This window comes from Mesorhizobium sp. M0898, assembly GCF_040319695.1.
Classification (GTDB): domain Bacteria; phylum Pseudomonadota; class Alphaproteobacteria; order Rhizobiales; family Rhizobiaceae; genus Mesorhizobium.
Genome location: NZ_JAMYOE010000042.1, coordinates 1 through 42167, shown reverse-complemented (window position 1 = coordinate 42167; position 42167 = coordinate 1). Strand labels below are relative to the sequence as shown.

The 42167-nt window shown below is 62.5% G+C and carries 40 protein-coding genes and 1 tRNA gene; 23 read left to right on the top strand and 18 right to left on the bottom strand.

All coding sequences use genetic code 11. The features are described 5' to 3' along the window. Positions 1-216: 216 nt before the first annotated feature. Together NKH90_RS28610 and NKH90_RS28605 are read right to left on the bottom strand one after the other, a co-directional pair. Complete coding sequence (locus NKH90_RS28610) at positions 217-465, bottom strand: antitoxin (RefSeq protein ID WP_352638275.1); 249 nt, start codon at positions 463-465, stop codon at positions 217-219. A 56-nt stretch (positions 466-521) separates the two neighbouring features. After that, entirely contained in the window at positions 522-1610 is a 1089-nt protein-coding gene (locus NKH90_RS28605) for a hypothetical protein (protein ID WP_352822398.1), read from the bottom strand. Positions 1611-1711: 101 nt separating this feature from the next. Between NKH90_RS28605 and NKH90_RS28600 the strand changes: the two genes are divergently transcribed. From NKH90_RS28600 to NKH90_RS28575, 6 genes are all read left to right on the top strand, one after another. Then, a complete protein-coding gene (locus NKH90_RS28600) occupies positions 1712-2164 on the top strand; it encodes a DsrE family protein (RefSeq protein WP_352450551.1) in 453 nt (150 codons plus the stop codon). Positions 2165-2335: 171 nt separating this feature from the next. Further along, positions 2336-3133, top strand: a complete 798-nt coding sequence (locus tag NKH90_RS28595) for an SDR family NAD(P)-dependent oxidoreductase (protein ID WP_352450552.1) — start codon at positions 2336-2338, stop codon at positions 3131-3133. Positions 3134-3182: 49 nt separating this feature from the next. Next, positions 3183-3491 (top strand): putative quinol monooxygenase, encoded by a 309-nt coding sequence (locus tag NKH90_RS28590; protein WP_352822395.1) that lies wholly within the window; start codon positions 3183-3185, stop codon positions 3489-3491. 128 nt (positions 3492-3619) lie between these two features. Continuing rightward, positions 3620-4708: an AbrB family transcriptional regulator gene (locus tag NKH90_RS28585; protein ID WP_352450554.1), complete on the top strand. Its 1089-nt coding sequence runs from the start codon at positions 3620-3622 to the stop codon at positions 4706-4708. Positions 4709-4890: 182 nt separating this feature from the next. Next, positions 4891-6978 carry a TonB-dependent siderophore receptor gene (locus NKH90_RS28580; protein WP_352822394.1) on the top strand — a complete coding sequence of 696 codons (2088 nt, stop codon included), beginning with the start codon at positions 4891-4893 and terminating at the stop codon, positions 6976-6978. Next, entirely contained in the window at positions 6978-8192 is a 1215-nt protein-coding gene (locus NKH90_RS28575; RefSeq protein WP_352822391.1) for an MFS transporter, read from the top strand. The genes NKH90_RS28580 and NKH90_RS28575 overlap by 1 nt, the downstream gene beginning before the upstream one ends. Before the next feature lie 20 nt (positions 8193-8212). Here the strand turns inward: NKH90_RS28575 and NKH90_RS28570 are convergent, their stop codons facing one another. The 5 genes from NKH90_RS28570 to NKH90_RS28550 all read right to left on the bottom strand — a co-directional run bounded on the left by NKH90_RS28570 (position 8213) and on the right by NKH90_RS28550 (position 11761). Further along, a complete protein-coding gene (locus NKH90_RS28570) occupies positions 8213-9121 on the bottom strand; it encodes a siderophore-interacting protein (protein WP_352822388.1) in 909 nt (302 codons plus the stop codon). Then, a complete protein-coding gene (locus NKH90_RS28565) occupies positions 9115-9276 on the bottom strand; it encodes a hypothetical protein (RefSeq protein ID WP_352822385.1) in 162 nt (53 codons plus the stop codon). Before NKH90_RS28565 ends, NKH90_RS28570 begins: the two co-directional genes overlap by 7 nt. Before the next feature lie 204 nt (positions 9277-9480). Continuing rightward, on the bottom strand, positions 9481-9795 hold the full coding sequence (locus tag NKH90_RS28560; protein ID WP_352697516.1) for a nuclear transport factor 2 family protein: 315 nt from the start codon (positions 9793-9795) through the stop codon (positions 9481-9483). Positions 9796-9813: 18 nt separating this feature from the next. Further along, entirely contained in the window at positions 9814-10590 is a 777-nt protein-coding gene (locus tag NKH90_RS28555; RefSeq protein ID WP_352770870.1) for an esterase family protein, read from the bottom strand. A 4-nt stretch (positions 10591-10594) separates the two neighbouring features. Further along, positions 10595-11761, bottom strand: a complete 1167-nt coding sequence (locus NKH90_RS28550; protein WP_352822381.1) for an ATP-grasp domain-containing protein — start codon at positions 11759-11761, stop codon at positions 10595-10597. 809 nt (positions 11762-12570) lie between these two features. Here NKH90_RS28550 and leuA point away from each other — a divergent pair. The 4 genes from leuA to NKH90_RS28530 all read left to right on the top strand — a co-directional run bounded on the left by leuA (position 12571) and on the right by NKH90_RS28530 (position 18032). Beyond that, complete coding sequence (leuA, locus tag NKH90_RS28545) at positions 12571-14307, top strand: 2-isopropylmalate synthase (RefSeq protein WP_352822379.1); 1737 nt, start codon at positions 12571-12573, stop codon at positions 14305-14307. A 144-nt stretch (positions 14308-14451) separates the two neighbouring features. After that, on the top strand, positions 14452-16248 hold the full coding sequence (locus tag NKH90_RS28540; RefSeq protein ID WP_352822376.1) for a tetratricopeptide repeat protein: 1797 nt from the start codon (positions 14452-14454) through the stop codon (positions 16246-16248). A 228-nt stretch (positions 16249-16476) separates the two neighbouring features. Next, the gene (locus NKH90_RS28535; RefSeq protein WP_352822373.1) at positions 16477-17280 is read left to right on the top strand and encodes an alpha/beta fold hydrolase; all 804 of its coding nucleotides are present in this window, start codon (positions 16477-16479) and stop codon (positions 17278-17280) included. Between the two features lie 134 nt (positions 17281-17414). Continuing rightward, positions 17415-18032: a hypothetical protein gene (locus tag NKH90_RS28530; RefSeq protein WP_352469693.1), complete on the top strand. Its 618-nt coding sequence runs from the start codon at positions 17415-17417 to the stop codon at positions 18030-18032. Positions 18033-18108: 76 nt separating this feature from the next. On the opposite strand, the gene NKH90_RS28525 is transcribed toward NKH90_RS28530, so the two are convergent. After that, positions 18109-19053, bottom strand: a complete 945-nt coding sequence (locus NKH90_RS28525; protein ID WP_352822370.1) for a metallophosphoesterase family protein — start codon at positions 19051-19053, stop codon at positions 18109-18111. Between the two features lie 53 nt (positions 19054-19106). Here NKH90_RS28525 and NKH90_RS28520 point away from each other — a divergent pair, with 53 nt between their 5' ends. Beyond that, positions 19107-19607 (top strand): NUDIX domain-containing protein, encoded by a 501-nt coding sequence (locus NKH90_RS28520; RefSeq protein ID WP_352822368.1) that lies wholly within the window; start codon positions 19107-19109, stop codon positions 19605-19607. 306 nt (positions 19608-19913) lie between these two features. Here the strand turns inward: NKH90_RS28520 and NKH90_RS28515 are convergent, their stop codons facing one another. Both NKH90_RS28515 and NKH90_RS28510 read right to left on the bottom strand, forming a co-directional pair. Beyond that, positions 19914-20063 carry a hypothetical protein gene (locus tag NKH90_RS28515; protein ID WP_352469691.1) on the bottom strand — a complete coding sequence of 50 codons (150 nt, stop codon included), beginning with the start codon at positions 20061-20063 and terminating at the stop codon, positions 19914-19916. A gap of 119 nt (positions 20064-20182) precedes the next feature. Further along, positions 20183-21172, bottom strand: a complete 990-nt coding sequence (locus NKH90_RS28510) for a glutathione S-transferase family protein (RefSeq protein ID WP_352822365.1) — start codon at positions 21170-21172, stop codon at positions 20183-20185. Positions 21173-21453: 281 nt separating this feature from the next. Between NKH90_RS28510 and NKH90_RS28505 the strand changes: the two genes are divergently transcribed. The 4 genes from NKH90_RS28505 (at position 21454) to NKH90_RS28490 (ending at position 24123) form a co-directional block, all read left to right on the top strand. Next, on the top strand, positions 21454-22008 hold the full coding sequence (locus NKH90_RS28505) for a GNAT family N-acetyltransferase (RefSeq protein WP_352815212.1): 555 nt from the start codon (positions 21454-21456) through the stop codon (positions 22006-22008). A 63-nt stretch (positions 22009-22071) separates the two neighbouring features. Further along, positions 22072-22833, top strand: a complete 762-nt coding sequence (locus NKH90_RS28500) for a 3-hydroxyacyl-CoA dehydrogenase (RefSeq protein WP_352822361.1) — start codon at positions 22072-22074, stop codon at positions 22831-22833. A 16-nt stretch (positions 22834-22849) separates the two neighbouring features. Then, complete coding sequence (locus tag NKH90_RS28495) at positions 22850-23611, top strand: HugZ family pyridoxamine 5'-phosphate oxidase (protein ID WP_352822358.1); 762 nt, start codon at positions 22850-22852, stop codon at positions 23609-23611. Between the two features lie 173 nt (positions 23612-23784). Then, complete coding sequence (locus tag NKH90_RS28490) at positions 23785-24123, top strand: ArsR/SmtB family transcription factor (protein WP_023679553.1); 339 nt, start codon at positions 23785-23787, stop codon at positions 24121-24123. A 72-nt stretch (positions 24124-24195) separates the two neighbouring features. On the opposite strand, the gene NKH90_RS28485 is transcribed toward NKH90_RS28490, so the two are convergent. Further along, positions 24196-25200 carry a L,D-transpeptidase gene (locus NKH90_RS28485; RefSeq protein WP_352822356.1) on the bottom strand — a complete coding sequence of 335 codons (1005 nt, stop codon included), beginning with the start codon at positions 25198-25200 and terminating at the stop codon, positions 24196-24198. 312 nt (positions 25201-25512) lie between these two features. On the opposite strand from NKH90_RS28485, the gene NKH90_RS28480 reads away from it, so the two are divergent. Continuing rightward, positions 25513-26310, top strand: coding sequence for a TrmH family RNA methyltransferase (locus NKH90_RS28480; protein ID WP_352502237.1), 798 nt, complete (start codon positions 25513-25515; stop codon positions 26308-26310). A gap of 37 nt (positions 26311-26347) precedes the next feature. On the opposite strand, the gene NKH90_RS28475 is transcribed toward NKH90_RS28480, so the two are convergent. Together NKH90_RS28475 and NKH90_RS28470 are read right to left on the bottom strand one after the other, a co-directional pair. Next, positions 26348-27511: a coiled-coil domain-containing protein gene (locus NKH90_RS28475; RefSeq protein ID WP_352767289.1), complete on the bottom strand. Its 1164-nt coding sequence runs from the start codon at positions 27509-27511 to the stop codon at positions 26348-26350. Positions 27512-27660: 149 nt separating this feature from the next. Then, positions 27661-28242, bottom strand: coding sequence for a DUF1134 domain-containing protein (locus tag NKH90_RS28470; RefSeq protein WP_023679557.1), 582 nt, complete (start codon positions 28240-28242; stop codon positions 27661-27663). Positions 28243-28582: 340 nt separating this feature from the next. Here NKH90_RS28470 and chpT point away from each other — a divergent pair, with 340 nt between their 5' ends. Next, entirely contained in the window at positions 28583-29212 is a 630-nt protein-coding gene (gene chpT, locus NKH90_RS28465) for a histidine phosphotransferase ChpT (RefSeq protein WP_352452917.1), read from the top strand. Positions 29213-29450: 238 nt separating this feature from the next. After that, on the top strand, positions 29451-29819 hold the full coding sequence (locus tag NKH90_RS28460; protein WP_352452918.1) for a response regulator: 369 nt from the start codon (positions 29451-29453) through the stop codon (positions 29817-29819). A 105-nt stretch (positions 29820-29924) separates the two neighbouring features. Here NKH90_RS28460 and ctrA read toward each other — a convergent pair whose 3' ends face one another. Further along, positions 29925-30620, bottom strand: coding sequence for a response regulator transcription factor CtrA (ctrA, locus tag NKH90_RS28455; protein WP_006203583.1), 696 nt, complete (start codon positions 30618-30620; stop codon positions 29925-29927). 450 nt (positions 30621-31070) lie between these two features. Between ctrA and NKH90_RS28450 the strand changes: the two genes are divergently transcribed. After that, the gene (locus tag NKH90_RS28450) at positions 31071-31448 is read left to right on the top strand and encodes a flagellar export protein FliJ (RefSeq protein WP_023719275.1); all 378 of its coding nucleotides are present in this window, start codon (positions 31071-31073) and stop codon (positions 31446-31448) included. A gap of 61 nt (positions 31449-31509) precedes the next feature. Here the strand turns inward: NKH90_RS28450 and NKH90_RS28445 are convergent, their stop codons facing one another. Beyond that, positions 31510-31905 (bottom strand): winged helix-turn-helix transcriptional regulator, encoded by a 396-nt coding sequence (locus NKH90_RS28445; protein WP_352683855.1) that lies wholly within the window; start codon positions 31903-31905, stop codon positions 31510-31512. Positions 31906-31998: 93 nt separating this feature from the next. On the opposite strand from NKH90_RS28445, the gene NKH90_RS28440 reads away from it, so the two are divergent. After that, on the top strand, positions 31999-32925 hold the full coding sequence (locus NKH90_RS28440) for an NADP-dependent oxidoreductase (protein WP_352822353.1): 927 nt from the start codon (positions 31999-32001) through the stop codon (positions 32923-32925). Positions 32926-32982: 57 nt separating this feature from the next. Here NKH90_RS28440 and sciP read toward each other — a convergent pair whose 3' ends face one another. Further along, the gene (sciP, locus tag NKH90_RS28435; RefSeq protein ID WP_023679563.1) at positions 32983-33258 is read right to left on the bottom strand and encodes a CtrA inhibitor SciP; all 276 of its coding nucleotides are present in this window, start codon (positions 33256-33258) and stop codon (positions 32983-32985) included. A 261-nt stretch (positions 33259-33519) separates the two neighbouring features. Between sciP and mnmA the strand changes: the two genes are divergently transcribed. Further along, the gene (mnmA, locus tag NKH90_RS28430) at positions 33520-34710 is read left to right on the top strand and encodes a tRNA 2-thiouridine(34) synthase MnmA (protein WP_352822352.1); all 1191 of its coding nucleotides are present in this window, start codon (positions 33520-33522) and stop codon (positions 34708-34710) included. 13 nt (positions 34711-34723) lie between these two features. Here mnmA and NKH90_RS28425 read toward each other — a convergent pair whose 3' ends face one another. Continuing rightward, the gene (locus tag NKH90_RS28425; protein ID WP_352466761.1) at positions 34724-35683 is read right to left on the bottom strand and encodes a Gfo/Idh/MocA family protein; all 960 of its coding nucleotides are present in this window, start codon (positions 35681-35683) and stop codon (positions 34724-34726) included. A gap of 236 nt (positions 35684-35919) precedes the next feature. Between NKH90_RS28425 and NKH90_RS28420 the strand changes: the two genes are divergently transcribed. Then, a tRNA-Met gene (locus tag NKH90_RS28420) sits at positions 35920-35996 on the top strand. Here NKH90_RS28420 and NKH90_RS28415 read toward each other — a convergent pair. Then, positions 35953-37581 (bottom strand): recombinase family protein, encoded by a 1629-nt coding sequence (locus NKH90_RS28415; RefSeq protein ID WP_352822400.1) that lies wholly within the window; start codon positions 37579-37581, stop codon positions 35953-35955. The genes NKH90_RS28420 and NKH90_RS28415 overlap by 44 nt on opposite strands. A gap of 922 nt (positions 37582-38503) precedes the next feature. Here NKH90_RS28415 and NKH90_RS28410 point away from each other — a divergent pair. Further along, a complete protein-coding gene (locus NKH90_RS28410; RefSeq protein ID WP_352822350.1) occupies positions 38504-41839 on the top strand; it encodes an AAA family ATPase in 3336 nt (1111 codons plus the stop codon). Positions 41840-42167: the final 328 nt, after the last annotated feature.

Below are 42167 nucleotides of genomic sequence, written 5' to 3'. Positions count from 1 at the left end.
ACCTCAACCTCGTCGAGAGATAGCATGGAGCACTGTTCGCGATGTCCTCGCACACCTGTTCGCGATGTCTCCGGTCCAAACAGGGTGGAGATTGGATGTCGCTTCGGCGTTCGCCAATCTCCAAGAGGAGCGCTGTCGGCGAAGCTGCAAATCTCCCCACTTGAGGGGGAGATGTCCGGCAGGACAGAGGGGGGGCGCGAAGGATCGCTGCAGCTCTCATTCCGAGCCGCTGCACGCCATGGATTCCAGGGCCTGATCCGACGAACTTTCCAACGCTGCCTCCGCGAAATCGTCGTCAACCGGACCTATCACTCTGTCCAGCCAGGCCCAATCCTGGGCAAGAGGCTCGATTATGACGCTCTGGCCGTGGCGGCGGATCAAAACCTCTTCGGTGTCGAAACGGTACTCCTTCGGCAAGCGCACCGCCTGCGAGCGGCCGGACCAAAACACCTTTGTCTTGCGCATTGCATCCACCTCCTCGTCACATTCGGCTAATTTCGAACCGGGGATCCGAACTACGATCAAGGCCCGCAGGCAGCCTGCGGCATCGGCTCCAGCCGGTAGACCTTGTCGTCGGAGCTGGTGTCACCTTCCGCCGCTTTCGAGCACAGATCGATGATCGGCAGGCCGCTGTTCGGGTTGGCCAGCATCATCGTGCCGTTGGCGCCGCGGCGAAGGAAGACCTCCCTTTGCGCGATGTCACAGGACGCAGCACCCGTCTTCGCGCTCGCCGCGCAGCGCCACTGGTCGCCCTCGCCCTGACAATTATAGACCTGCGTGACCTTGGCCGATTTCTGCCGCGTGGTAACCGAAACGGCGATATCGGCGCCGCTTGGCCAATTGGCCGGATCGCCCTCCTTGGCGAAAGACGCCAGCTCGACCGGTCCGCGGAACACCCTGATCGACTGGGTCAGTTGGTCGGGATGCGAGCCGAGATGCTCGGCGTCGTAGTCGCGTCCGTAGCAGAAGGCCTGGTCCGGCTTCAGCCGCTCGCGCAATGGCGGGCCAAGTGCCGGATCGATCGGGTCGATGCGCGCGAACTCCGCCTTGCAGGTGGCGGCCGGCATCGGATCGAGCCTGAAGCCGTTGTCGTCCTTGCCCAGCGCCTGCCTTTCGTACTCCGCCTTGCCGAGCTCGTCTTCCGATCCGGCGTCGAGATAGAGGTCGGGCTGCACGTCCGAGACGATCAGCCGGCCTTTGTCGTCGACCTTCAGCGAAGCCATGGTGCGGTCGCAGTCCATACCGCACCGGATCGGGCCGGTCTTGCCGTCCTCCGACTCATGACTGCACCAGCCGCCAAGCCATTCAGGCGCCTCGGCGCCGCGCACCGTCGTCGCCATGAAGCCATTGTAGGAGGAATCGATGCCGGCGCTTGGCTCCTCGTTTGGCCGGCTGACCGGATCGCGGCCGTAATAGAAGAAGATGCGCGTCACCTTCTGCTGCGGATGCGACTTGAGATGCGCGGCGTCATAGACGCGGCCGAAGCAGGCGTCCTTGCCGTCGGGGCTGAGCTCGGTGAGTTTGAGCGTGTCGTCGGCGAAAGCAGAGCCGGCGACGGCGGCGAGCAAGGCAACCCCAACTCCGGCGCCCATCACGGTCCTTGATATCATGCTGGCTCCCCCTGCCCGGACAAGACGTGGCTTCAATTTATGTTAGGATCGAGGCCGAGGCCACGCAAATTGCGCGCGCCGGCCAAATGGGAGATGAAGCCATGCGACGCCGCGATATTTTCCGCGTCGGTCTTGCCGGAGCCGCCGGGCTTTTCGGGCTGCGCCCCACCAAGGCGGCAGCCATTGAAGTCAAGGCCGTCGAAGAGGAAAGGCAAAAGGTCGCCTATCACCTCAGCGATCTCGACAAGGTCAATTTCGTGCTCGGCAACATCAAGAACCACTTCGAAGGCACCGACGGCAAAGTCGACATCGCGCTTGTCGTGCACGGCCCGGCACTTGCCGCCTTCAAGTCGAAGGGTATATCGGCCGCCATTTCCGGGCGGTTCGCCGGCCTTGTCCAGGATGGGCTCAGCCCGCACGCTTGCGCCAACACCATGCACGGCATGGATATCGGCCTGGCCGACCTGCTCGACGGCTTCCATGCAGCCGACAGGGGCGGCGTCGTCAAGCTCGCCGAATTGCAACGCCAGGGCTACGCCTATCTCAGGCCATAGGGCAATTCCAGGAAAAGTGTGAAACGGTTTGCCGTCCGGAATTGCGTCAAGACAAAGAGGGAGCGGTTCGCCGTTTCCGTGAAACGGTGAACCGCCCTAAACTTTTACGGACTTGAACGCGAGGACTGCGAGGGCCTACGAAGAGCAGGCAGAGTCCCCGGAGGAATAGACGTGCCAGCCACCACCACCCTTGTCAGCCCCTCTCTCGTCATCCCCGACCTTGCCGGAAAGGCGGTCCTGGTCACCGGCGCCTCGACCGGCATCGGCGCGGCGCTCGCACTCGCCTACGCCGCGCAGAAATGCCGCGTCGCACTGCATTACAATTCGAGCCGCGCGGCTGCCGAAAACCTGGCCGCGACCATTCGCAACGGCGGCGGCGACGTGTTCCTCGCCCAGGGCGATTTCTCGATTCCCGCCGATGTCGAGCGCGTCGTCGAGGACAGTGCGCAACATTTCGGCCGGCTCGACGGCCTCGTCAACAATGCCGGCGGCATGCTCGGCCGCGTGGCCTATGCCGAGCAGACCGAGGCGCATTACGACGCGGTGATGGACCTCAACGCGCGTTCCGTGCTGACAGCTTCGCGCAAGGCAATCCCATGGCTGAAGCGGCAGGGTGGCTTCATCGTCAACACCTCCTCGATCGCCGCGCGCAACGGCGCCGGCGGCGGCGCCGGCCTGTACGGCTCGGCCAAGGCCTTCGTCTCCAACGTCACGCGCGGCATGGCCAAGGAGCTGATCGGTTTCAACATCCGCGTCAACGCGGTGGCGCCCGGCACGATCGCGACACCTTTCCACGAGCGCTACTCGACCGACGACCAGATGAAGGGCATGATCGCCACCATCCCGCAGGGCCGCGCCGGCACTGCCGAGGACTGCGTTGGCGCCTATCTGTTCCTCTCCTCCGATCTGTTGAGCGGCTACATCACCGGCCAGGTGATCGAGGTGAATGGCGGGCAGTTGATGCCGTAGACGGCGAACTGCATACTCCTGGTTGCGTCATCTCAACGGAGCAAAGCGAATGTACGGACTGATCGGCAAGATGCGGGCGATGCGCGGCCAGCGTGACGCAATGATGGATATCCTGCTCGCCAGCACCGGCGCCATGCCCGGCTGCCTGAACTACATCATCGCCACCGACCCGGCCGATGCCGACGCGATCTGGGTGACCGAAGTGTGGACCGACGCCGAAAGCCACAAGGCTTCGCTGCAGCTGCCCGAAGTCCAGGCGGCAATCGCCAAGGCACGGCCGATCATCGCCGGCTTCGAGTTCCAGGTGGAGACGCATCCTGTTGGCGGGTTCGGCTTGCCGGCGGTGAAGGCGGAATAGAGGGAGAGGCCGGCAGGACAGAGGGGGGCGCGAAGGATCGCTGCGGATGGTTGGTGCCATTACCACCCAAGCCCTTTTCCGCGCAAAAAGGGTTCGCATTTTTTCGCCACCGGTCTAAGAGCCCATCTATGGATTCTTCCCCGAACCCGCCGGCCATCGAGCATCTGGCGCGGATCCACAGGGCCTGGCAGTGGCCGGTCCTGGTGGTGGTCTCGGTGCTGTTTGCCGGCGCGCTGGAACTCGCCGCCCTGCCCGCCGCGCTCTTGATCGGACCGATGCTGGCGGCCATCGCTGCCGGCACCAACGGCGCCACGGTGCGCGTGCCGCGGGTTCTGTTCGGCTCAGCCCAGGCGGTCGTCGGCTGCCTCGTCGCCAGTTCCATCTCGGCCGATATCTTTCCCGTCTTCTACAAGGAATGGCCGCTGTTCCTTGGCGTCGTGATGGCGACGGTCGCGGCATCCAGCCTGCTCGGCTGGCTGATCAGCCGCTGGCGCATCCTGCCCGGCACCACCGCGGTCTGGGGCTCGTCGCCGGGCGCCGCTACCGCCATGGTGCTGATGGCCGGTGCCTTCGGCGCCGACCAGCGCCTCGTCGCCTTCATGCTTTATCTGCGCGTCATCTGCGTCTCGATGACGGCAGCCCTGGTGGCCAAGCTTTGGGTCGACACCTCAGGCATCGAGGTGCCGGCCATCGTCTGGTTCCCGCCGGTCGACCCGCAAGGCTTGGCCGCAACATTCGGCGTGGCGCTGGTCGGCGGCCTCGCCGGAAAGCTTTTCCGGCTGCCGTCGCCGTTTTTCCTCGGCACCTTCATTTTCGGCACCGTGATCCATCTCGGGCTCGGCGTGACCATGCAGTTGCCACCCTGGCTGCTTGCCTTGAGCTATACGATGATCGGCTGGAGCATCGGCCTGAATTTCACCAGGGCCATTTTGCGCCACGCGGCCCGCGCGCTGCCGCAGATCGTCGGCTCGATCATTGCCCTGATCGTCTTTTGCGGCGGCCTCGCCTTCCTGATCAGCCGCCTGCTCGGCATCGATCCGCTGACCGCCTATCTGGCAACCAGCCCCGGCGGCATGGACAGCGTCGCCATCATCGCCGCCGCCGCGCAGCATGTCGACATCTCCTTCGTCATGGCGCTGCAATCGGCACGCTTCCTGATCGTGCTTCTGGTCGGCCCAAGCGTGGCGCGGCTGGTGGCGAGAAGCCTCAAACCATAGCAGCTTGCCTCTCCCTGATTGGCAGCTGGTTTTCCTGAAACCGGTCACACTTTGCTGTCGCCGACCGTATCGGGCCAGCACCCGCACGAGCTCAAAAAATAACTTGACTCAAATACTCAGATTTGAGAGCCCCTTCCGTCAATGTACGGAAGAGTGGAGACGAGTTGATGCGGAAACGGACGATGACATGGCTCCTGGGGATATCACTGCCGGGCAGCATGGCCCTGCTCGGCCTGTCCGGGCCGGCTCACGCCCAGGACCAGGGCGGCGTCACCGTTCTCAACAAGATCGAGGTCGATGCCGAGAGCGACGAGATCCTCGTGCAGGACGGCTACGTCGCCAAGAAGGACCGCATCGGCACCAAGACCGACACGCCGATGGTCAAGATTCCGCAAGCCGTTTCGGTTGTGACGCAAAAGCAGATCGAGGACCAGAAGCCACGCGCGCTGAACGAATCGCTCGGCTATGTCGCAAGCGCCAATCCGAACAGCTTCGGCTTCGACACCCGCTATGATGCCTTCTTCCTGCGCGGCTTCCAGGCCTTTTACAACGGTATGTTCCGCGACGGGCTGCGCCAGTACAACGGCCCCTCGGCCTGGTTCAAGACCGAGCCCTACGGCATCGAGGGCATCACCATCCTGAAGGGTCCGGCCTCCTCGCTTTACGGCATCAGCGGTCCGGGCGGCATCGTCAATCTGGTCACCAAGCGCCCCAAGGAAGAACAGTTCCGCGAAGTCGAAATGCTGCTCGGCGCACACAATCGCTTCCAGGCCGCACTCGACGCTTCCGGCCCGGTTAACGAAGATGGCAGCGTCCTCTATCGCTTCACCAGCCTCGGCCGCACCAGCGACACCGACCTGGTCGGTTATCCCGACGACAAGATCTATCTGGCGCCGGCAGTCACCTTCAAGCCGGATGAGGACACCAAGCTGACCATCCTCGGCGAATATTCGAAATCCGTCACCGGCGGCACCGCTGCATTTTACAATTCGGGCGGCGCTCTGACGCACCTCTATGAGGGCGATCCCGCCTGGAACGACTTCGACCAGACCCAGGGCCGCATCGGCTACGAATTCGAGCACCGTTTCAACGACGTGCTGACGGTCCGGCAGAACCTTCGCTACAGCGCCGTCGACGCCGACATCGAATATAGCGGTCATTACCCGGCCGGCGTGGATCTGAAACGCTATTGGGGCCACTACACCGAGACCATGAAGAACTTCGTCGTCGACAACATGGCGCAGTTCGAATTCGATACCGGCCAGGTCAGGCATACGGCGGTAGCCGGCATCGATTACGCCTGGTCGAACTATGACGCCGGCAACGGTATCTCCTACGTTTCCGTCGACGACATCAAGGCCGCTCCGGTTCCTTACTCTGGCGGGCAGGAGATGAACCAGCTCGGCGCCTACCTGCATGACCAGATGGAGTGGAACGATTTCACCCTGTTCGCCAGCGGTCGCTACGATTGGGCCGATACCACCTCGACCGCCGCCGACTTCACCAAGTCCAAGCAGGACGACAGTGCCCTTTCCGGCCGGCTCGGCCTGTCCTACCAGACCGAATGGGGCATCACGCCCTATGTCAACTATTCGACGTCGTTCTCGCCCAATATCGGCTTCGTCTATGACGATGTCAGCAGCCCCATCGGTCGCGTCGCCCGTCCGACCATCGCGACGCAAAAGGAAATCGGCGTCAAATACGAGTTTGCCGATTACAACGCCGCCGTCAGCGCCGCTCTGTTCGACATCGACCAGAAGGATGGCGTCGTCTTCGACGCCTCGACCGGCATCAACAAGCAGCGCCAGCTCGACCTGAACTCGCGCGGCGTCGAACTGGAAGCCAGCGCCTCGCTCGACAACGGCCTCAGCATACTCGCCTCTTACACCTATCTGCGCGTGAAAATCGAACGCGGCGCCACGGGAACCGCAGGCAAGGAACTGTCGGCGACGCCAAATCACATCCTGTCGCTCTGGGGGCAGTACCAGTTCGAGGACGGCACGCTGCAGGGGCTCGGGCTGGGCAGCGGCGTTCGCGTTGCCGGCTCGAGCTATGGCGACGACACCAACACCTTCAAGAACGACGCGCGCGCCTTCGTCGACGCCTCGCTCTCCTACGATTTCGGCTACCGCAACCCCAAGCTCGAGGGCGTGAAGCTGCAGGTCAACGCCAAGAACCTGTTCGACACTCAAAAACCCATCTGCTCGGCCGGCTATTGCTACCGCGACGAGGGCCGCTCGCTGTTCGCCAGCCTGCGCTACCGCTTCTGATGTCGATCGCCGTTTCCAGCCGGGCATCGACGCCTGTCGCGATCGTCCTGGCGATCGGCGGGCTCTACGTCGCGCAGAGCGTGATCGGCGGCATCACCTGGGCGGGCCTGCCGGCGGTGATGCGCGACCAGGGCCTGCCGCTCGACCGGATCGGCCTGGTTTCGCTGATCGCGCTGCCATGGGCGCTCAAGTTTCTATGGGCGCCGGCCGTCGAGCGCTATCGCCTGCCGCCGGTCGGCAAGAACCGCACCGGCGCGATCGTCGCCGCCGGTGGACTTGCGTCCATCGCCGGGCTGTGGGCCGTCGGCGCGCTCGGCCCGGAGGCCCGGTGGCCGGTTCTGGCCTGCCTGACCATCGTCGCCTTCGCCGCCTCGACGGTCGACATTGCCTGCGATGGTTTCGCCGTGCAGAGCCTGGCCAAGGAAAATCACGGTTGGGGCAATGCCGCGCAGGTCGGCGGCGCCTATCTCGGCTCGGCCATCGGCGCCGGCCTGTTTCTGCTTCTGGTCGACGCTTATGGCCGGCGCATCGCCGTTTGGGCGATGGCCTTGCTGCTCCTGCCGCTCGGTCTGCCCTTCCTGCTCGGCGCGGCCAGCCGCGCGCGCGAGGAGACGCGCGAGCATGTTCCCAGCCTCCTCGACGCGTTGAAGCGTCCCGAGATTCGGCGCGGCCTGGCAGCGTCGGCCATCTATGTCCTGGCCCAGAAGGCGGCACTCGCCATGCTCGGACCATTCCTGATCGACGCCGGGCTCGACCTCTCGATGGTCGGACTTGTCAACGGCGTCGGCAGCATGTTCGTCGGCCTGGCTGCCGCACTCGCCGGCGGCGCTCTCGTCAAATGGTTCGGCCCGCGCAACGTGCTCGTCCTGGCGCTTTTCCTGCAGGCCGGATCGCTGTTCTTCTTTTCGGTCTTCGATTTTCTTGGTGGCTTCTCGACCACCGCTTTGATGGCCATCGCGGTGCTCAGCTCGTCCGGCTTCATGGCTCTCGGTTTCGTCGCGCTTTACGCGCAGTTCATGCGCTGGTCAGATCCAAGACAGGCGGGCGTCGACTTCACGCTGTTCCAGTGCATGGACGCACTGATGAGCATGGCCGGCGGGATCGCGGCCGGCTACGCCGCGCAGTATTTCGGCTATCGCGCGTTCTTCGCAGGCGCCGGCCTCGTCGCGCTGCTGGCGGCCCCGGCGATCGCCTTCGTATCCGACCGCCGCTGACCGCGGAGCATCGTCGCGCACTATTCTTCGCCGCCGTCCGCCGCTTGCGTCCCGCGGCGCCAGTAGGCGGTGACCAGATGCCGGTCGCGCGGCACGCCCCATTCCTTGCGGACGATCCTGCGGATCTCGCGGAAATCACCGAACTCGCATCCGCCCCAGACATAGAGATTGTCGATAAGGGCGGTGCGGTTCCGCTGCTGCAGCACCCCCGGTAACAGCCTGGCTGTGCCGGCCTCGCGCCCATGCCGATAGAGCCAGGTGACGGCAACGGTCTCGCCCGTGGCCAGCGGCATCCGGTCGTCGGGACCATCGACCTCGATGAACGCTTCGGCGCGGGTTGACGGCGAAAGCTGCTCCAGGATCCTGCCGATCGCCGGAAGCGCGGTGTCGTCGCCGAGCAGCAGCAGGTTTTGCGCCTCGGGCACGCCGCCTCCGCCCGGTCCGATCATGCCGATGACCTCGCCGGCAACCGCCTTTTCGGCGAAAGCGGCCGCCGGCGTATCCATACCGGGGTGGAGGACGAAATCGACATCCAGCCAGCCGCTTGCGGCGTCCAGTGCCCGGATCGTGTAGACCCGGACGACGAGCGCGTCCTCGCCCGACGGCCAGACCATCAGGCCGTCGGCGCCCATCGACGGCCACACCGGCAGCCTGCCGCGCGGCGGCAGCAGCAGCCGCACATGCAGGCCGTCACGGCCAAAGCGGCCGAGATCGTTGCCGGTGAAGCGGACGCGCTGCATATGCGGAGAAATCCGCGTCGAGGACAGCACCGTGATCTCGCGGAAGAACACCGGCGTGCCGGCATCGCTGCCGTCGCCCTGCCAGGCGATGCCCCTGGTCGTGCCGAGATGTTGCGAAAAATGGCCGGCGACCGCCATCTTCATGTAGGACAGGCAGGTTTCATCCTCGGCCGCGACGCGGATCAGCACGTTGTCGTCAGCGTCGCCTTCAACGAGCCGTAATGCGTGCGAAATTCCCAATGATCGGCAAGGCCGGTATCGATCTCGGATTCGCCATGCTCGGCGCGCAGCCTGTCCATCACCGACCGGATAGCGGCACCGCTGATCCGGGTTTTCGCACTCAATTGCTCCATCGCTCAGCCTTTCGATGCCGTTTGAATTCAAGATCGCCCTGGACGTCGGCGCCTTTGCGGGCATGCCACAGCCGGCCTGGCGTTTCCACTAAAAGATGATAAACATATTCATGTTTTTGCATCAAGCCGATGAGTCCCGCGCGAGCAACGGCGGCCGTGTCGGCGAGATGGGCTAAAGGGCCCTCAAAATGTCCTTCAGCTGATCACCAGGCTGGAGATGCGGTCGCCGTCCAGGGTGAACGCCATGTCGCCCTCGCCGTTGAAGCCGTTGCCTGTGACGGCAATGCGGACGTGATAGGTCTCGCCCGCCGGTTCGATACGAATGATGCTAAGTTTGGACTGCACGCCGATATTGTCCGACTGGTTCCAGCGCGCAATCTGCTCGCGGCCCTTGAACGACCGGCCCCAGTCGCTCAGGAAGGCATCGGGCGTGAACGTCTCGAGGAAAGCTTTGGTGTCGCCGGCGTTGGTAGCTTCGACAAAGCGGCGGATGGCATCGGGCGTGGTCATTTCCTTCCTCCAGGTGGCCTAATCCAGCCGGTGCATCAGATCGTCGTCCAGCCAGCGGGCGAAGAAATAAACCAGTTGCTTGTGCCACCACGGCCAGTCATGGGCGGCATCGCCGCCCCAGTAGTCGACCCAGGCCGGTATCGACTTGTCACGCAGGATCTGTTCCAGCGCCTGCGTATCGGCCAGCATCCGTTCCTCCCAGGCACCCTGTCCGCAGCAGAAGATCAGCCGCAGCGCCTTCAGCCTGCCAAGCAGCCCCGGATCGACGATACCCGGCAGGTAGTCGAGCGGCGAGTTGAAGAAAATCTGTCCGTCGAGCGCATTGCCGAAGAAATCGTGGGTCGAGTAAACCCCCGACAGCGCGATGACGCCGCTGGCAAGTTCCGGAAAGCGGAAGACGAAATTCGACGAATGGTAGCCGCCCATCGAGCAGCCGCAAAATAGCGGCTTCAGCGTACGCCCGCCATTGGCCTCGGCTGCGACAGACAGGAGTTCCGGCAGCGCCTCTTCGCGCACATAGCGGAAATACGCTTCATGCCGGGCGATGCGATGGGCCGGCTCGGCATGGCGGTCGAAGAAGGATTCCGCATCGATGCCGTCCAGCGTGAACAACTGGATGCGACCGGTGTCGACGAACTCGGCGAGAGCCGAGACCGCGCCGGAATCCTCGAACTGGTAGAACCGCCCTTGCGAAGTCGGGAACACAACCACGGGTCGGCCGGCATGGCCGTAGCGCTTGTATTCCATGTCGCGGCCGAGGTTGCGGCCAAAACCCTTGTGGTAGGAAACGTCCATCGCCTCACGCCTTTTCCGCATGGATGTAGTCGACCGCCCGGCGCAGCGCCTTCGGGTCGGTGGAGCGCAGCTGATAGGCGTAGTTTCCCATGGCGCGGCTGAAAACCTCCTCGATGGCGTGATGATGGACGATCATGCCGCCATGGGCGGCCAGCACGTCGGCGTGGCTGTGCACATAGTTGAGGTGCCGCTTGCGGCTGGCATAGGCGGTGAAATACTTGCCCCTGTAAGGGCCGCCGGCGGCGTCCTTGACCACCATGTCGGCCCATGCGGCATAAACATCGATATCGAAGGTGTAATTGATGGCATCGGTCATCCAGGCGCCAGGCGGCCGCATGTTGACCTCCAGCGCGATGACCCGGTCGTCCCTGGTTTCGAACAGCTCGATGTGGAAGAAGCGCTCGCGCACGTCGAACGCCTTGAGGATTTTCCTGCCGGCCTCCTCGACCGCCCGGCTGATCTCGGGAAAACAGACATAGCTCATATGGCGGTCGCGGTTGACCACCTCCATGACGCTCTGGTCGTAGCGGTGGCTGGCGGCCAGCACCACCTCGCCGTCGCGGTTGACCAGCCCGTCATAGGTCACCACCAGCCCTTCGATGAATTGCTCCATGACGAAGCTGACGCCTTCCGGCTTGTCCCTGAAGAAGCTGTCGAGTTCGCCGGTGTTGGAGATTTTGAAAGTGCTCGAGGCGCCGGAGCCCGAATCCGGCTTCACCACCACGGGATAGCCGACACGTCGGATGAAGGTCATGGCGCCGGCGCGGTCGGAGCATTTGCGTTGCGGGATGGTTTCGACGCCGCTCTTGCGGAAGAACGCCCGCATGCGGCTCTTGCGTTTCAAATTCTTGACGAAGTCGAGCTTGGTGCCGAAAATGTTGAAGTCGGTGCGGATATTGGCTTCCAGCTCCAGCCAATGCTCGTTGAGCGATTCGAACCGGTCGACGCGGCCCCATTTGTGGATGAAATGGCCGATCGCCCGGAACACAGGCTCGTACTCCTCCATGTCGTCGATGCGGTAATATTCCGAAAGGGCTGCCTTCAATTTGCCGTCCAGCGCATCGAACGGCGCGTCGCCAATGCCGAGCACGGTGGCGCCGGCCTTCTTCAGCCGGTCGCAGAAATCGGCGCCATTGGCTGGAAAATGCGGCGAGAAGAACACGAAGTTCATGGACGATCCCTCCCGGCGGCAAGCCATCGCACCCCGCCGACAATCGACTCTGGCGCATTTGCCGGGCTCGGGGAAGAGCAACTGGATCAGGTGAGCGGCTGGGCCCGCGAAAGGTGACGCCAAAACCGTGAAATAAAAAACCCGCCACGACAGCGGGTCCTCGGCGCCAGTCAGCACCATACCCAAATTAGTAGCATAGCTGCCGGCACAAAGCAAGAACAAAGTTGCTGTAATCAGGAAAAATCGCTTGATGTCGGCGCCGCGCCTTCATTGCAGCTTGGGTTCCTCGCCCCACAAAAATGGGGAAAGGTGGCTCGGGCAAGCCGAGACGGAGAGGGGACTGCGCCCTGCGAAGGCCTCCTCTCCGGCCGCGGAGCCTGTCCTCGGGCTTGCCGAAGGCAAGACCCGTGGGCGGCCACCTCTCTCCCGTTTCGCGACGGCGCGGAACCCCGGTCTTGAGGCTGGATCGGCAGCTTCTGCGACAGCGAGGCCCCCACTTGCCTCGCTTTGCCCGCTCCTGTATGAAATCCGCCATGAGCCCGCGCGCCACCTCTTTTGCGTCCCGTCCGACCGGCATTGCCGGCCAGACCGTTCGCGCGCTCGCCTCCACCCTGCTGCTTCTCGGCCTTATCGGCGATCGCCGGGTTCGCTGAAGGAGCGCCCGGCGGTCGAATTCGCCGCTCACGCGCACGCTCCTTGGCCAGTCACAAAATTGGCACGTCACATCAAGCGAACGAAATTCTGGTAAAGGCGCCGCTCGCCACCAATCCGCCTGAAGCTGGATCCGCGAGCCGCCGGGAGAAAAGACGATGAACGCACGAGAAGATATCCGTCTGAATGTAGAGGAAACCGCCAAGCCCGCGAGGGGCATGCCGGACGCTGCCCGCAAGTACCAGCCCTATCCGACCGTCGGTCTTGCCGATCGCACCTGGCCTTCGAAAGTGATCGACAAGGCGCCGATCTGGTGCTCGGTCGACCTGCGCGACGGCAACCAGGCGCTGATCGATCCGATGGGCCAGGAACGCAAGGCGCGCATGTTCGCCCTGCTGCTCGACATGGGCTTCAAGGAGATCGAGATCGGCTTCCCGTCGGCCTCGCAGACCGACTTCGATTTCGCCCGCTGGTGCATCGAACAAGGCAACGTGCCCGCCGAAGTCTCGCTGCAGGTGCTGGTGCAGTGCCGGCCCGAACTGATCACCCGCACTTTCGAGGCGCTGAAGGGCGCCACCAATCCGATCGTCCATTTCTACAACTCGACCAGCGAGCTGCAGCGCCGCGTCGTCTTCGAGAAGGACGTCGCCGGCATCAAGCGCATCGCCACCGACGCGGCCAAGATGATCACCGACATGGCGGCCAAAGCCGGCGGCGGCTACCGTTTCGAATATTCGCCGGAGAGCTTTACCGGCACCGAGCTCGAAGTGGCGCTGGAGATCTGCAACGCGGTCACCGAGATCGTCAAGCCGACGGCGGAGAACAAGCTGATCATCAACCTGCCCTCCACGGTCGAGATGTCAACGCCCAACATCTACGCCGACCGCATCGAATGGATGTGCCGCAATCTCGACAACCGCGAGAACCTGTTGATCTCGCTGCATCCGCACAATGACCGCGGCACCGGCATCGCCACCACCGAACTCGGCCTGATGGCGGGCGCCGACCGCGTCGAAGGCACGCTGTTCGGCAACGGCGAGCGCACCGGCAATGTCGACATCGTCACGCTGGCGCTCAACATGTACACGCAAGGCGTCGATCCCGGGCTCGACTGCTCCGACATCAACCGCATGAAGGACGTCTACGAATACTCCAACCAGCTGAAGATCCCCGAGCGCCATCCCTATGTCGGCGAGCTCGTCTACACCGCCTTTTCCGGCTCGCACCAGGACGCCATCAACAAGGGCATGAAGGCGCTGCGCAAGGCCAACACGCCGCACTGGGAGGTGCCCTATCTGCCGATCGACCCGGCCGATGTCGGCCGCAGCTACGAAGCCATCATCCGCATCAACTCGCAGTCCGGTAAGGGCGGCATCGCCTATGTGCTGCATGCGGATTACGGCCTCAACCTGCCGCGCAACCTGCAGATCGAGTTCAGCCAGGCCATCCAGGCGATCACCGACGCCGAAGGCAAGGAGGTGCCGGCCAGGCGCATCTACGAGCGCTTCCTCGACACCTATGTCGACCAGCCCGGCGCGCGGCTGAAGTTCCTCGACCACCACACCTACCCCGACACCGAGGTCAGGGGCCGGCGCGTGGTTGAAGCGGTGATCCTCGACAGGGGCAAGGAGGTGACCATATCGGGCACCGGCACCGGCCCGATCGACGGCTTCGTCGATGCGCTGTCGCGCCATGTCGGGGTGCCGATGTCGGTGCTCGATTATTCCGAGCATTCCATGCAGCGCGGCTCGAATGCCTCGGCCATTTCCTATGTCGAGATGGAACATCCCAGCGGCAAGCTGTTCGGCGCCGGCATCAACACCAACATCGTCGCCGCCTCGCTCGAAGCCGTGGTTTCGGCGGCCAACCGCATCGTCGGCCGAAAGGGCGGCTAGCCGGGACTGCCAGGCTCGCGCCATCAGCCCACCGGAAATTTTATCCGGTGGGTACGCTATCGCACCATAAGCACATGCTTGTAAGGCGCCGCCAGCGCGATATGATTGTACCTCAACCTGTGCCGAATTCGAAGGGATCGACACTTGCAGCATACCACGCCTGCCGCCCCCGCAGTGCGCGAAACGCTGGAGCGATTGCTTGCCAGCGAAACGTTCGGACGATCCGAGCGCGCGCGCAAGCTGCTCCGCTACCTGGTCGAGCGCGAGCAGGCAGGCGAAGCCGACAGGCTCAAGGGCTTCTCCATCGCGATGGACGTGTTCGGCAAGGACGGCGATTTCGATCCGTCGACCGATGCGGTGGTGCGGGTGCAGGCCGGCAGGCTGCGCGAGCTTCTGCAGCAGTATTTCGCCAATGAGGGCGTTGCCGAACCGGTCCGCATCGCCATTCCGCGCGGCGGCTATGTTCCGTCCTACGAACTCAACGCCATTCGCTTGCCGGCGGAGGTGGAGCCCAAGGCAGAAAGCAAGCCGGAGCTGGCAACAGAGGAAGCGGCGACGACCGCCCCGCCCGGATCGCTGGAGGACGCCCGCAACCGGGCACATCCGGCCGCATTGCTGAGCGTTCCAGCCGTCGCCCCTGCTGCTCCTTCGCTGCAACGCCATTTGCAGTTCTTCTGGCTGGCGATCGCGCTGGTCATCCTCATGCTGGGTGTGCTGATCCTTCGCCAGGGTAGCGTGGTATTGCTGACCGGTGGCGACACGGCGGTCGAGACCGCGGTGGCGACCGGCAGCATAGCAGCGCCTCCGGTTGAAAACCTCCCCCAGGTCTACATCGCCATCAAGGCCGACAGCGACCTGGCTCGCCGTGTCGCCGCATCGCTGCGCGCCGGCCTCAGCGGCTTCGATACCATCAATTTCATCGGCCGTGATGCCGACAGCCCGCCCGATCCAGTAACCGACGCCGCCAGCTTCGTATTCGATGTCCTGCCCGGGCCGCGTAGCGGCGACATCATGCTCGAGCTGCAAAGCGTGGCGACCGGCCGCGTGCTGCTCTCACGCAACCTGACCGCCGGCGACAGCGCGAACACCGCCATCGAGGACCAGATCTCCGGCATTTTGACCTCGGCTCTTCCCGCCTCGGGCACGATCTACAACTACATCGAGCAGAGCGGCATCCAGACCGGGCTGACGGCGTGTCTGGTGCTCAACGGCAAATATTATCTCGACCAGAATGCCCAGACGCACGAAGCCGCCTACCGCTGCCTCGAAGATCTTGCCAACCGGGAGGCGAAGTCGTCGCTCGTCTATTCGGAGCTCGCGTCCTTGCATCTCGAAGCGGTCACCGACCACTATCCCTACCCCGCCGACGCGACGATCGACAAAGCCATGACGTTTGCCCATCGCGCCATCCAGATGGGCCCGACCAGCCCCTACGCGCACCGCGCCCTTGGTTACCTCAATTCGCGCATGGGCGATTCCGCGGAATCGATCCGCTGGATGCGCAAGGCCTATGAGCTCAATCCCTACGATCTCGCAATGGCCGCCGCCTACGGCTACGGGCTGGTTTTCGCCGGCAAGTACAGCGAGGGCGCCCCGATCCTTGCTCACGCGGTGGACATCGCCAGCGCCCATCCGACATGGTGGGATTACGGGCTGTTCGCCGGAGAGTTCATGATGGGCGACATGAACAGGGCCACGCTTGCCAGCGACGGCTTGCGAACGACTGAAATGAAATCGCATTATCTGGCGGCGCGGCTGATCGGCGCCAAGGCTGCCGGCCGCGAGAAGCTGGCGAGCAGGCTGCTGCAGGAACTGACCACCAAATTTCCGAAATTCGCAGCCGATCCGCGCACAACCTTCGTCGAGCGAAGATATCCCGCCGATCTGACCAACCGGCTGGTGGAGGCCCTGCGTGCCGCCGGGCTTGGCGGCGCCAGCTGACGTCTCCCGGCGCGTGCACGACGTCAGGTGATCGCGAAGATTTTACTGGCCATCCGGACGGCCAAAGCGCAATTCAGACACAATTTGAACCGGCCAATCTGATCCCACATAGGTCTGATCCCGCATAGACTGATCTCCGCATAAGTCTGACCTCCCGCAAAGACTGATCCTCGCATACGACCGCCCCCGGCATCCTGACTGATCCCGGCACCAAGCCATAAAGTTTGCATGACCCCATCCCTTTACGCTGCCGAACGGGGCACCGGCCCGACAACGATCGCCTTCCTGCATGGTTTCGGTGGCTGCCACGACGACTGGCGCGACGTGGCCGCGTCCCTGGCACCCGGCGCGCGAACGTTGGCCTATGATCTGCCGGGGCATGGGCTGTCGCTCGATTTTCCGGGCGGCGGTCCGGCCAGGATCGCAGCGAGTGCCGTCCTTGCCGATCTTTCCGCTCGCGGGATAAAGCGGGCTCATCTCGTCGGTCATTCGATGGGCGGCGCCGTGGCCGCCCTGATGGCATTGAGCGAGCCGGAAAAGATGGCCTCGCTGACGCTGCTGTCGCCGGGCGGTTTTGGTCCTGAGATCAATGGTCCGCTGCTGCGTCGCTACGCCGCCGCTGCCGGCATGGATGAAATCCGCGCCTGTCTTGCCGCCATGTCGGGACCGCAAAGCCGGCTGCCGCAGCATAGGGTCGAACTCGTCAGCGAGATGCGCCAGCGGCCCGGCCAGTTGCGTACACTTGTCGAGCTCGCAGCCGCCATGACCAGGGATGATCGGCAAGGCGTCATCCCGAACGAGCGGCTTGAAACGCTGAATATGCCAATCATGGTGGTTTGGGGAACCGACGACGCGATGCTGCCCGTCAGCCAGGCGGAGGGCGTGCCGAAGCATTTTCATCTGCACCACGTGCTGGAAGCCGGCCATATGCTGGTCGAGGAAGCGCCCGGCCTGGTCGTCGAGGCCGTCCGTCGGAATATGCGACGCCGCAGCAGGCGGCTTCGTCCGGGATTCGCCGCTGCGGCGAGCTGATCGGTCTTCGCGCAGGCACGGCGGCGGCGCTGGTGCTCATCCAGCGAACCCTTGTCCGCTCCTCGATCTCGCAAGTGCAATTTGCCGGCGGCTGTGTTAATTCGGTGTTAACCAAACCCCGCGAGGCAACGCCGATGAAGGACGCAGGCGAGAACATCACCCAGATCGATCAGTCGCGAAAACTGTCCGATGCCATTCGCGACGTCAAAAACGCCTTCGCCGACCGCGACGACGTCGTCGTCGAGATGCGCGAAGCGCATCGCATGCGGCTCGATCTGCTTGCCGCCGAACTCGCGTCGGTCTTCGGCGACGTACCCACCGACATGGACAGTTTCGACTTCGCCGTCTCGTCCGGCCTGCAGCCACGGCTGTGGATCGACGCCGTCAGCCATGTCGCCATGGGACGCGACCGTCGCACCTACCGCTTTCTCAAGGACACGCGCATCGGCCGCGTCGTGCTCGCCGAATCGACCGAGATGAAGGTCGTTGCCGACCAGGTGACGCGCTATGTCGCCGAGCGCGTCGTCGAACGCCAGAGAATGATGGAAGGCGGCATCGAGCAGGCCGTCGCCGGCCTGAAACGCGCCCTGGTGGCGGAGGCTGAGCCGCCGCTGCATGTCGCTGCGCGCAGCAACGGCTGGTCGGCGTTCTTCTCGGGCCTCGGCCTGATCGCCGCCGGCGCGCTGGTCGGCCTGGCGATTTCGCTCGTACTGTTCTGGGACCGCATCGTTGCAATGAAAATCAGCTTCTAGAGCGGTTCAGCGTTTCACGGAGACGCTGAACCGCTCTATCTCTATGCTTTGACGCAACTCCGGACCGAAAACCGCTTCACACTTTTCCTGGAATTGCTCTGGCCATCGACGCCTCGGCCCTCACGCCAAGCTCCATTGTCTGCAGGTCGCTGGGCGGCAATGCCGGCCCGGTCAGGCCGCGGCGCGTCAGCCTGATCCGCCAATTGTCCTTTTCACCGTCGATGTCGAGCAGATTGTATTGCGCCGGCGCATGCGAACTGCCGGGCGCCTGCCCCGCCGCGGCGACCCCGACCACCGGAATTTTGATCTTGCGGGCGCCGATGAAGAACAGCGACGGCACATGCGAATGGCCGTGCAGCACAAGCTCGGCACCATGCCGGTGAAGAACCTTGTGGAAGCGCGAGATGCCGAACAGCCGCTTGTTCTGCGAAACGGCGCCGCGCACCGGCGGATGGTGGATCATGATCACCCGGAACAGGCCGCTCTTGCCTGTGGCGTCGAGGATGCCGCGCAGCCTTTCCGCCTGGCCTTCCAGAAAGAAGCCGTTGGCCATGAACGGAGCCGTGGCGCGCGCCGTCGTGACGCCGACCAGCGCAACATTGCCGCGTACGCGCAAATAGGGAAAGGTGTTGCGGTCGACCGGCGTATTGACGCCGTCGCCGGTCATCCACGCCGCCCACGACCGGCAGGTCTTGTCGAAGGCGCCCGGCACATAGGCGTCATGGTTTCCAGGCACCACCGACACGTCATTGGGCGAGCCCAGCGTCTCCAGCCAATGCTTGGCCATCTCGAGCTCACCGTCGAGCGCCAGATTGACCAGGTCACCGGTGATGGTGAGATGGTCCGGCCCGCTGGCCTTCATGTCGGCGACGATCGTGTCGATGACTGCATCATGCATGTAGCGGCGGCGGTTGCGCTGCCAATTGACGTAACCGACCACGCGCTTGGAGGCGAGATCGCGATAGGTTACATCGGGAAGCGGCCCCAGATGGACATCGGAAATATGCGCGAGCCTGAACATCTTTTCTTCATAAGCGAGGCGCGCGCGGCTTTCCACTCACGGTTTCGCGGACGATGACGACGCCGGATCCGGAGCAAGCCCTGCGTCAGACCGGCTGGCCGGGCTTCAGGGCAAGGCTGTTTCACCTGTACTTCGTGCTGCGGCGGCCGATGACGCTCGGCGTGCGCGGCTTGATCCACGACCGCCCCTCCAATTCCGTCTTCCTCATCCGCCACACCTATGTCCCGGGCTGGCACCTTCCGGGCGGTGGCGTCGAGTTGGGCGAGACGATGATCGAAGCGCTGACACGCGAAGTCTTCGAGGAAGGCAACATCGCGCTGACCGGACCGCCGGTGCTGAAGTCGCTGCATTTCAACCGCCGCGCCAGCCGCCGCGACCATGTCGGCCTCTATCTGGTCGAGGAGTTCAACCAGACAGCGCCCAAGCTGCCCGACCGCGAGATCGCCGAAGCCGGCTTCTTCCCGCTCGACCGCTTGCCCCAGGGCACGACACCGGCGACGCTGCGGCGGATTGCCGAAGTTTTTGGGGGGAATTCGGCATCGCCTTACTGGTAGATCATCTCTTCAACAGCTTTGGCTGCGTCGGTATAGACCGGCAGCATTCATTGTTCTCAGAGAGATAAATGCTGAGCGATGAGGAGAAAAAATGCAACACTGCCAAAACGATAGATTTAGAATCGCGCTCTATGTATCACTTTACACGGGAATTAATGTGATATCATTTTCCGTTATAGCGTTAATTTCGACAATAGTTCTTGGGATAGATCCATACATGTTAGCAAAAGTTGGAATATTCATCCAATTCACAATACAATTAGTTGCGGCATTCGTGACATATTTCGTTTTTATAAAGCGACATGCTCAGCTTTTTACTCGCACTGAATTCTGGAAAATGGTCGGCTTCTCAACCCTGATAGAAATGATTTTGGGAATGGCTGTGCTTCTGCCGTCGGGATTGTTACGCGCAATCCCGCCCCAGATGTCGGTCGTGATCGTCATGATCAGCGGCATCGTTGCGTTCCTTGCAACGTCGCTCGGCTACTCCAATCGATTTGGAAATACCATATTGAAAGCTGAACTCGTTAGAAGGGCAAAGATGGACTCCGAGACCTTCCGCTAGATCGCTGATTTCACGCCGCCTTCCTGAACCTGTCCCGGTCATGCGGCGCGCCGTAGTCCAGCTCCGGCCCGACCGGCACGATGCGCGTCGGGTTGATGGTCTCGTGGCTGCCGTAATAATGCGCCTTGATGTGGTGCAAATTCACCGTGCCGGCGACGCCCGGCACCTGGTAGAGATCGCGCAGGTAATTCGACAGGTTCGGATAGTCGGCGATGCGGCGCAGATTGCACTTGAAATGGCCGATATAGACCGGGTCGAAGCGGACCAGTGTCGTGAACAGCCGCCAGTCCGCCTCGGTGATGCGGCCGCCGACGAGATAGCGCTGCCTTGACAGACGGTCCTCCAGCGTGTCGAGCGCCGAGAACAATTCGCCGAACGCCTCCTCGTAGGCTGCCTGCGTGGTGGCGAAGCCGGCACGGTAGACGCCATTGTTGACCGCGGGATAGACCAGCGCATTGATCGCATCGATCTCGCCGCGCAACGGTTGCGGATAAAAATCGAGCCTGGCATCGCCCCATTCGTCGAAGGCCGAATTGAGCATGCGGATGATCTCGGAGGATTCGTTGGAAACGATGGTCTGCTCGCGTTTGTCCCACAGCACCGGAACGGTGACCCGGCCCGAATAGCCGGGATCGGCCCTGGTGTAGATCTGGTGCAGGAAATCGAGGCCGTAGAGCGTGTCGCCGGTGGCGCCGTCCTCGGCCAGGAACGTCCAGCCGTCGGCGCCCATGAAATGATGGACGACCGAGACGGAAATCACGTCCTCGAGTTTTTTGAGCACGCGAAAGATCAGCGTCCGATGCGCCCACGGGCAGGCGAGCGAGACATAGAGGTGATAGCGGCCGGGCTCGGCCTTGAAGCCGCGTTTTCGCCCTTCGACCGGCGTGCCGTCGCGGGTCACCCAGTCGCGCCACTGCGACTGTGCCCGCACGAACCTGCCGCCGCTCTCCCCGCTATCGTGCCAGCGGTCCTGCCATTGGCCTTCGACTAGCAATCCCATGCAATATCCTTTCGCGTTCCTGCTCGATGTAGGGCACCAAGCGGCGCCGCGGAAATCCCCGATGCTGAACAGATCGTCAACGGCTGCGTCGTCGAGTGCGCGTCGGCTGCGCGGGCCGATTGCGGCGGCTGAAAATTGGTGCTAGCGGACATCCGCATGTTCGACTTTGCCATGATCCGGTTCGACCGACGACGAAAGAGCGCCCGCGCTTGATGAAGCGCTGACTGGCGAACGCTGCCGCTTGCAGCAAACCTTTCCTCGCATACCGGAACGCAAAGACCATGAGCCTTGCCGACTTGAAATACCTGGCCGACGTGAAATACCTGCCGGAAACTCCGGCGCACGATCCTGAAATCGAAGCCATCAATGACGAGGCCTTCGGGCCAGGTCGTTTCGTGCTCGCCGCCTACAAGATCCGCCAAGGTGGCCCGCATGAACGGGCTTTGTCCTTCGTGGCCGTCGATGGCACAATCGTCGTCGCCTCGGTACGGATGACGCGCATCGCCGCCGGCGCTGGCCGCGCGCTGATGCTCGGGCCGCTCGCTGTGCGGCCGGCCTTCAAGAATTTCGGCATCGGCCGCCGGCTGGTGGCAATCGCGCTGGAAGCCGCCGCCAAGGCCGGCGCGCCGGCGGTGATGCTGGTCGGCGACGAACCCTACTACGGCCCGCTCGGCTTCAGGAGGCTGCCGCGGGGGCAGATCTCGATGCCGCGTCCGGTCGACCCCGACCGGCTTTTGGCGCACGAGATCGTGCCGGGCGCGTTGGCGAGGCTGGCGGGCGAGGTTTGCCACGCCGACCAGGCAAGGATTGCCGCGCACATCGCCGCGATGGCATGACCGTGCCGGTGCTGTCGCACGGTGGCTTGGCGGCATAGTCTGGGCACGGAGGAGGACGTCGAGATGAACCCGAACGGCCAGATTGCGATCGTCACCGGTGGCGGCTCCGGCCTTGGCGAGGCGACGGCGCGCGCTCTTGCCGCCGGCGGCGCCAGGGTAGCCGTTCTCGATCTCGGTATCGAGCGTGCGGCCAAGGTGGCGGCTGACATCGGCGGCATCGCCGTCCGATGCGATGTGAGCGACGCCGAGAGCGGTGCCGCCGCAGTCGCGGAAGCGGCAGAGACGCTCGGCGCACCGCGCATCCTGGTCAATTGCGCCGGCATCGTTGTCGGCATGAAGACGATCGGCAAGGACGGACCGCATCCGCTCGATCAATACCGCAAGGTGATCGAGGTCAATCTGATCGGCACCTTCAACATGATCCGCCTGGTCGCCGACCGCGCCGCCAGGCTCGAGCCGCTGCAGGGCGGCGAGCGCGGCGTCATCGTCAACACCGCGTCGGTCGCAGCCTATGACGGCCAGATCGGCCAGGCCGCCTATTCCGCGTCCAAGGCCGGCGTCGTCGGCATGACGCTGCCGGTGGCGCGCGATCTCGCCCGCTCCGGCATTCGCGTCTGCACCATCGCACCCGGCATCTTCAGGACGCCGATGATGGCCGGCATGCCGCAGGAGGTGCAGGATTCGCTCGGCGCCGCTGTGCCCTTCCCTTCCCGTTTGGGCGAGCCTTCGGAATACGCGGCACTTGCCTTGCACATCATCGAGAACCAGATGCTCAACGGCGAGACCATTCGCCTCGACGGCGCCATCCGCATGGCGCCGAAATAAATGCGACGGTGATGCCTTGGACGAACCCAGGAAAGACGTGATCCGCGCGACCGATACCGAGGCGATCAGGCTGGCAAAGACGCTGATCCGCAGCGCCCGTTTCGGCGCGTTGGCAGTGCTCGAACCAGGAACCGGTTCGCCGCTGGCCAGCCGGGTCGGCGTCGCCACAGACATCGACGGCACGCCATTGATCCTGGTATCGATGCTGTCCACCCATACCGGCGCCATCCTTGCCGACCCGCGCTGCTCGTTGCTCGTCGGCGAACCCGGCAAGGGCGATCCGCTGGCGCATCCGCGATTGACGCTCGTCTGCCGCGCCGTGCGGCTCGAACGCGGAGCGAACGAACACGCCCGTGCCGAGCGGCGCTACCTCAACCGCAACCCCAAGGCAAAACTCTATGCCGGGCTCGGCGACTTCTCGATTTTCCGGCTCGAACCGGAGCGCGCCAGCCTGAACGGCGGCTTCGGCAAGGCCTATCTGCTCGACCGCACCGATCTGGTCGTGACGGGAGCGATCGTCGAAGAGCTTGCCGCCGGCGAGCAATCGGCGCTCGACCACATCAACGCCGACCATCTCGATGCGATTGCCCTCTACGCAAGTCATTTCGGCGGGGCCGAGAGTGACGGCTGGATCGTCACCGGGTTCGACGCCGACGGGATGGATCTCGTATCGGGCGACAATGTCTGCCGGGTCTTTTTCCCCGAGCCGCTGAGAGCGGCGCGCGACCTCAGGCCTGTCCTGGTTGACATGGCCAAGGCTGCCCGATCGGCAAATTAATCACAGCCGCACAGTTAATCGGCTTGCGTGGAAAGCAAGCCTTGAGATTTGAGCGAAATGTTCTACCTTTGCGAGTGACGCTGAATCGCTGGCGTGCATCTATAGGGAAAGTCTATGGAATCCGACGCTATTGCCCCCATAGCGGCGGATGAGCAAGAAGGCATGGGGGATCTATGGTCTCGAACAAACTAGTCGCCAACGCCGGAACCGCGGCTGCGTTTCTGACGCTGATGGGCAACGAAAAACGTTTGTTGATCATGAGCTATCTGGCCGAGGGCGAGATGTCGGTCGGCGCCATAGCCGAGAAGGTATCGCTCAGCCAATCCGCCCTGTCACAGCATCTGGCCAAGCTCAGGGCTTCCGACCTTGTCGAGACCCGCCGCGACCGGCAAATGATCTATTATTCCTGCAAGTCCGCGGCCGTGCGCGAATTGCTGCACATGCTGGACGGCATTTTCGGCGAAGGTGAACTGTCGCAGATGGCTCACCGGCTGCGTCGCGCCGGGACCTGAGCGGCCGAGGCGGAGAATGCCCCGCCAAATCCGCTTTGCTGCCAAGTCCGCTTTGCTGCCAAGTCCGCTTTGCTACTGAACGCGCTCGTCGGCGGCCTGCGCAATCTCGTCCTTGAACTCGACCTTCGTGCCCGGCTGCACCATGGAGGCAAGGTCTTCGGCATCCCAATTGGTCAACCGGATGCAGCCATGCGAAAAGGTCGTGCCGATCTTGCCCGGTTCGGGCGTGCCGTGGATGCCGTAGCTTTCGATGGAGAGATCGATCCAGATCGATCCCACGGGGTTGTTCGGCCCGGCAGCGATGGTGAAGGGCCGCTTGGTCTTGACTCCCTTGAAAGCGAAGTCCGGATCGTAATGATAGGTAGGGTTGTGCACCACGCGCCTGACCTCCGCCATGCCGCTTGGCGCCGGCTTCTCGTCGCTCCCAATCGAGGCGGGGTAGACCGCCAGCCATTTGCCGGCACGGTCGAGCACACGCACCAGGCGAGCGCCCTTGTCGACCTCGACGGTGGCGACGCCGGCGGGAGGGTCGCCTCTGCCGACATCAGGCACCACCAAGGTCCTGCCTGGTTTCCTGAGGCTGGTGCCCGCATTGAGCATTCGCAGCAATTGGTCGCTGACGTGGAAGCGCTCGGCCAACCTCTCCACCGCATTGCGGTAGCCGAGCCGCCGCAAGCGGGCCATCCTCTCCAAGCGAGCCGGAATACGCCTGGTGAAAGGTCCGCGCACATCCTTGCGCATCACCTCATAGGTCACCAGCACCGGCTTGGCGGAGGTTGCGATGAGTTTGCTCCAGGTTTGTGGACTGAGCTTGCCATCGGGCGGAAGTCCGTTTGCCGCCTGAAACGCGGCGACGGCTTTGGCGAAGTTCCGGGAAAGGCGACCGTCGATGAGGCCCGGCGAGAAGCGGGCGCGATCCAGAAGGATCTGCGCCTTCAGCAGCATCGGATCGACACCCTTCGGTTCGCCGATAGTGAATTGGGACTGATTGACGGTGGCTGGATCGAGCTTGGCCGCGCGGGCCACGCCGCATGCGAGGGCAAGTGTGGCGGCAAAGACGAGGAGGAGCCTGATCATCGATGTCGTCCCAGGACCGCAGCAGGAGCCCGCCTCTATGACGCGGCATGGCCCCGTGGGGTTCCTTCGCCCCATCGAAATTCTGCATTGAAGCGGCTTGGCCGAAGTGCCGTGCCGCGGGAATCAATATCTCCATGCCGCCAGGAGGCCAGGCAAGGCGTCTCGGCCCGGCGCCTTGTGATTGGATTTGACCGTTAGAACGGCGTGCATCCATTTGGACGCTGAGATACGGTCAGAGCTTCGGATCCGGCATCATGCCTTCCGAAGCCGAATCCCGATTCGCGGCCGACGCCAAGATCCGCCGAGGAAGCCATGAATCCGATCCGCATAGACGACCCGCAGGATCCTCGCGTCGCCGCCTATCTCGACATCCGGGAACGCGATCTTGCCGGCCGGCAGGGCCGTTTCGTCGCCGAAGGCAAGGTGGTGCTCGACACGCTGCTTGCCGCCCGTCGCTTCGAGGCAGAATCGGTGCTGGTGCTCGAGAACCGGCTGGCCGGCCTCGATGACGTCCTGCGCAAGGCGCCTGCCGGGCTTCCGATCTATGTCGCATCCGGCGAAGTCATGGACAGGATTGCCGGATTCCACATGCATCGCGGCATATTGGCGATCGGCCGCAAGGGCGCGGCCGTCTCCGCTGAAGCTTTGCTCGGCGCACTGCCCGCCCGCGCGCTGATCGTGGTGCTGGTCGGCATCGCCAATCATGACAATATGGGATCGATCTTCCGCAATGCCGCCGCCTTTGGCGCGGATGCCGCGCTTCTCGATCCGACCTGCTGCGATCCGTTGTACCGCAAGGCAATCCGCGTCTCGGTGGGCGCGGCCTTGAAAGTCCCCTTCGCCTGCTTTGCCGATACCGCCGGCTGCACCGCAATGCTCGACCGGCAAGGCTTCAGCCAATTCGCCTTGTCGCCGCGCGGGCAGATCGACATTCGCGATGCCAAGAGAAACGAGCGGCTGGCGCTCTATCTCGGCACCGAGGGCGAAGGCCTGCCGGAAAGCCTGCTTGCCCGCCTGCAGACTCTGCGGATCGGTATGGCGCAGGGCTTCGACAGCCTGAACGTCGCCGCCGCATCAGCCATCGCGCTGCATCATTTTTCCGGAGCCTAATTTAGAGCCGGGGCGTCCCGCTCGCGCTTGTGGAATCTTAGTCGGTCGAAGCGGCCTTCTGCAGCGCCCGCACCCGATCGGCAAGGCTGCGTCCGCCGCTCCCCGGCCGCGTATCCTCAGGCGCTGCAAGCGCCCGGGCGATCGGCGAATCCGGCCCGTCGAGCTTTGCCGTCAAGGCCACGACTTGCGCCGCCAGATCGTTCATCTCTTCGCGCAATGCCGCGCTGGCGCTGCCGGTATCGTCTCCGGTCCGCGATTTCGACGTTTCGACGGCAGCAAGATCTGTCTTCAGCCGTCTGTTCTCGCGTGCCAGCGACGTCAGCCTGGCCTCCAGCCGCTCGCGGTCGGCGTCGAGCTTGGCGGTTGTCTGTTCGATGTCGCCGTTGGCGGCCACATTGACCTGGGTGCCTGGCACGCCGGCAAGACCCACCGCAGGCGCCCTTTCAGCGCCTTTCGGCTTTTCGCGAAGGCGCACCAGTTCCTTCTCGCGGCGCTCGAGCCTGTCCTCGCGATCGGCCAGCGAGGCGAGCAGGCGTTCGACCTTCTTTTCCAGGTCGCCGGTTCTTTTCTTCTCGGCCTTCAGCGCGTCCCGCAAAACCTTGCTTTCGGCTGCCAATTCCTGGCTGCGCCTGTCCGCCTCCTTGCGCTGGCCGCGCAGCAGCGAAATGTCGCTTGCCAACTTCTGCAGCTCGGATTCGCGCGCCACCAGCTCGATCTGCCTGCTGCTGGATGAAAAACTGGCGTCGTCATACATGTGCTCCAGTTTCCGCAGTTCGAGCCCGCGCTTTTCGAGGGCGCGCTCGGTCTCCGCAAGCCGTTCCGACAGCTGCTGCAGTTGCTCATCGCGCTTGCGAAGCTCCTCGCCGCTGGCTGTAAGATCGGCGACGACCCGGTTCTTGTCCTGTCGCTCGGCCGCCAATTCCTTCAGGGCTTCGCGGTCGCGGCCGATCTCGACCAGCTGTTCGGCGGCTTTCTCGCGCAATGACTTGACGGTCATTTCAAGCCGGCGCACCGAAACCGCGAACTCGGCGCGAATGCGATCCTTGTCCGCCTGGATCTCGGCCAGCGTCAACGGCATCGAGCCCTCGACGCGCTTGCGCGTCAGCGCCACCGCCCGCCGCCACACGGCCGGAGCAATCATCAGCGCCAGGAAGCCGGCGCAGAGAAAGCCGAGAACAAAGAACAGGATCGACTGGACCAAGATGACTATCCGTTGTGCATGGCAACCGCCAAAGGTCGACTTTGCCATCTTCGCATGACGGAAATCCGGCGCCACGGCAAGAGTATGCCGCGGCAAAGCTCAGACCGTGGGATCACAGCTCCAATCGCAGTGGCGCCATCATGCAGGTGTCAGAACGGATTCCAGGTCGCGCGCTGGGTGAGCTTGAGGTAGCCGAGATTGACGCCGAGACGGGCGCCGACGCCGGTACGGATCGGCACGAGCAGCACATTGTTGTTCTTCAGCACGTTGAAGCCGACGCCGGCGACGACATAGGCGGAGCCGGCGACGCCGCCAAAACGATTATAGAGGCTGCTCACATCGTCGAGATTGTAGACCAGCATCATGACGCGCGAGCCCTCGCCGCCGAAATCCCAGCCGAGCGAAGGGCCTTGCCAGAACACTTTGTGGTCGCCGGCATTCTTGGTGTAGAGCGTGCCTTCGCCATAGGTCAGGCCACCGATCAGCGCCCCGGACCCCTCTTCGCCGAGCAGATAGCCGTTCGGCAGGCCATAGGTGGCGAAAATCTTCTCGACGACGGTGGCGAGCCCGCCCGATGTAGCGCCGAAGAATTTATGACCGGAATCGACGATCTCCTGCGCGGTGTATTCCTGCGCCCGCGCCGCCGATGCCGAAAAGGCGACAAGGCCGATGAGCGCGATCGTCATTGAGATGACACGGAAAAAAGTCCGGTCGTAGAATCGGGAAACCATGCTTCCAATCTCCGTCAGGGAGCACTTTCGCCGACGCCTCGCACCCGTACGGCTCTTTGGCGGCCGTTAAGGATGACTGTTAGGGGCAAACTATGCCGTAATCCTTTTTCAACCATTAAACTCCCACATGAAGATGGCGGTTCGAAGGCTGTTTTCACATCGCCCGCGCAGCACCCTGCTGCGTGAACACGCCATTTTCGACAATCATGATTTCGGATTTGTTGCTGCACGCACAAGCGCTGTGTATTCAGAATGCTTGGGAGAGAGCGTGATTCGTGTGGACAGGCGTGATCATGATCGCCCGGTCATTGTGTTGTGAAATTTGCAGGGATTTTTGCCGATGGCCGAGCTTTTCACCCTTTCCGCACCCGATCTGGCAGCGCTGCTGTGCAGCCGGGTCTGCCACGACATCATTTCGCCGGTCGGCGCCATAAACAACGGGCTTGAGCTGCTCGACGAAGGCGGCGCCGACGAAGACGCCATGAAGCTGATCCGCCAAAGCGCCAAAAACGCCTCCGCCCGCCTGCAATTCGCCCGCATCGCCTTCGGCGCCGCCGGTTCCGCCGGCATGCTGATCGACACCGGGGACGCCGAGGCCGTGGCCATCGCCTTCCTGAAGAACGAGAAGCCGGAACTGATCTGGAACGGAACCCGCGCACTGTTGCCCAAGAACAAGGTCAAGCTGCTGCTCAATCTCATCCTCGTCGCTAACGCCGCCATTCCGCGCGGCGGCAGGCTGGTGGTCACGCTGGAGAACCTCGAGACCGAGCCGCGCTTTGCGCTCGCGGCGAGCGGCCCGATGCTCCGCGTGCCGCCCAAATTCCTGGAATTGCATTCCGGCCACAGGCCGGAAGAGCCGATCGACGCGCATTCGGTGCAGCCCTATTACACGCTGCTCCTGGCCCGCGAAGCCAACATGACGATTTCGATCCATGCGACCGCCGACGAGATCGTCCTTTCCGCAGCCTGAAGTTCTCCTAAAGAGCGGGGAAAGTATTTTTCTCAAGTCATATTTGCGGCGTTGTCCTAACATCTGTGGGCGGGCTTGCGGATTGATTGCGTGAAGCATTGCGAAAGAAGATTTCACTTAAAACACCTTCAGGAAAATTTTACCTAACGGCTTTTCGGCTTCTTTACCAGATCGGCCTATGTTCCCCGGCAGATGCCACGACGCTGCCGGTTCGCCGCATGGCAAAGAGGGTCCCGGAATGAAACGCTGCATGTTCGTCGACAATTCGAGCGTCATCAGGAAGGTCGCAAGGCGTATCCTGGGCGGTTCCGGCATGATGGTGATCGAAGCCGCCAGCGGCCACGAGGCGATCGAGATGTGCGCGGCCGACATGCCTGATATCATCGTCGTCGACGGCGCCTTGCCGGACATGCAGGCGCAGGACCTCATCCGCCGCCTGCGCGCCATGGAAAGCCCGGTATTGCCGCAGGTTTTGATTTCGCTGGTCGAGGTCGATGTCGGGGCGATCATGCGGGCAAAACGAGCCGGCGCCCAGGGCTACCTGCTGAAGCCGTTCAACCGGCCGCAACTGCTCGAGTGCTTCCGCGCCTTGAAGATTGCCGCCTGATCAGAGCTGTTCCATTCCGACGAAAATCGGATCGGCTCTATCTTGTTGTTTTGCCGGGTTCTTTTCCGAAAAAATCGGCGCCCACCTTGGGATCACGCCCCTAGTTCAGGCGCTGACGCGGATATCTTCGGGCTCACGCAGCACATAGCCGCGGCCCCAGACGGTCTCGATGTAATTCTGCCCGCCAGACGCGGCGTCAAGCTTCTTGCGCAGCTTGCAGATGAAGACGTCGATGATCTTCAGTTCTGGCTCATCCATGCCGCCATAGAGATGGTTAAGGAACATTTCCTTGGTCAGCGTGGTGCCCTTGCGCAGCGAGAGCAGTTCCAGCATCTGATATTCCTTGCCGGTCAGATGCACGCGCTGGCCACCGACCTCAACGGTCTTGGCATCGAGATTGACCACCAGGTCGCCGGTGGTGATGACCGACTGGGCGTGGCCCTTGGAACGCCGCACGATGGCATGGATGCGGGCGACCAGTTCGTCCTTGTGAAAGGGCTTAGTCATGTAATCGTCGGCGCCGAAGCCGAGGCCGCGCACCTTGTCCTCGATGCCGGCCATGCCGGAGAGGATGAGGATCGGCGTCTTCACCTTGGACAGGCGAAGTGTTCTCAAAACTTCATAGCCCGACATGTCGGGGAGATTGAGGTCGAGGAGAATGATGTCGTAATCGTAAAGCTTGCCTAGATCGACGCCCTCTTCGCCAAGGTCGGTCGTATAGACATTGAAACTTTCCGATTTCAGCATCAGCTCGATGCTTTGTGCGGTTGCACTGTCGTCTTCTATCAGCAGAACGCGCATTTCATTCCCCTTTTCTGCTGCCGGACCATTTCACGACCCGTCCAGGACCGGAGCAGTGATTGCCTGAGCAGAGGCTGCCATCGAATGGTTAATAAAACCTAATTCCCCGTCCATGACGGTATCAGATTTTTTAACCCCTTTCTACACCTTGTTGAATCCAATAACGAATCACAGACCCAAACCGTTAATGCAGCACATTAATAAGCCAGACTAAGCGACTCTTCGGACTCGTTGGCCGGGTTTCCCGACGAGAAGCAGAATTTTTACCCGCCCTTAAGTCCTGAGCCGTATGATTAACAATGCCCGTAAACGAATGGTTACCGCCGGCAAAAAACTTTAGGAGTTTGTTTCCCATAGTTCGGGGAAAGCCGGTGGAAACGGGTCAAGCCTGGGCCTTGCCGGGTGAATTGGACGATATGTGCAGGTGTGCGTTTCCGGGAGTACCGAATCATGAAGTCACGTGAAAACCTCGTTCGGCTGAAGCAATTTCAGGTGAGCGAGAAGCGGCGGCAGCTGCTGCAGCTCGACATGATGATCGCCGAATTCGAGCGCATGGCCGTCGAGCTGGAACTTCAGATTGCTGCCGAAGAGAAGAAGGCCGGCATCACCGACATCAATCACTTTGCTTATCCGACCTTCGCCAAGGCGGCACGTCTGCGCCGCGACAACCTTAGAAATTCGCAAAGCGACCTCGCCCAGCAGCGAAATGTCGCCGAATCATTGCTGAGCGAAGCCGAAGCGGAGCTTTCCAAGGCCGAGATGCTGGAATCGCGCGACACCAAGGCGCGCGACACGGAAGCCGGCGGCCGCAGCGCCATGATCGGCTGAAAACAAGACTCTAACGCGCGTCGCGCTTGTGCGCTATTGCTGCGCACCGACTGTGCCCGCCTCAGGCATCCAGATCTACTTGCTGTTCCGCCGCCCGTGCGCGCGCATTTTTGATGTCGGGCACATGCTGCTCCGACCAGGCTCTGATCTGATTGAGCAGTCCTGCCAGGTTCTGGCCAAGTTCGGTCAGCTCATATTCGACACGCGGCGGAATGACCGGGAAAACCTCGCGCCGCACAAGCCCGTCGCGTTCCAGGATACGCAGCGTCTGCGTCAGCATTTTCGGCGTGATGCCTTCGAGCTTGCGCGCCAATTCGCCGTTGCGGAGCCGGCCCCGGCGCAGCGCACAGATCACCAGGTAGACCCATTTGCTGGCGAGCGTCTCGAGCACGGCGTGTGACGGGCACGACCGCCGAAAGGCGTCATAGCCAAAAGGGGAAACATCTTCACTATCCATGAGGTGTGTATATATCAACAAGGTACATACTAGACAAGAGAAAATAACTATCCAAATGATAGTGTCACATCAAAACCAGCAGGAGAGCCTTCCATGCGTGCCATTATCCAGAATTCCTTCGGCGGACCCGACGTCCTCGTCATTGCCGATCGCCCCGCCCCATCACCCGAGGCCGGCGAAGTGCTCGTCCGCATCGAGGCGGCCGGCATCAACCCGGTCGATGGCGCAGTGCGCGGCGGCCACTATCCGCTGCTTGGCGAGCCGCCTTTTGTCCTTGGCTGGGACGTTTCGGGAGTTGTCGAGGCGCTGGGCTCCGGCGTCTCCGGCCTCAAGGTCGGCGATGCCGTGTTCGGCATGCCGCGCTTTCCCAAACAGGCGGCAGCCTATGCCGAACTCGCCGCTGTCCCGGCTGATGAGCTTGCGCCGAAACCTGAAGGCATAGATCACGCGCAAGCCGCCGCGCTGCCGCTGGCCGGCCTGACAGCCTGGCAAGGCCTTGTCCGCCATGGCCGGCTCGATTTTGGCAAGCGCGTGCTGATCCACGCCGGAGCCGGCGGTGTCGGCCATCTGGCGGTGCAGATCGCCAAGGCGCACGGCGCTTACGTCGTCGCGACCGCCAGCCCGGAAAAGCTCGATTTCGTCCGCTCGCTCGGCGCCGACGAGGTGATCGACTACACAAGGGATGATTTCACCGGGAAGGCCCGCGACATCGATCTGGTTCTGGACCCGTTCGGCGGCGTGCATGCGGAGCAATCACTGAAAGTGCTCACGGCCGGCGGCGTTCTGGTGTCGCTGCTCGATGTCAGCGATGCCACCAGGGCAAAGGCCAGGACGCGAGGCATCCGCGTCGAGCGCATGTCCGTAGTGCCCGACCGTGCCGCTCTGGTGGAGCTCGGCAAATTGATCGACGCGAAAAAGCTGGCCGTCCACGTGGCAAAGGCGTTTCCGCTCGAACAGGCCGGTGCCGCCCATGCCTTTCTCGCAACCAGGCCGATCGGCAAGGTGGTGCTGACGGTCTGAAATTGCAGATCGTCGACCCTCGCAGACGTAAGGGCGCTGATCAGCGCCCTTATCGGCCTAATGCCGGTATTGCTGGATGCGCGTGGTGCGCAGGCCGGCAAGGCCGTATTCGTCGATCGACGCTTGCCAGGACAGGAATTCCTCGGTGGTGAGCTTGTAGCGCTGGCATGCCTCTTCGAGGCTCAAAAGCCCGCCACGCACCGCCGCCACCACTTCCGCCTTGCGCCGGATAACCCAGCGACGTGTGTTCGTCGGCGGCAGATCGGCGATGGTAAGTGGGCTGCCGTCCGGCCCGATAACATATTTGACTCGCGGTCTAATTAGATCGGTCATCGTACTCTCTACAAAAAACTCAAAGACCCAATCCCCACCACATTACCGCCACAGCTTTAAAATTTGCCTAAGCAGACCCTAATGGTTAGGTAAGGATCATGAACGCGGCGTTAGCCTTTTCATCGGCATTTGAAACATCTGCCGGCAAGCGCATTGAACCCGGCAGGAAAAATGAGCCGGCCCGGCAAAGCTGGCGCAGCCGAGACGCTTGACCTATATTCCGGCCATTGGCATTGAAGCGCCGCGCAGAACGAAAGAACCATGAACAGCCTCGATCTTCCCGGACGCCCCGAAAACACCCGCGTCGTCGTCGCCATGTCGGGCGGTGTCGATTCGTCGGTCGTTGCCGGCCTCCTGAGGCGCGAGGGCTACGACGTCGTCGGTGTCACGCTGCAGCTTTATGACCACGGCGCGGCAACGCACCGGGCCGGCTCATGCTGCGCCGGCCAGGACATCGACGATGCCCGCCGCGTCTCCGAGACGCTCGCCATCCCGCATTACGTCCTCGATTACGAGGAGCGCTTCCGCAAGGCGGTGATCGACCCGTTCGCCGAGAGCTATGTCGCCGGCGAAACGCCGATCCCTTGCGTTTCCTGCAATCAGACGGTGAAATTCGCCGACCTTCTTGCGACCGCCAAGGAACTCGGCGCCGACGCGCTGGCGACCGGCCACTACATCCGTTCCGGCGCCAATGGCGCCCACCGCGCTCTTTACCGGCCGGTCGACGCCGACCGCGACCAGAGCTACTTCCTGTTCGCCACCACCCAGGCACAGATCGACTATCTGCGTTTTCCGCTCGGCGGCCTGTCGAAGCCTGAGGTTCGCGCCATCGCCGAGGAGATGGGACTGACGGTTGCGGCCAAGCAGGACAGCCAGGACATCTGCTTCGTGCCGCAGGGCAAGTATTCCGACATCATCGCCAAGCTGAAGCCGGCTGCCGCCAATCCGGGCGACATCGTCCATATAGACGGGCGCGTGCTTGGCCGCCACGAGGGCATTTTGCGCTACACCGTCGGTCAGCGCCGCGGCATCGGCATCGCCTCGGGCGAGCCGCTCTACGTCGTTCATCTCGACGCCGACCGGGCCCGCGTCGTCGTCGGCCCGCGCGAGGCGCTGGAGACCCACAAGATCTTCTTGCGCAACATGAACTGGCTGGGCGATGGCCCGCTGACCGCTATCCCGGCGGCCGGGCTTGAGCTTTTCGCCAAGGTGCGCTCGACGCGGCCGCCGCGCCCGGCCGTGCTGCATCACCGCGCCGGTGTCACTTCGGTGGAACTGGTAGACGGCGAATCCGGCATCGCGCCCGGTCAGGCTTGCGTGCTCTATTCCGACGATGGCAACGAGGCGCGCGTGTTCGGCGGCGGCTTCATCGAGCGCTCCGAGCGCGGCGCGGAGGCCGAGGCGATGCTGACGCGGCTTGCCGTCCAGCCGGCGCGGGTTCCCGCCGAATAGACGGCGTTTTCTCTTAGGGCCTTGTATGGGCGACGGTGCCGGCGGTCAGGATGCGCAGCACGCGGATGGCCTCCTCGCCGCTGGTGCGCGGTTCGGCCCGCGTCTCGATGCAGTGGATGAAATGCTCCAGCTCGCGCGTCAGCGGCATGCCCTCACCGACCGCGACATAGGACGGCTCGTTGGCGGTGAACGCCCATTGGCCGCTATCCTGCCACACCGCGTGGCGATAGACGGCAAGCTTGCGCTCCCACGGCTCGACATCGTCGAACACCGCCATCGCCTTGGTGCCGACAACGGTCAGCCGCCGTTCGCGGTAAGGATTGAGCCGCGAGGCGAACAGATGGCCGCGCAGGCCGTTGGGAAAGCGCATGTGCAGATGCGCAAAGTCGCTGAGATTGTCGAGAAGAGCGGCGCCTTCGCCGCGCACTTCGACCGGTTCGGTGCCGGTGATGGCCAGGATCATCGACAGATCGTGCGGCGCCAGATCCCATAGCGCGTCGTTTTCGGTGTGGAACTTGCCGAGGCCGAGCCGATGCGAATGGATGTAGCGGACTTCGCCGAGTTCGCCATTGTCGATCAGCGCCTTCAGCGTCTCGAAGGCGGGATGAAAGCGCAGTACGTGGCCGACCATGAAGACACGGCCATTATCGGCGGCCGCCTGCACCGAGCGTTCGGCATCGGCCACCGTCAGCGCGATCGGCTTCTCCACCAGCACGTCCTTGCCGCCGAGCACGGCGCGCACCGCCATGTCGGCATGGAACTGCGGCGGCAGCGCCATGACGATGGCGTCGACATCGTCGCGGGCAAACAGCGCCTCCGGCTCTATCGCCAGGCAATCCTGCTCGCTGGCAAAACCCTCCGCGCGCGCGGGGTTGACGTCCGAAACCGCATGCAGCGCGCCGAGCGCCTTTAGGGTGCGGATGTGGTTGCTGCCCCAGTATCCGCAACCGAGGACTGCAATGCGCGGTTTCATCAATTCATGACCATGACTTTCGTGGCCGAGACATAGCGACGTGCCTCGCTGAACTCAACCCCGGCCTGTGCGCCCAAATGTCTGCCCGGCAAAGCTTTCGGCGCCAGCAATATGCCGGCGCGGCAGCCACTTCGATGCTTGACAGGCTTGGCCTCGCAACCTTATATCCGCGCGACCTTGGCGAACGCGCCGATATGCCTGCCGATTTAAGCTGGATTTCGGGCCTTCGCCGCCCTGGCGGGGTAGCTCAGTTGGTTAGAGCACGGGAATCATAATCCTGGGGTCGGGGGTTCAAGTCCCTCTCCCGCTACCACCTTTCCCCACACTCCTTTGACGCCGTTGGGAAAGGCATCCTCGCCCAGGAGCGCGGTCAGACGCCCGGCGATTTCGACTTCAATGCCGCCGATCCTTGATGGATCTCGAAACACAGTAACAGTTTCGATCAAGTCCCGCATCGTCTCTGCAGTTTCGGAATCGCCGGCCACAACGCCTTCGGCAAGCCCTGTTTGAAGCTGGTTTAGTTGTTCCTCGTAGCGCGCCAGCACCGCAGGATGCAGTGCAATGACATCAGTCGGCGCGGGCACGTTGTCCAGCTCGGCTACAATGCACTTACGTTCTTGATTGAGCGCTGTTGATTGCGGCCCCAACACGGCTGGGTCGCCATGACCCTTGGCGATGGCATTGACCAGCCGATCGATCTCCCGAGATAGCTCTCCAAGCCGTCGTTCCAAACGAGTGCGCTTCGCATCGGTTTCGGCTGCCAGGCGCCTTCGTTCTTCGTGATACGTCTGGACGTACTGGGCTATCACATCCGGATGGCGCATCTCCGCGGTGAGCCCGTTTAAGACAGCATTCTCGACCGTATCCAGATAGAAAGTCTTCGGATCAGGGCATGTCCCGTTCTCTGTCGCCGCCGAGCAACGGATACGAATTCGCCTGGACTTGTCCTTGCCGTTTGAGGACATCCCCGCTCCACAAGCACCGCACCTCAAAAGCCCCGACAACATATGTCGGGGCCGGCGCTGATGGCTTGGGTGTGTAACTGCACGAGCCTTTTTCCTGGCTCGTGCCGCTTCAAACAGTTCGGGCGAGATAATGGCAAGGTCGGGAACTTCGACAGTTTGCCATTCGCCTCTAGGATTTGGGCGCGAGATACGTTTGCCGGTGTCGGGGTCCTTGACCATTCGGACCTTGTTCCAAATCAGCCGGCCGGCATAAAGTTCATTCTGAAGCAGCCCAGTCCCTCTTTGTGCATTTCCATTGATGGTGGAGGCATTCCAGACTCGACCGCGAGGCGGCGGTATGCCGTCTCTATTTAGATTGTGGGCGATGTCGCGTGGGGTCTGTCCATCGACATACTCCCTGAAGATGCGACGCACGATCTCCGCTTCGTCCTGGGCGATTAGCCGCTTTCCAGGGTCGCCGAGCACATACGAGTAGCCATAGGTTAATCCACCGGCATGGAGCCCCTTATTAACTCGGCCGGCCTGGCCCCGACGGACTTTATGAGCGATGTCCTCTCGATAGAGTTGCCCAACAAGACCGCGAAGTCCGACCAAGACCGTGTTCACCACGCCCTCGTGGACGGCACGAATTTCGATACCGAGAAATGAAAGGCGCTTGTGAATGCCAGCAAGGTCTTCCATGTCGCGGGAGAGCCGATCAAGAGCCTCCACAACGAGAACATCAAATTCGTGCTCACGAGCTCTGTCCATGAGATGAAGCAAACCGTCACGGCCCATGACGGAGCCGCCGGAGCGCGCTCGATCATCAAAGGTTGCGACAACGTTCAACCGCTCACGTGCTGCATACGCCCGGCATAAAGCGAGTTGATCGTCTATGGATCGCTCATTCTGGAGGTCGGTTGAGAAGCGTGCATAGATCGCGGTTCGATTCATGATGAGTTTTCTCGGCCTGTTCACGCTGGTGGTCTTCGCGGGCGGCTTGGCGCGCGAGTGCTTTTGCAAGGCGCAGAATCGCCCGATCGGGCGCTCGGAGCAAGGCCGGTTTTTGAGATTTCACAACCATTGCGGGTAGCGCTCGCTACGGCTCGGCTGTGCCCCTGCGGAAAATAGCAGTCCGCAGGATGCGTGGCCTCCTTCAATCCTGCCGAGATCATGATCTTGGTCCATGTCTCCCAAGATGTGCAATTGCGGGAGATGAGAGAAGCCATCAAATCGATCGGTCGCAGAAAGGGATAGCAAGGCGTGCGTTTCGGAAATCCGCGAGCCTGATCGGTTGCGCTCCGTTCAGCCTTGATGGCAAATACCGCAGGTTCAAATCGCGGACATGCAACCACCGATACCGAAACTCGCTTTCAACGCCGCACCGCCTGGCAAGTTGATTTTAAAGGATTTTCTCTGGAATTCCATAGCGATTTGTATCACAGTTTGTATCTCAGTCCGTATCGCACGACGCGGACCTGGCCACTTGGTAAGTCGCCCTTTCTTATGAGGAACCGAAACGACTTTCAGCGTTGCCGTGCTTGCGCCAAGATCTGTTCTCGCCGAGCCAACCTCCAAGTGTCGCATTTGGGGCCGCAATCGGACTGGCGGCCTCGAGGCTGGGATACAAGAGAGCAGACATTCAGGTCGTCGCGAACATCGTCGTGACCTGACCCGAGGCGGATGCTTGATCACTAGGAGCGTATCGTCCGCTTTGCTGCCAAAAGCTATCACCGCCGCGGCAACCATGTCGGGCTCCAAGCCCCAAATTCTTCGAGAGGGACCTCCACTTCGACAGAAATCCGAGTCTACAGCATTTCCCTGGCATCTGAGTTAATATCGCGGCTGAGGGAACCGAATTCTTAGGAGAGCTGGTGTGGACGTTGCCGCTTGGTTGCGAGGCCTCGGCCTCCAGCAATACGAGCAGGCATTTCGCGACAACGCGATTGACGCGGAAGTCCTGCCGGAGCTGACCGATGCCGACCTTGAGAAGCTCGGTATGCTCCTCGGTCATCGCAAGCGATTCCGCAAGGCGATAGTGGGGCTGGGGCCGTCGTCAAGCCATCGCGACGCGAGCACCGATGACATCGCGGCTCAGAGCCGCACCCCGGGTCTAAGCGCGGAGCGTCGACAGCTGACCGTAATGTTCGTGGATCTCGTCGGCTCGACGGCGCTGGCGACGCGTCTGGATCCCGAGGACCTGCGTGAGACCATCGGAGCGTATCACCGCTGTGTCGCCGATACGGTCGCCAACTTCGGCGGCTTTGTCGCCAAGTATATGGGCGACGGAGTTTTGGTGTATTTCGGCTACCCGCAGGCGCACGAGAACGCCGCCGAGCAGGCGGTGCGCGCTGGCCTTGCTCTCATCGATGCCGTTAGGCGACTCCCAGAGCCCAAGCCATTGCGGGTTCGTATCGGCATCGGCACCGGAGAGGTCGTCGTTGGCGATCTGATCACCGCCGGCGAAGGGCAAGAGCGCGGCGTCGTGGGCGAGACGCCGAACCTCGCCGCCCGCCTGCAAGCTCTTGCCGAACCCGACGCGGTCGTGATCGGGTCGCAAACGCGGCAGCTGGTCGGCGATCTTTTCGAATATCGCGATCTTGGCGCCGTCGAGGTGAAAGGCTTTCCGGAGCCGATCCATCCCTATCAAGTGTTTCGTGAGAGCGCTGTCGAAAGCCGGTTCGAGGCGCTGCATGGGACGACGCCCACGCCGCTGGTCGGGCGTGAGGAGGAGGTCGACCTGCTGCAGCGCCACTGGCATCGCGCGAAAAGTGGTGAAGGTCGTGTGGTGCTGCTCTCAGGCGAGCCCGGCATCGGAAAGTCGCGCCTCACCGTCATATTGCAGGAGCGGATCCAGAATGAGCGACACACCCGCTTGCGCTATTTCTGTTCGCCGCACCATCAAGACAGCGCGCTCCACCCGACCATTGCGCAGCTAGAACGTGCCGCCGGGTTGGAGCGCGACGACCCACCTGATAGGAAGCTGGATAAGCTTGCGGCCCTGCTTGGCCCGACCTCGCCGGAGGACGTGGCGCTGCTGGCCGAGCTGCTGTCGTTGCCGACCGAAGGTCGCTTCCCGCCTCTCCAAGTGACGCCCCAGCGTAAGAAAGAGAAGACCTTCGATGCGTTGCTCCGGCAGCTCGAAGACCTGGCGCGACAAGGTCCGGTGCTGATGCTCTTCGAGGATGTGCACTGGATCGACCCCAGCTCGCGCGAGCTGCTCGACCTTGTAGTCGAGCGCGTGCCGCGCCTGCCAGTGCTGCTTCTCCTCACGTTCCGCCCCGAGTTTCAACCGCCATGGACCGGGCAGGCGCACGTCACGGTTCTTGTCCTCAACCGGCTCGACCGTCGTGAAGGCGCCGCGCTGGTCCAGCGGGTCGTCGGCACCGGGGAGCTGCCGAGCGACGTTGTCGCGGAGATCATCGAGCGCACGGATGGGGTGCCACTGTTCGTCGAGGAGCTGACCAAGGCGGTGTTGGAGGGCGGCAACACCAGGACAGTGCTCTCAAGAGCTGCTGCGACGGCGTTGAACGTACCCGCCACGCTGCATGCCTCGTTGATGGCGCGGCTCGATCGCCTCGGCTCAACCGTTAAGGAGGTCGCCCAGGTCGGCGCGGTTCTCGGTCGGGAGTTCTCCTACAAATTGCTGGCAGCGGTCGCACAGCGAAATGCCGCTGATCTAAATGGCGCACTGGATCAACTCGTCGGCGCCGGTCTGGTGTTCTGCCGCGGGACCCGGCCACTGGCCACTTACCTCTTCAAGCATGCGCTCGTTCAGGACGCAGCGTATGGCACGGTGCTGCGCGCTAAGCGCCAGGAGATACATAAGCGTGTCGCAGACGTGTTGGAGGAAAAGTGGACCGAAATCACTGAACCGCAACCCGAGCTCCTCGCGCACCACCTTCAGGAAGCTGGGGATTGGGCGGGCGCGCTCGATCACTGGCAAAAGGCGGGAGGGGCCGCCGTGGCCAGAGCTGCCACTCGGGAAGCCGTGTCGCACTTTGCCAGTGCCATTGACTGCAGCAGGAGACTTGGCGATGTGTCCGGCGGCGCCGAACGGATGACGCGTCTCCACCTTGCGATGGCCAATGCCTTGATGCAGGCTGAAGGGTATCGTTCTGAGCGCCTTGGGAAGACGCTTGAAGGTGCACGTTTTGCCGCCGCGAACACTGCATTGGTCGAATTGCAATGTGACGTTGCGCTTTCACTCGCTCCATTTTTTTATGCCACTGGGCGCAATCACGATTACCTGGCCCTGGCCGAAGAGCAGCTCGCAAACGATACCAATCTCGTTCCAGCGGCTTATCTGAGTGCACTTTGGGCGGCAAAGGGGATTGCTCACTACAACCGGGGAGAACAACCGCTGGCAGCGGAGGCCCTACGCAAGGCCTTAGCTCTGAGTGAACGTGTTGAAGCAAGTCGTCGTATCTTGTTCGCTGGTGCGGATCAACGGCTCTCTGCCCAAGAGTATCTTAGCGGTTCGCTGATCATATTGGGCTTCTTTGACGATGCCGTCGAACAAAAAGAGCAACTGATTCGAACTGTCGGTCAGCTCGATAAACCGTTTGACCTCGCCTGGTATCTTCTCGCTCAGTGTGAATTTTTTGCTATATTCGGCCAATACGAGGAACTACTTGAGACCGCTACGAAGATCGTCGAAATTTGCGATCGGCATGGCTACGCGGCGCGTCGAAGCAGCGGCATTAGGTGGCGTGGCCATGCCCGCTCGCATTTAGGTGAACTGGATGCCGGCATCGATGACGTCCGGGAGAGTATGGTTCTTTGGCGTGGGCAGGGCGTCGTATTTCATACCCCTGAGAAAACATGCGAACTTTGTGATCTTCTCCTGCGGGCCGGTCGCATCGAAGATGCATCGCAAATGCTTGATGATGTCGATGCCCTCGTTTTCGATACGGACGAGGCCAGCTACCTAGCAGAATGTATTCGCCTTCGTGGCCAGATCGCCGCAGGCAGAGGTGACCTGACGGGCGCCGCGCACCTATTCGAAACAGCAATTGCTACTGCCCGTCGGCAGCAAGCAAGACTCTTCGAGCTTCGCGCCGCAACGCAACTAGCACCAGTTCTGGCACGTCAAGGTCGTGTCCATGAGGCCGCGACGTGCCTACGATCCGTGATCGACGCGTTTGAGACCAGATATCCGGTCGTCGATCTGATCGCAGCGCAAAGGGCGCTGGAGACGCTGGGCCAATGAGTTTCGCCGCCTTGCGTTGGGGCTCCAATGACTGGTTAGCGTCGATTGGATACAATCTGCTTGGCGCATTGCGCACCCAAGGGCACCTTCATCCGTCTGGACCGGAATGTAACGGGAATGGTTGAGATGAGACGTTCACGCTTGTCCCCGCGTAGGTCCGCTACGGCGCGACCACGACTTCCAGCATGGTCACACGCGATGTCCGCTTCCGGGCGGAGGCAAATTTTGCCTCTAGGGCCGACTTTGCTGAAGGGTTTCGGGTGCCGTCAGGCGTACGAAAGTCTCTGATGCAGGAACCCGCGGGCCGCAGGCGGTGAGCTATGGGGAT

Bases quoted from the DNA above. Each gene is read 5' to 3' on its own strand.
- NKH90_RS28610 (WP_352638275.1), bottom strand. From the start codon at position 465: ATGCGCAAGACAAAGGTGTTTTGGTCCGGCCGCTCGCAGGCGGTGCGC.
- NKH90_RS28605 (WP_352822398.1), bottom strand. From the start codon at position 1,610: ATGATATCAAGGACCGTGATGGGCGCCGGAGTTGGGGTTGCCTTGCTC.
- NKH90_RS28600 (WP_352450551.1), top strand. From the start codon at position 1,712: ATGCGACGCCGCGATATTTTCCGCGTCGGTCTTGCCGGAGCCGCCGGG.
- NKH90_RS28590 (WP_352822395.1), top strand. From the start codon at position 3,183: ATGTACGGACTGATCGGCAAGATGCGGGCGATGCGCGGCCAGCGTGAC.
- NKH90_RS28585 (WP_352450554.1), top strand. From the start codon at position 3,620: ATGGATTCTTCCCCGAACCCGCCGGCCATCGAGCATCTGGCGCGGATC.
- NKH90_RS28580 (WP_352822394.1), top strand. From the start codon at position 4,891: ATGACATGGCTCCTGGGGATATCACTGCCGGGCAGCATGGCCCTGCTC.
- NKH90_RS28575 (WP_352822391.1), top strand. From the start codon at position 6,978: ATGTCGATCGCCGTTTCCAGCCGGGCATCGACGCCTGTCGCGATCGTC.
- NKH90_RS28560 (WP_352697516.1), bottom strand. From the start codon at position 9,795: ATGACCACGCCCGATGCCATCCGCCGCTTTGTCGAAGCTACCAACGCC.
- NKH90_RS28555 (WP_352770870.1), bottom strand. From the start codon at position 10,590: ATGGACGTTTCCTACCACAAGGGTTTTGGCCGCAACCTCGGCCGCGAC.
- NKH90_RS28550 (WP_352822381.1), bottom strand. From the start codon at position 11,761: ATGAACTTCGTGTTCTTCTCGCCGCATTTTCCAGCCAATGGCGCCGAT.
- leuA (WP_352822379.1), top strand. From the start codon at position 12,571: ATGAACGCACGAGAAGATATCCGTCTGAATGTAGAGGAAACCGCCAAG.
- NKH90_RS28535 (WP_352822373.1), top strand. From the start codon at position 16,477: ATGACCCCATCCCTTTACGCTGCCGAACGGGGCACCGGCCCGACAACG.
- NKH90_RS28530 (WP_352469693.1), top strand. From the start codon at position 17,415: ATGAAGGACGCAGGCGAGAACATCACCCAGATCGATCAGTCGCGAAAA.
- NKH90_RS28525 (WP_352822370.1), bottom strand. From the start codon at position 19,053: ATGTTCAGGCTCGCGCATATTTCCGATGTCCATCTGGGGCCGCTTCCC.
- NKH90_RS28520 (WP_352822368.1), top strand. From the start codon at position 19,107: ATGACGACGCCGGATCCGGAGCAAGCCCTGCGTCAGACCGGCTGGCCG.
- NKH90_RS28515 (WP_352469691.1), bottom strand. From the start codon at position 20,063: ATGCCGCTGATCATGACGATCACGACCGACATCTGGGGCGGGATTGCG.
- NKH90_RS28510 (WP_352822365.1), bottom strand. From the start codon at position 21,172: ATGGGATTGCTAGTCGAAGGCCAATGGCAGGACCGCTGGCACGATAGC.
- NKH90_RS28505 (WP_352815212.1), top strand. From the start codon at position 21,454: ATGAGCCTTGCCGACTTGAAATACCTGGCCGACGTGAAATACCTGCCG.
- NKH90_RS28500 (WP_352822361.1), top strand. From the start codon at position 22,072: ATGAACCCGAACGGCCAGATTGCGATCGTCACCGGTGGCGGCTCCGGC.
- NKH90_RS28490 (WP_023679553.1), top strand. From the start codon at position 23,785: ATGGTCTCGAACAAACTAGTCGCCAACGCCGGAACCGCGGCTGCGTTT.
- NKH90_RS28485 (WP_352822356.1), bottom strand. From the start codon at position 25,200: ATGATCAGGCTCCTCCTCGTCTTTGCCGCCACACTTGCCCTCGCATGC.
- NKH90_RS28480 (WP_352502237.1), top strand. From the start codon at position 25,513: ATGAATCCGATCCGCATAGACGACCCGCAGGATCCTCGCGTCGCCGCC.
- NKH90_RS28470 (WP_023679557.1), bottom strand. From the start codon at position 28,242: ATGGTTTCCCGATTCTACGACCGGACTTTTTTCCGTGTCATCTCAATG.
- chpT (WP_352452917.1), top strand. From the start codon at position 28,583: ATGGCCGAGCTTTTCACCCTTTCCGCACCCGATCTGGCAGCGCTGCTG.
- NKH90_RS28460 (WP_352452918.1), top strand. From the start codon at position 29,451: ATGAAACGCTGCATGTTCGTCGACAATTCGAGCGTCATCAGGAAGGTC.
- ctrA (WP_006203583.1), bottom strand. From the start codon at position 30,620: ATGCGCGTTCTGCTGATAGAAGACGACAGTGCAACCGCACAAAGCATC.
- NKH90_RS28450 (WP_023719275.1), top strand. From the start codon at position 31,071: ATGAAGTCACGTGAAAACCTCGTTCGGCTGAAGCAATTTCAGGTGAGC.
- NKH90_RS28445 (WP_352683855.1), bottom strand. From the start codon at position 31,905: ATGGATAGTGAAGATGTTTCCCCTTTTGGCTATGACGCCTTTCGGCGG.
- NKH90_RS28440 (WP_352822353.1), top strand. From the start codon at position 31,999: ATGCGTGCCATTATCCAGAATTCCTTCGGCGGACCCGACGTCCTCGTC.
- sciP (WP_023679563.1), bottom strand. From the start codon at position 33,258: ATGACCGATCTAATTAGACCGCGAGTCAAATATGTTATCGGGCCGGAC.
- mnmA (WP_352822352.1), top strand. From the start codon at position 33,520: ATGAACAGCCTCGATCTTCCCGGACGCCCCGAAAACACCCGCGTCGTC.
- NKH90_RS28425 (WP_352466761.1), bottom strand. From the start codon at position 35,683: ATGAAACCGCGCATTGCAGTCCTCGGTTGCGGATACTGGGGCAGCAAC.
- NKH90_RS28415 (WP_352822400.1), bottom strand. From the start codon at position 37,581: ATGAATCGAACCGCGATCTATGCACGCTTCTCAACCGACCTCCAGAAT.